At 63.4% G+C, this 57,130-nt stretch carries 40 protein-coding genes, 2 tRNA genes and 2 pseudogenes (1 of these 44 running past the window's edge); 33 read left to right on the forward strand and 11 right to left on the reverse strand.

Annotated features, from left to right (window positions below; translation table 11 throughout):
• The 4 genes from BM436_RS13280 to BM436_RS13295 all read left to right on the forward strand — a co-directional run.
• A protein-coding gene (locus BM436_RS13280; protein WP_093556046.1) for a replication-associated recombination protein A crosses the window boundary here: on the forward strand, positions 1 to 1,101 show its 3' portion. 207 nt of this gene lie to the left of the window's left edge; only the last 1,101 of its 1,308 coding nucleotides appear in the window; its start codon lies beyond the left edge, outside the window; its stop codon occupies positions 1,099 to 1,101.
• A 105-nt stretch (positions 1,102 to 1,206) separates the two neighbouring features.
• Positions 1,207 to 1,971, forward strand: coding sequence for a hypothetical protein (locus BM436_RS13285; protein WP_143133105.1), 765 nt, complete (start codon positions 1,207 to 1,209; stop codon positions 1,969 to 1,971).
• A 324-nt stretch (positions 1,972 to 2,295) separates the two neighbouring features.
• Complete coding sequence (locus BM436_RS13290) at positions 2,296 to 3,651, forward strand: uracil-xanthine permease family protein (RefSeq protein WP_093556000.1); 1,356 nt, start codon at positions 2,296 to 2,298, stop codon at positions 3,649 to 3,651.
• Positions 3,652 to 3,786: 135 nt separating this feature from the next.
• Positions 3,787 to 5,163, forward strand: a complete 1,377-nt coding sequence (locus BM436_RS13295; RefSeq protein ID WP_093556001.1) for an 8-oxoguanine deaminase — start codon at positions 3,787 to 3,789, stop codon at positions 5,161 to 5,163.
• A gap of 87 nt (positions 5,164 to 5,250) precedes the next feature.
• Here the strand turns inward: BM436_RS13295 and BM436_RS13300 are convergent, their stop codons facing one another.
• Positions 5,251 to 5,952 carry a GntR family transcriptional regulator gene (locus BM436_RS13300; RefSeq protein ID WP_093556047.1) on the reverse strand — a complete coding sequence of 234 codons (702 nt, stop codon included), beginning with the start codon at positions 5,950 to 5,952 and terminating at the stop codon, positions 5,251 to 5,253.
• 141 nt (positions 5,953 to 6,093) lie between these two features.
• Between BM436_RS13300 and BM436_RS13305 the strand changes: the two genes are divergently transcribed.
• Complete coding sequence (locus BM436_RS13305) at positions 6,094 to 6,909, forward strand: alpha/beta fold hydrolase (protein WP_093556002.1); 816 nt, start codon at positions 6,094 to 6,096, stop codon at positions 6,907 to 6,909.
• A 93-nt stretch (positions 6,910 to 7,002) separates the two neighbouring features.
• Here BM436_RS13305 and BM436_RS13310 read toward each other — a convergent pair whose 3' ends face one another.
• Entirely contained in the window at positions 7,003 to 7,341 is a 339-nt protein-coding gene (locus BM436_RS13310) for a DUF2917 domain-containing protein (RefSeq protein ID WP_177307166.1), read from the reverse strand.
• Positions 7,342 to 7,519: 178 nt separating this feature from the next.
• Between BM436_RS13310 and BM436_RS13315 the strand changes: the two genes are divergently transcribed.
• The 7 genes from BM436_RS13315 to BM436_RS13345 all read left to right on the forward strand — a co-directional run bounded on the left by BM436_RS13315 (position 7,520) and on the right by BM436_RS13345 (position 13,087).
• The gene (locus BM436_RS13315; RefSeq protein WP_229490228.1) at positions 7,520 to 8,968 is read left to right on the forward strand and encodes an aminotransferase-like domain-containing protein; all 1,449 of its coding nucleotides are present in this window, start codon (positions 7,520 to 7,522) and stop codon (positions 8,966 to 8,968) included.
• Between the two features lie 140 nt (positions 8,969 to 9,108).
• Positions 9,109 to 9,315, forward strand: coding sequence for a hypothetical protein (locus tag BM436_RS13320; protein WP_093556048.1), 207 nt, complete (start codon positions 9,109 to 9,111; stop codon positions 9,313 to 9,315).
• 90 nt (positions 9,316 to 9,405) lie between these two features.
• Positions 9,406 to 10,695 (forward strand): serine--tRNA ligase, encoded by a 1,290-nt coding sequence (serS, locus tag BM436_RS13325; protein ID WP_093556005.1) that lies wholly within the window; start codon positions 9,406 to 9,408, stop codon positions 10,693 to 10,695.
• 67 nt (positions 10,696 to 10,762) lie between these two features.
• A tRNA-Ser gene (locus tag BM436_RS13330) sits at positions 10,763 to 10,852 on the forward strand.
• A 30-nt stretch (positions 10,853 to 10,882) separates the two neighbouring features.
• Positions 10,883 to 10,972, forward strand: a tRNA-Ser gene (locus BM436_RS13335).
• 4 nt (positions 10,973 to 10,976) lie between these two features.
• On the forward strand, positions 10,977 to 11,513 hold the full coding sequence (locus tag BM436_RS13340; protein WP_229490230.1) for a helix-turn-helix domain-containing protein: 537 nt from the start codon (positions 10,977 to 10,979) through the stop codon (positions 11,511 to 11,513).
• Between the two features lie 374 nt (positions 11,514 to 11,887).
• The gene (locus BM436_RS13345) at positions 11,888 to 13,087 is read left to right on the forward strand and encodes a XylR family transcriptional regulator (protein ID WP_093556007.1); all 1,200 of its coding nucleotides are present in this window, start codon (positions 11,888 to 11,890) and stop codon (positions 13,085 to 13,087) included.
• A gap of 129 nt (positions 13,088 to 13,216) precedes the next feature.
• On the opposite strand, the pseudogene BM436_RS13350 reads toward BM436_RS13345, so the two are convergent.
• Positions 13,217 to 14,071 (reverse strand): annotated as a pseudogene (locus BM436_RS13350) (XylR family transcriptional regulator); the annotation flags it as partial.
• A gap of 509 nt (positions 14,072 to 14,580) precedes the next feature.
• Between BM436_RS13350 and BM436_RS13355 the strand changes: the two are divergent.
• The 16 genes from BM436_RS13355 to BM436_RS13425 all read left to right on the forward strand — a co-directional run bounded on the left by BM436_RS13355 (position 14,581) and on the right by BM436_RS13425 (position 42,036).
• Positions 14,581 to 15,786: a helix-turn-helix domain-containing protein gene (locus tag BM436_RS13355; RefSeq protein WP_093556009.1), complete on the forward strand. Its 1,206-nt coding sequence runs from the start codon at positions 14,581 to 14,583 to the stop codon at positions 15,784 to 15,786.
• Between the two features lie 743 nt (positions 15,787 to 16,529).
• Positions 16,530 to 19,046 carry a cellulose binding domain-containing protein gene (locus tag BM436_RS13360; protein WP_093556010.1) on the forward strand — a complete coding sequence of 839 codons (2,517 nt, stop codon included), beginning with the start codon at positions 16,530 to 16,532 and terminating at the stop codon, positions 19,044 to 19,046.
• A gap of 27 nt (positions 19,047 to 19,073) precedes the next feature.
• Entirely contained in the window at positions 19,074 to 19,667 is a 594-nt protein-coding gene (locus BM436_RS13365) for a PEP-CTERM sorting domain-containing protein (protein ID WP_093556011.1), read from the forward strand.
• 160 nt (positions 19,668 to 19,827) lie between these two features.
• On the forward strand, positions 19,828 to 21,027 hold the full coding sequence (locus BM436_RS13370) for a XylR family transcriptional regulator (RefSeq protein ID WP_093556012.1): 1,200 nt from the start codon (positions 19,828 to 19,830) through the stop codon (positions 21,025 to 21,027).
• Between the two features lie 460 nt (positions 21,028 to 21,487).
• Positions 21,488 to 22,720 (forward strand): hypothetical protein, encoded by a 1,233-nt coding sequence (locus BM436_RS13375; protein WP_143133106.1) that lies wholly within the window; start codon positions 21,488 to 21,490, stop codon positions 22,718 to 22,720.
• A gap of 79 nt (positions 22,721 to 22,799) precedes the next feature.
• Complete coding sequence (locus BM436_RS13380; protein WP_093556014.1) at positions 22,800 to 25,991, forward strand: TonB-dependent receptor; 3,192 nt, start codon at positions 22,800 to 22,802, stop codon at positions 25,989 to 25,991.
• A 128-nt stretch (positions 25,992 to 26,119) separates the two neighbouring features.
• Positions 26,120 to 27,625 carry a tryptophan halogenase family protein gene (locus tag BM436_RS13385; RefSeq protein WP_093556015.1) on the forward strand — a complete coding sequence of 502 codons (1,506 nt, stop codon included), beginning with the start codon at positions 26,120 to 26,122 and terminating at the stop codon, positions 27,623 to 27,625.
• A gap of 79 nt (positions 27,626 to 27,704) precedes the next feature.
• The gene (locus BM436_RS13390) at positions 27,705 to 29,309 is read left to right on the forward strand and encodes an alpha-L-fucosidase (protein ID WP_229490232.1); all 1,605 of its coding nucleotides are present in this window, start codon (positions 27,705 to 27,707) and stop codon (positions 29,307 to 29,309) included.
• Between the two features lie 70 nt (positions 29,310 to 29,379).
• The gene (locus tag BM436_RS13395; RefSeq protein ID WP_177307168.1) at positions 29,380 to 31,038 is read left to right on the forward strand and encodes an alpha-L-fucosidase; all 1,659 of its coding nucleotides are present in this window, start codon (positions 29,380 to 29,382) and stop codon (positions 31,036 to 31,038) included.
• 41 nt (positions 31,039 to 31,079) lie between these two features.
• Positions 31,080 to 32,987 (forward strand): sialate O-acetylesterase, encoded by a 1,908-nt coding sequence (locus BM436_RS13400; protein WP_093556017.1) that lies wholly within the window; start codon positions 31,080 to 31,082, stop codon positions 32,985 to 32,987.
• Between the two features lie 13 nt (positions 32,988 to 33,000).
• On the forward strand, positions 33,001 to 33,174 hold the full coding sequence (locus BM436_RS37055; protein WP_177307170.1) for a hypothetical protein: 174 nt from the start codon (positions 33,001 to 33,003) through the stop codon (positions 33,172 to 33,174).
• The gene (locus tag BM436_RS13405; RefSeq protein ID WP_229490234.1) at positions 33,171 to 35,738 is read left to right on the forward strand and encodes a dockerin; all 2,568 of its coding nucleotides are present in this window, start codon (positions 33,171 to 33,173) and stop codon (positions 35,736 to 35,738) included. Before BM436_RS37055 ends, BM436_RS13405 begins: the two co-directional genes overlap by 4 nt.
• A 423-nt stretch (positions 35,739 to 36,161) precedes the next feature.
• Positions 36,162 to 38,516 carry a sialidase family protein gene (locus BM436_RS13410; RefSeq protein ID WP_093556018.1) on the forward strand — a complete coding sequence of 785 codons (2,355 nt, stop codon included), beginning with the start codon at positions 36,162 to 36,164 and terminating at the stop codon, positions 38,514 to 38,516.
• A gap of 99 nt (positions 38,517 to 38,615) precedes the next feature.
• On the forward strand, positions 38,616 to 39,218 hold the full coding sequence (locus BM436_RS13415) for a hypothetical protein (protein ID WP_093556019.1): 603 nt from the start codon (positions 38,616 to 38,618) through the stop codon (positions 39,216 to 39,218).
• A 331-nt stretch (positions 39,219 to 39,549) separates the two neighbouring features.
• Entirely contained in the window at positions 39,550 to 39,837 is a 288-nt protein-coding gene (locus BM436_RS13420; RefSeq protein WP_093556020.1) for a hypothetical protein, read from the forward strand.
• Between the two features lie 24 nt (positions 39,838 to 39,861).
• Positions 39,862 to 42,036 (forward strand): galactocerebrosidase, encoded by a 2,175-nt coding sequence (locus tag BM436_RS13425; protein WP_093556021.1) that lies wholly within the window; start codon positions 39,862 to 39,864, stop codon positions 42,034 to 42,036.
• Between the two features lie 42 nt (positions 42,037 to 42,078).
• Here the strand turns inward: BM436_RS13425 and BM436_RS37530 are convergent, their stop codons facing one another.
• Positions 42,079 to 42,351, reverse strand: a complete 273-nt coding sequence (locus tag BM436_RS37530; protein ID WP_093556022.1) for a hypothetical protein — start codon at positions 42,349 to 42,351, stop codon at positions 42,079 to 42,081.
• A gap of 86 nt (positions 42,352 to 42,437) precedes the next feature.
• On the opposite strand from BM436_RS37530, the gene BM436_RS13435 reads away from it, so the two are divergent.
• Positions 42,438 to 44,993, forward strand: a complete 2,556-nt coding sequence (locus BM436_RS13435) for a glycoside hydrolase family 31 protein (RefSeq protein ID WP_093556023.1) — start codon at positions 42,438 to 42,440, stop codon at positions 44,991 to 44,993.
• A gap of 127 nt (positions 44,994 to 45,120) precedes the next feature.
• Here the strand turns inward: BM436_RS13435 and BM436_RS13440 are convergent.
• A pseudogene (locus BM436_RS13440) lies at positions 45,121 to 45,285 on the reverse strand (IS630 family transposase); the annotation flags it as partial.
• Positions 45,286 to 45,400: 115 nt separating this feature from the next.
• A complete protein-coding gene (locus BM436_RS36175; RefSeq protein ID WP_143133107.1) occupies positions 45,401 to 45,679 on the reverse strand; it encodes a hypothetical protein in 279 nt (92 codons plus the stop codon).
• Positions 45,680 to 45,721: 42 nt separating this feature from the next.
• On the opposite strand from BM436_RS36175, the gene BM436_RS13445 reads away from it, so the two are divergent.
• The 4 genes from BM436_RS13445 to BM436_RS13460 all read left to right on the forward strand — a co-directional run bounded on the left by BM436_RS13445 (position 45,722) and on the right by BM436_RS13460 (position 50,932).
• Positions 45,722 to 48,160 (forward strand): glycoside hydrolase family 2 TIM barrel-domain containing protein, encoded by a 2,439-nt coding sequence (locus BM436_RS13445; RefSeq protein WP_093556025.1) that lies wholly within the window; start codon positions 45,722 to 45,724, stop codon positions 48,158 to 48,160.
• 391 nt (positions 48,161 to 48,551) lie between these two features.
• Complete coding sequence (locus BM436_RS13450) at positions 48,552 to 49,301, forward strand: DUF4338 domain-containing protein (protein WP_218164849.1); 750 nt, start codon at positions 48,552 to 48,554, stop codon at positions 49,299 to 49,301.
• Positions 49,298 to 50,065 carry a hypothetical protein gene (locus tag BM436_RS13455; protein WP_093556026.1) on the forward strand — a complete coding sequence of 256 codons (768 nt, stop codon included), beginning with the start codon at positions 49,298 to 49,300 and terminating at the stop codon, positions 50,063 to 50,065. Before BM436_RS13450 ends, BM436_RS13455 begins: the two co-directional genes overlap by 4 nt.
• Before the next feature lie 6 nt (positions 50,066 to 50,071).
• Positions 50,072 to 50,932 carry an IS66 family transposase gene (locus BM436_RS13460; RefSeq protein WP_093556027.1) on the forward strand — a complete coding sequence of 287 codons (861 nt, stop codon included), beginning with the start codon at positions 50,072 to 50,074 and terminating at the stop codon, positions 50,930 to 50,932.
• An 8-nt stretch (positions 50,933 to 50,940) separates the two neighbouring features.
• Here BM436_RS13460 and tnpB read toward each other — a convergent pair whose 3' ends face one another.
• The 5 genes from tnpB to BM436_RS13485 form a co-directional block, all read right to left on the reverse strand.
• Entirely contained in the window at positions 50,941 to 51,300 is a 360-nt protein-coding gene (gene tnpB / locus BM436_RS13465) for an IS66 family insertion sequence element accessory protein TnpB (RefSeq protein ID WP_143133109.1), read from the reverse strand.
• Positions 51,297 to 51,725, reverse strand: coding sequence for a hypothetical protein (locus tag BM436_RS37060; RefSeq protein ID WP_177307172.1), 429 nt, complete (start codon positions 51,723 to 51,725; stop codon positions 51,297 to 51,299). Before BM436_RS37060 ends, tnpB begins: the two co-directional genes overlap by 4 nt.
• Before the next feature lie 315 nt (positions 51,726 to 52,040).
• A complete protein-coding gene (locus BM436_RS13475) occupies positions 52,041 to 53,645 on the reverse strand; it encodes a rhamnogalacturonidase (protein ID WP_177307174.1) in 1,605 nt (534 codons plus the stop codon).
• Positions 53,646 to 53,802: 157 nt separating this feature from the next.
• Entirely contained in the window at positions 53,803 to 55,839 is a 2,037-nt protein-coding gene (locus BM436_RS13480) for a glycoside hydrolase family 127 protein (protein ID WP_218164850.1), read from the reverse strand.
• 25 nt (positions 55,840 to 55,864) lie between these two features.
• Positions 55,865 to 57,130 (reverse strand): glycoside hydrolase family 43 protein (locus BM436_RS13485; RefSeq protein WP_093556051.1); only part of this gene is annotated, 1,266 nt, incomplete at its 5' end.

The following is a 57,130-nucleotide window of genomic DNA, read 5'->3' on the forward strand; positions in this document are numbered from 1 at the left end:
GCCTTCGACGCCGAGTTCATCGCCCTGTCCGCCGTGTTCGCCGGCGTGAAGGACATCCGCGCCGCCATGGAGCAGGCGCAGCAGAACCTGGATCGCCTCGGCAAGCACACGCTGCTGTTCGTGGACGAGATCCACCGCTTCAACAAATCGCAGCAGGACGCGCTGCTGCCCTTCGTCGAATCCGGACTGGTGACCTTCATCGGCGCCACCACCGAGAACCCCAGCTTCGAGGTCAACTCGGCGCTGCTGTCGCGCGCCCAGGTCTACGTGCTGAAGTCGCTGACCGACGAGGAGATGCGCCAGCTGCTGGCCAAGGCGCAGAAGGAGGCCCTGCCCAACCTGGTGTTCGACGACGCGGCGGCCGACACCCTGGTCGGCTACGCGGACGGCGACGCGCGCCGCTTCCTGAACCTGCTGGAGCAGGCCGACAACGCCGCCTCGTCCGCCGGCGTGCGCAAGATCGACGCCAAGTTCGTCGAGAACGCCATGACCTTGAACGCGCGCCGCTTTGACAAGGGCGGCGACAACTTCTACGACCAGATCTCGGCGTTGCACAAGTCGGTGCGCGGCTCCAACCCGGACGGCGCGCTGTACTGGTTCTGCCGCATGATCGACGGCGGCGCCGACCCGCGCTACCTGGCGCGCCGCATCGTGCGCATGGCGTGGGAAGACATCGGCCTGGCCGACCCGCGCGCGCTGACCATGGTGAACGACGCCGCCGAGACCTACGAGCGCCTGGGCTCGCCCGAAGGCGAGCTGGCGCTGGGGCAGGCGGTGATCTACCTGGCGGTGGCGGCCAAGAGCAACGCCGGCTACAACGCGTTCAACCAGGCCATGGCCTTCGTCAAGCGCGACAAGTCGCGCGAAGTGCCGGTGCACCTGCGCAACGCCCCGACCAAGCTGATGAAGGAGCTGGGCTACGGCCACGAATACCGCTACGCCCACGACGAGCCCAACGCCTACGCCGCCGGCGAGACCTATCTGCCCGACGGCATGGCCGAACCCGGCTGGTACCAGCCCGTCCCGCGCGGCCTGGAAAGCAAGATCGCCGACAAACTCGCCTACCTGCGCGGCCTGGACGACGAGGCGCGCGGCAAATAAAGCCGTCGTTCGCGTTGCGGTCCGGCCTCGAACGCGCGACGGCCGGTGGCGCGACTCGTTGTCTTATGGCATTATTTAACTCTTTTGCAAGCTAGGACTCCATCAATGATGACCAAATGCGAGCTATTCTGGACAGACGGGCAGGGTGAGTTTCCCGCGCAGAATGCCGTTTCACACACGCTCGCGTTGAATGGCGCGAGCCAGACCGTCCAGTTCACCTTCCCGGCGTTGGAGCGCCCCATCGGGGGCCTGCGCTTCGACTTCGCCGACACGCCCGCGTCCGTCCGGGTGGACGGCATCGCGCTCAAGGATGGCGAAGGCGGCGTGCGCTGGCGATGGAATGGCGACCCGGCCGTGTTCGACAACCCAAACCAGGCCACCGCCAGCGCGGTGGAAGATACCCCGGCCGTCATGCTGGCCGGTTCCGGCCTGGACCCGAATTGCCTGCTGCTGGTGCCGGAAGAGGCGCTGTCGCAGGCGCGGGAAGGGTGGTCCGTGGAGATGGCGCTGGTTCCCCAGCCGGATCCCCTGCACGACCTGAAAAAGGCGACGATGCAGCGCGACCTGGCGATCAACGCGTTGACCGGCCTGTACCTGAAGCAAAAGGAAGAGGTCGACAACCTGGTCCAGGAATGCCTGGCGCAACGGCGGCTCAACGAGCGCGCCGCGGCCGAGCACCTGGCGCTGCGCCAGCAACTGGAACAGCTGGCCGACGACTGCCGCGGCTACAAGCGCGCGATCGAACGCTACGACGAAAACGACGCCATCCTGCGCAAGCGCCTGCATGAACACGAAAGCGTCCTGAAAAGCATCACGTCCAGCAAATGGCTGCGGCGCCTGTTCCCCATCGGCGACCTCCCTTCCCGCTGACCGTTCCCCGGACCCGCCGTCGCCGGGTCCTGTCACTCCCGCCGCCACGCCGGCGAAAAACCCACCTACGTTGCGAATTTGCTACGCCGCCCCGGCGCTGGCGTTGCCGCGCCAATCGCACCCATAGATTGTATACAAAATTGGTTGACAATAATTTCACGCGTGGGCATCATGGATCGCATCAAACGCCGCCATAGAGCAGCGGATAAGTACCCTCGCTCGACCTCGACACGGTCACCAACAGACGACACGATCTGCGTGAAGAGGCATGCCGGATAGCACCGGAACAAGTAGTTCAGACACAACATCTTTGATGGAGACACCATGAACAACCTGCTATACCAAGTGGACGACCGTCCACCGCTCGTCACCACCGTCCTGCTGGCCGCCCAGCACATGCTCGCCGCCCTGGGCGGCATCATCGCCGTGCCCCTGGTCCTGGGCGCGGTGCTCAAACTGCCGGCCGACCAGATCGTCGCGCTGGTCAACGCCGCCCTGCTCGGGTCCGGCGTCGTCACCATCATCCAGTGCAAGGGCGTCGGCCCGATCGGCATCCGCCTGCCGTGCGTGATGGGCACCAGCTTCGCCTTCGTCGGCGCGGCCATCAGCATCGGCTTCGAACACGGCGTGCCCGGCATCCTCGGCTCCTCGCTGGCCGCCTCGGTCGTGATGATCGTCGGCAGCTTCTTCATGCCGCAAATCCGCAAACTGTTCCCGCACACCGTCACCGCCGTCGTCGTCACGATGATCGGCCTGTCGCTGGTGCCGGTCGCGGTCGACTGGGCCGCCGGCGGCAAGGGCGCGGGCGCCCACTACGGCGACCCGGTCAACCTGGGCATCGCGCTGTTCGTGCTGGCCACCGTGATCGCGCTGGTGCAGTTCGGCAAGGGCATCATCTCCGCCGCCGCCGTCGTGATCGGCATGGCGATCGGCTACGCCGGCTGCGTCGCGCTGGGCCTGGTCGATTTCTCGTCGGTGCAAAAGGCCGCCGTGTTCGCCCTGCCGCAACCGCTGTACTTCGGCATGAGCTTTCCGGTCAGCGGCATCCTGGCCATGGCGGTCGCCTACGTCGTCACCATGGTGGAAACCACCGGCACCTTCATGGCGCTGGGATCGGCCACCAAGACCAAGATGCGCGGCAAGCTGCTGTCCCGCGGCGTGCTGTGCGACGGCGTCGGCTCGGCCTTCGTGGCCATGCTGGGCAGCCCGCCGGTGTCGACCTTCGCGCAGAACGTCGGCGTGATCTCGCTGACCGGCGTGGCCAGCCGCCACGTGGTGGCCCTGACCGGCGTGCTGCTGGCGATGGCCGGCCTGTTCCCCGTGCTGGGCGCCCTGGTCGTCACCATTCCCCAGCCCGTGCTGGGCGGCGCCGGCCTGATGATGTTCGCCATGATCATCGCCGCCGGCGTGCAGATGCTGAGCCACGTCGAGCACAACAAGCGCACCGGCCTGATCATCGCCGTCTCCATCGGCTGCGGCCTGGCCGTCAGCGTGCGTCCGGAGCTGCTGTCCAAGCTGCCGGCCTTCGTGCACGAGATCTTCGGTTCCGGCATCAGCACCGGCGCCATCATCGCGGTGCTGCTGAACCTGGTGCTGCCGGAGCGTCCGGTCGAGGTCGACGAGGACGAGGAAGAGGACGTGCCGCAACCCATGCTGGTAAAAAACCTGGAGCCGGCGTAATCTAAAACCGCCTACCCAGCCCCCCGCCCGCGCCGCCGATGCCCCCCAGCACCGCCGGCGCGGTTTTGACATTGTTTCCGCAGTGCGCGCGCATTGTTTCCGCAGTGTTTAATCATTCGATACTTAACACATAAAATGACTAAAACCCTCTTGATCAAAAACGCCCGCGTCGTGGTGACGATGGATGAGCAGCGCCGCGAAATCGACAACGGCGCCGTGTTCGTGCGCGGCAATGTCATCGAACAGGTCGGCCCCACGTCCGAGCTGCCGCAAGTGGCCGACGAGGTGATCGACGCCGCCGGCCAGGTCGTCATGCCGGGCCTGGTCAACACCCACCACCATATGTACCAGAGCCTGACGCGCGTGATCCCCGCCGCGCAGAACGGCGAGCTGTTCAACTGGCTGACCAATCTGTATCCGATCTGGGCCAACCTGAACAGCGAGATGGTGCGGGTCTCCACGCTGACGGCCATGTCGGAGCTGATCCTGTCCGGCTGCACCACCAGCAGCGACCACCTGTACATCTACCCCAACAATTGCCGCCTGGACGACAGCATCGAGGCTGCGCGGCAGATCGGCATGCGCTTCCACGCCGCGCGCGGCTCGATGAGCGTGGGGCAGTCCAAGGGCGGACTGCCGCCGGACCGCGTGGTGGAGGACGAGGGCGCCATCCTGAAGGACACCCAGCGCCTGATCGAGACCTACCACGACGCCGGCCGCCACGCCATGCAGCGCATCGTGGTGGCGCCGTGCTCGCCGTTCTCGGTGTCGCGCGACCTGATGAAGGAGTCGGCGGCCATGGCACGCAGCTTCGGCGTGTCGCTGCACACCCACCTGGCGGAGAACGCCAACGACATCGCCTACAGCCGCGAGAAGTTCAACATGACGCCGGCCGAGTACGCCGAGGATTGCGGCTGGGTGGGCCACGACGTGTGGCACGCGCACTGCGTGCAGCTGGACGACGACGGCGTCTACATGTTCGCCAAGACCGGCACCGGCATCGCCCACTGCCCGTGTTCCAACATGCGCCTGGCGTCCGGCATCGCGCCGATCCGCAAGATGATCGACGCCGGCGTGCCGGTGGGCCTGGGCGTGGACGGCTGCGCGTCGAACGACGCCGGCCACATGCTGGGCGAGGCGCGCCAGGCCATGCTGCTGCAGCGCGTGGGCTACGGCCCGGACGCGATGACGGCGCGCCAGGCGCTGGAGATCGCCACGCTGGGCGGCGCCAAGGTGCTCAACCGCGACGACATCGGCGCGCTGAAGCCGGGCATGGCGGCCGACATCGTGATGTTCAAGCTGGACCAGATCGGTTTCGCCGGCGCGCTGCACGACCCGGTCGCGGCGCTGGTGTTCTGCACGCCGTCGAATGTGTCGTACAGCATCATCAACGGCAAGGTGGTGGTGAAGGATGGCTTGCTGCGGACGGTCGATCTGCCGCTCGTGATCGAGCGCCACAACGCGCTGGCCAGCGAGCTGGCGCTGGCGACCGGCACCCGCAAGGCGGCTTGAAAACAACCCGGAAGCGAAGTTCCGGGGTCAGACCCAACGGGTCTGACCCCCGCATCCGCCGTTGGTTTGGGCGGCGTCCGCGGACGGCTACTTCAGCAGCGCCGACACCAGGTCCCGCTCCTGCGGCGCGCCATCGAAGCGCAGCGCGGCCTCCACGTGGGTCAGGTGCTCGAGCATCAGCTCGGCCGCCTTGTCGGCGTTGCCGGCGCGGGCCGCCTCAAGGAACTCGCTGTGCTCGTTGGACGAGCAGGCCGCGTCGCGGTCCGACTGGTACAGCATGGTGATCAGCGAGCTGCGCGCCACCAGTTCGTGCAGCATCTCGTGCAGCACCTGGTTGCCCACCACCTCCGCCAGCAGCACGTGGAAGTCGCCCAGCAGCTTGGAGCGCATCTTGTGGTCGCCCTCGAGCGACTGGCGCTCCATCCTCAAATGCTTCTCCAGCATCTTGTAATCGGCGGGCCTGGCCTTGGCGACGAACTCGCGCGCCAGCGCCGCCTCCAGGATGCGGCGCGCCGCGAAGATGTCGCGCGACTCCTTCTCGCTGGGCTGGCTGACAAAGGCGCCCTTGTCCGGCACCATCTGGATCAGCTTGTCCTTGGACAGGATCAGCAGCGCCGCGCGGATCTTGGTGCGGCTGACATTGTAGAGCCGCGACAAGGCCTCCTCGCGCAGCTTGGTGCCCGGAGGCAGCTTGCGCGCGGCGATGGCTTCCGCGATGTGGTCGGCAATCTCGTTCGAGCTTTCACCGGAGCTCTGCTTTTCTTCTAAGGCTGCGATGGGCGTTGGCATGGAAATCAAACAGTAATTGATCTGCAATCATACATGGGCGGGTCAATATTGGCTATCTCGCCAGGGGACTGTTCGGCTCGCAATGGACAGGGCGCGCGCCGTTCTGTACCATGCGTTGCGAAAAAGATATGAAAGGGAAAAATGGAACAGATCATCGACGTCGACGGCGTGGCCGTGCATATCGAGGGGCAGGGGGCGGAAACCATCGTCATGCTGCACGGCTGGCCCGACACCTTGCGGCTGTGGGACGGCCAGGTGCGCGCGCTGTCCGGGCAGTACCGCTGCGTGCGTTTCACCCTGCCCGGCTTCGACCTGGCCAAACCGCGCCGCCCGATGTCGCTGGACGACACGGTGGCGCTGATCGAGCGCGTGGTGCGCGCCGCCAGCCCGGACGGCTCGGTGATCCTGCTGCAGCACGACTGGGGCAGCGTGTTCGGCAACCAGTTCGCGCTCAAGCATCCGGAGCTGGTGTCGCGCATCGTCTCGGTGGACGTGGGCGACGCTTTATCGCCGGCCTTCGCCGAGCAGCTGGGCCTGGGCGCCAAGCTGATGACGGTGTACTACCAGGTGTGGCTGGCGCTGGCCTGGTGGATAGGAGGCTGGTTCGGCGACGGCATGTCGCGCATGATGGCCAAGGCGCTGAAGTGTCCGGTGGAGCCGCGCGCCATCGGCAGCCAGATGAACTACCCGTACTTCATCACCTGGTTCGGCGCATACGGCGGCTATCGCGGCGCCTCGCCGGACATGGCGTCGTGCCGCACGCTGTACATCTACGGCACGCGCAAGCCCTTCATGTTCCACACCAGGGCGTGGCTGGCGCGGCTGGAACAGGCGCCCGGCAGTAAAACCCTCGCCATGAAGACCGGCCACTGGCCGATGTGCCAGCTGCCGGCGGAGTTCAACGCGGCGGTGCTGGACTGGCTGGCCTCCGGCCGCGCCAGCTCGCTCGCCGCTTGACTTCGTAGGGCGGAGTAAGCGCATAGCGCGCAGTCCGCCATGAGCCGCCTGGGGCGCATGCAATGGCGGCATAGCGCTTTGCGCTACGCCGCCCTACGGGAAATCGCAGCGCGCGGCGGGCCGCAATCCCTGGCGCAAGCGCGTCATCGTCTCGCTCCAGCGCGCGCCGCCCTCGCGCAGCACGCGGTGCGCCCAGCTTTGGGCGATGGGCGCGGCCACCCTGACGCGGCTGCGGCCCAGCGCCTCGATCAGCGTCAAGCCGTCGTTCGGCACCATGAAGCGCTGGCCCGGGCGCAGGATGAAATCCGTGCGCTGGCCGTAGGCGGTGATCCACGTCGTCCCCGACACGGCCTCCACCACGCGTCCGCCCGCGTCCTCGAGACGCAGAGGCTGGTCGGTGCTCAGTTCATATTCGGCCGATGGCTGGTTCATGCTGTTCTCCTCTGATGGCATGGCTCCAGAGTACGCGGCGGGGGCCGGCCATAACAGATGCAACGGAAGACAATTGTGACGATGACAGTTGGTCCCGCGCTAAACTGTGCTGGTCGAAATATGCGGCCGCTGTACCTGTGCCGCGCGGTCCGGGCCGCGTCACAATGGAAGGATGTCCATGCAGATCAATTTGTACGAGCAACTGGCCAATGAGCTGGGCGGCCACATCGCCGAGCGCGTGTTCGCGCCCGGCGACCGTCTGCCGTCGATACGCCACCTGGCGCAGCAGAAGCGCCTGTCCATCAGCACCGTGCTGCAGGCGCTGCGGCTGATGGAGGACCGCGGCCTGATCGAGGCGCGCCCGCAGGCCGGCTACTACGTGCGCCACCGCGCCCGCATGCTGGCCGTGATGACGGACACCGAGCACTTGAAGGAGCCGGCCTTCGTCGGCATCAACAACCTGCTGATGCGCGTCCTGAAAGCCAACGAGACGCCCGGCGTCGTGCAGCTGGGCTCGGCCTGGCCGCCGGACGAACTGCTGCCCATCAAGCGCATCCAGAAGGGTGTGTCGGCCGTCGCGCGGCGCGACCCCGCGCTGCTGGGCAAGGTCAGCTGCTACGAGATCAACGAGCCGGCCTTCGTGCGGCAAGTGGTGCGGCGGGCGCTGGACTGGGGCAAGCTCGATCCGGCCGAGATCGTCAGCACCAGTTCCTGCACCGAGGCCATCAGTCTGTGCCTGCGCGCGGTGGCCAAGCCGGGCGACACCATCGCCATCGAATCGGCCACCTACTTCGTGCTGCTGCAACTGATCGAAAGCCTGGGCATGAAGGCGCTGGAGATCCCCACCCATCCGACGACCGGTCCGTCGATCGACGCGCTGGAGCTGGCCTTCAACGCCGGCCTGGTGCAAGCCTGCCTGTTCATCCCCAACGCCAACAACCCGCTGGGCTGCATCATGCCCGAGGAGAACAAGAAGCGGCTGGCCGCGCTGCTGTCGCACCACGGCATCCCGCTGATCGAGGACGACGTCTACGGCGACCTGTGCTTCACGCACGAGCGGCCCTGGCCCGTGAAGGCCTACGACACCACCGGCCACGTGCTGCTGTGTTCCTCGTTCTCCAAGGCCGTCAGTCCCGCCTCGCGCGTGGGCTACGTGGTGGCGGGGCGCTGGGCGCAGGAGGTGGCGCTGCTCAAGATGGTGTCGAGCGGATCCACCAGCACCTTCTTCCAGGCCGTGCTGGCCGACTTCCTCACCGGCAGCAGCTACGAGATCCAGGTGCGCAAGATGCGGCGCGCGCTGGCGCAGCGCATCGCCCGCATGTCCGACGCGGTGGCCGCCAGCTTCCCGCACGAGTGCTCGATCTCCGAGCCGCAGGGCGGCTTCGTGCTGTGGGTGCAGATGCCGCCGCAGGTGGACGCGCTGGCCCTGCACGGCCGCGCGGTGGGGCAGGGCGTCGCCTTCATGCCCGGCCAGCTGTTCTCCGCCTCCGGCAAATACGGCAACTACCTGCGCCTGAACTGCGGCAACGCCTGGAGCCCCGAGGTGGAAGGCGCGGTCGCCCGTCTGGGCGCCCTGGTGCGCAGCGAAGCCGATTCCCCCAGTTCGCTCCCCCGACCCGTTTTTTGACGTTTCATCCCGCGTTTTCGGCGCTTCATCGCAAGCAGGTGGAGAGGCATACGGCCTTTAGGTACAGTACAACCATACCAGGCGGCTTAGTGAAACAGGCCTGGCACCACACCTCAACCCGTAGCCACATGGAGCACATCATGAACGCCCTCAAAAACATGGAAATCATCTTCGTCGCCGCCGCCGCCCTGGGCGCCGTCACCAGCTTCGCCACCGCCAGCGAACCCGTCATCGCGATGCCGGCCGCCGCCTTCGTCGAAACGGCCGCCGTGGCCGACGCCAAGATGCCGGTCGTGGTCGTCGCCGCCAAGCGCCTCACCGCCGCCGAGAAAGCCGCCCTGATCTAAAGGGGCGGTTTTTCACCGCAGGGTGTAAAACTCGATCGAAGTGGGCTCGTCTTGGTACAATTGCTGCTTTCCGACCTCGCGGCAACTCCCATGATAGACATCCAACTTCTCCGTAAAGATATCGACACCGTCGCGGCCCGCCTGGCGACGCGCAAGTTCCAGCTGGACGTAGCGGCATTCAATGCCCTCGAAGGGGAACGCAAGGCGATACAGACACGCACCGAAGAGCTGCAAGGCAAGCGCAACACGCTGTCCAAGCAGATCGGCATGCTCAAGGCCAAAGGGGAAGACGCCAGCGCCGTGATGGCCGAGGCGGCCAGCCTGCCCGACGAGCTGCGCAACAACGAACAGGCGCTCGCCGTCGTGCAATCGAGGCTGAGCGAATTCCTGCAAGCGGTACCCAACCTGCCGCACGAATCGGTCCCCGTGGGCACGGACGAAACCGGCAACGTCGAAGTGCGCAAGGTCGGCGCGCCGCGCGCCTTCGACTTCGAAGTGAAAGACCACGTCGACGTCGGCGCCCCGCTGGGCCTGGACTTCGACACCGCCACCAAGCTGACCGGCTCGCGCTTCTCCGTCATGAAAGGCGGCATCGCCCGCCTGCACCGCGCGCTCGCGCAGTTCATGCTCAACACGCACACCGGCGAGCACGGCTACACCGAATGCTACACGCCCTACATGGTCAACGCCGACTCCCTGCGCGGCACCGGCCAGCTGCCCAAGTTCGAAGCGGACCTGTTCTCGGTGAAGAAGGGCGGCGTGGAAGGCGAGGGCGAGACCTTCTATCTGATCCCGACCTCCGAGGTCTCGCTGACCAACATCGTGCGCGACGAGATCGTGCCGGTTGAAACGCTGCCGCTGAAGATGACGGCGCACACCCCGTGCTTCCGTTCCGAGGCCGGCAGCTACGGCCGCGACACGCGCGGCATGATCCGCCAGCACCAGTTCGACAAGGTCGAGCTGGTGCAAGTGGTGCATCCCGACACCTCGTACGCCGTGCTGGAGGAGATGGTCGGCCACGCCGAGAAGATCCTGCGGGTGCTGGGTTTGCCATACCGCGTCATGTCCCTGTGCACGGGCGACATGGGCTTCGGCGCCAGCAAGACCTACGACCTCGAAGTGTGGTTGCCCGCGCAGAACACCTACCGCGAGATCTCGTCGCTGTCCAACTGCGAAGCCTTCCAATCGCGCCGCATGCAAGCGCGATTCCGCAACGCCCAAGGCAAGCCCGAGCTGCTGCACACCCTGAACGGTTCCGGCCTGGCGGTGGGGCGCACCTTGGTCGCGGTGCTGGAGAACTACCAGCAAGCGGACGGCTCGGTGGAGATCCCCGAAGTGCTGCGACCCTACATGGGCGGGCTGACCGAATTGAAGGGATAAAATAGTCCTTCCATTTCCGAAAAGGCCTGCTATAATCTTGCCTTCTCGCAGCAGCCGGTGGGAAAACGGAGAGGTGGCAGAGTGGTCGAATGTACTTGACTCGAAATCAAGCGATGGGGCGACCCATCCGTGGGTTCGAATCCCACCCTCTCCGCCACAAACGCTGCTGAAAGAAAAAGTACCACCAGGAGAGGTGGCAGAGTGGTCGAATGTACTTGACTCGAAATCAAGCGATGGGGCGACCCATCCGTGGGTTCGAATCCCACCCTCTCCGCCAGAAAATGCAGAAAAGCTCCCCTCGGGGAGCTTTTTTCATTTTTGGACGGAGAGGGTGCGCCAAGGCGGCCGGTGTCGAAAGGCTGGGCGTACCGCGCAATGTCGGTGCTGCCCCCGTGTCATTGCCGGGCACCAGCGCCATAACAATGTCCCGTCTTTCGGACGTTATCTCGACCAATTACACGGATGCCGACCTGGACTTGCCGGGCATTGTGGCCCCGACCGGCACAAATCGCAACAAGGTCAACGAGGTGCTGAAAACAGAGCTCGGCATGACGTTCGCCACCTACCTGAATAAATTGCGGCTGACCGAAGCGGCCCGCTTGCTGGCCGAGAAAAACGGCGCCGCCGTGGCGGAAATCGCCTACTCCGTCGGTTATGCCAACGTGCCTTACTTTAATAAGTTGTTCAAGGAAGAATACGGCTGCACGCCGAAAGCATTCCGCTCGCTCTCCGCCCGGCCGCAACAGCCCGCCTCGACTTCCTCCCCTAACGTAAGACCTCCCTCCGAAGACCTCCCCGCCGTCGGTTTCCCGGCCTAGTCGCCGGCCGACGCGCCGCACCGCCGCTTCTGTCACTTTTGGTAGAAATAATTGCAATTTCTAGGGTTTTATATCGATTGAAAGAAGTTGTTTCATGGCGGATAGCGTTGCGCTGGCCGCGCCGCTATACTCGGCTTGTTGGGCGGCTTCCGCAGCCGATCCTCCAGTCCGCCGCGCGAGTCCCTGCTCGCGCAGCCTGGCGCCGCCAAGTGCGACGCGCCGCTTGGATTGGGGCAGGGCCGGTTGCCTGCAAACGGAATGTTCTTATTATAAAAATACGGGATGGAGAGACGATCATGCCCTTCAGTTTTTTGTATGCGCGGCTGCGCTTGTTATCATTTTTTCCAGAAATGCTTTGAAAGCATTCAAGTCAAATGAGAACGACGAAAGTAAACCGGATTGCGCTGCTATTCAACGCCAACAAGATATTCGATCACGATGTCATTGGCGGCATTGCCGATTACCTGGGAAGTACCCGCGCAGCCTGGGATTTATTCCTGGAGGAGGATTTCCGATTGCGCCTGCCAGGCATCGAACACTGGCAGGGCGACGGGATTATCGCCAATTTTGACGATCCGGCGGTGGCAGCGGCGTTGTCGCGCTGTCGCGTACCGGTGGTGGCGGTCGGCGGTTCCTATGCCGACCGGGAAAATTACCCGGCCGGGGTGCCCTACGTCGCGACCGACAATTTCAAGCTGATTGAACTGGCACGCCAGCACCTGATCGACGTCGGCCTGCAGCGTTTCGCCATGTTCAGCGTTCCCGCTTCCGAGGAAAACCGCTGGGCGCAGGAGCGCGAAAATGCCTTCCGCAGCCTGATGCTGGGTGACCAGCTGGAGCCGGAGATCTTCCGCGGCTGCGAAACCAGCGCCCATTCGTGGGACGCGGCGGTCCAGGTCCAGATCGACTGGTTGCGCAACTTGCCCAAACCGGTCGGCATCGTTGCCGTGACGGATGCACGCGCGCGCCAGTTATTGCAAGCCTGTATGCTCGCCGGCTTCGAAGTGCCGGAACAGGTCGCGATCATCGGCATCGACAACGACCCGCTGGTGCGCACGCTTACGCGCATCCCGCTTAGTTCCGTGATCCAGGGCGCGCAGGAGATGGGACGCGCGGCCGCCCATCTGCTCGAGCGGATGCTGCATGGGGTGCGCCTGCCGGACACGCAGATCGTGGTGCCGCCGGCCGGCATCAACGTGCTCGCGTCCAGCCAATACCAGGTGATCAAACATCCGGACGTGATGCGGGCGCGCCACTTCATCCGCCAGTATGCCAGCCAGGGCATCAAGACCGTCCAGGTGGCCGAGCATGTCGGGGTGTCGCGCTCTTCGCTCGAAGCCTACTTCCGCCAGGAGCTGGGATGCACCGTGCACGACGTGATCCTGGACTTCAAGCTCAATGCGGCCAAGGCCGCCCTGGAAAGCGATGATCGCAGCATCGAGGATGTGGCGCTGGACAGCGGCTTTACGTCCACCCAGTACATGCATGTGGTGTTCAGGCGCGAACTTGGCTGCACGCCGCGCGCCTACCGCGATCGCGTGCTCAGCGAGCGCAGGCAGATGGCCAGTGTGTAGCCAGCCAGCTTCTGCCTGGCCGGCGCGAAACCATCCCGGACGATGATGACTAATCCCTTTCCCGCCGCCACGCCAGCGTCGGATGAATACCGTTCATTTACAAGCGCCAGGCCTTCCGTTTTTGTCAAGCGCCTGATGCTGGCTCGATGCCAGCACATTGATGCCGGCCGGCGGCACCACGACGCGGATGCCGGCCAGGTTCGCACCGAGCAGCATCCGGTTCAGCATATGGGCGGCAGTGCGCCCCATCTTCTGGGCGCCATGGATCACCGAACTGAGCGGTATGGGCGCCAGCGCACGCACCAGCGGATCGTCGTCGATGCCGATGATCGCCACCTGCTCCGGCACTGCGATGCCGGCGGATCTACAGGTCTGCAACAATTGGCGCGCATGCGCATCCGTGACGGCGATGATGCCGACCGGTTTGGGCAAGCTCTGCAGCCAGACGATCTGCCGCTGGACCGCCTCGTCCCACGAATGTTCCATGGCGCTGCAGCCATGGAAGATCCCGGCCGCCAACCGGTCGCCCTGTATCAGGCTGAGGAAGGCGTTTTCGCGCTCCTGCGCCCAGCGGTTTTTCTCGGTGGCGGGAACGCTGAACATGGCGAAACGCTGCAGGCCGACATCGATCAGATGCTGGCGTGCCAGTTCGATCAGCTTGACATTGTCGGTCGCCACGTAGGACACCCCGGCCGGGTAATTGGCCGGGTCGGCGTAGGAACCGCCAACCGCCACCACCGGTACACGACAGCGCGACAACGCCGCAGCCACGGCCGGATCGTCAAAATTGGCGATAATGCCGTCGCCCTGCCAGTGCTCGATGCCGGACAGGCGCAGGCGGAAGTCCTCTTCAACAAACGGCGCCCAGCCTGCGCCCATACTGCCGAAATAGGCCGCGATTCCCGCCATGATGTCGCGGTTGAATGCCGTGTTCGCGTCGAACAGCAGGGCAATGCGGCGTGCTTTTGTCATTGTCATTGTCATCTCGCCAGGGTGCTGTCACGCTCAACAGCGGAACTGCCCCCTATTGCGCGTCTGCGGCAGGGGGGGCAGTCGCGGTGCTCCACGTTTGAAGCATAGGCTGTCCATCATGGGCAACGATATCGCCAGCAAGCGAACTTCTTGCAAAACCGCAGAAATTGCAAGCAATGTTGGCCAGGGTGAAAAGGAGGGGATGGCGGGCGTGCCCCGGCGCCTGGCGTGAGCGCGTCGATGGCAGGGGTTCAGCCGCGGTGTGCAGGCTGGGTGGTGAAGACGAGCCGGATCGGGCTGCGTGGTTGGACCATTTTCGCCTCCCATGACAACGGAAAGTTTTAGTTTAGGCAATAACTCACGCAAGAATAGACTTTTATGACACAGGCAGACTAGCACTCTGTCGGATTAGCTTGGTCCGTTGCAAAAATGCCTGGGACCGTCCATATGTCGCCTGTTATGATGCCAGGAGCGTAGCCGTCAAAAAGTGCGGCGCCGAGACAGCTCAATACCCTATCTATATGCAAGAGTTCTACAAAAAGGCGCTGCTGGCGCTGATTTTCCTGCTCGTCGTGGACGCGCTGCTGGCGGTTTTTTTTGTTTATCGGGCCTTTCCGACACGGACGTTGCCGCCGGCGCGTAAAGATGGCTCCGGCTGGCATTACGGAGCGTATACCAATGTGGTCATTGGCGGCGTGCCGTCAGCGCGCTTGCACGACACGTCGGGTGACCGGCTGCGCTTCGACTTCAAGCTGAAGGACGTGGTCGCGTATCCTATTGCCGCCGGCGACCTGAAACTCCATGACGGCAAAGGACGGTTTCTCCAAGAGGATTGGTCGAGGGTCCGTACCATTTCCTTCGTTGTCAAATGTTCACTGGCCACTGCCTTGTCGTTCGAGGTGTCCACCTTCGATGGGAAATTCTCCGAGCCAGGAAAGTTCGAGACTTACGTTCCACCTAGAACGTATTTTTCGTGCAATGAACAGGGCATGCCGGTGACGCTCGACCTGTCCCGGCTGCTTATTCCCGAATGGTGGTATGCATCGATGAGGCAGGACTTGGGGCGCCAGGTTGTTAAACTGGACAGGGTCGGGAAAATCATGTTTGGCACCACAGCTGTTACTCCACGAAATGTCGATGCGTATGTTGAAATCAGTGAACTGACTTTGCATGGCCGCGATGACCGCTATTTGGCCGCGCTGGCGATCATTATCCTGGGTGGCTGGGTTGCATTTGGTGTTTGGTTTTTTCTGTCCCATTCCCGCGCGCTATTGGCCAGCGTGGATTCAAAAGTGAAAATAAATTTGCCGTTGGTGGCCTATCGCCAGTTAACCCTGGAACCATACAAGGACAAGGAGAAGGCGGCGGTCTTGCGGTATATCGCCAACTCTTATACCGATCCGAAACTGGACTTGGAAACCGTGGTGGAAGGGACCGGCGCGAACCGCTATAAAATCAATGAAGTGCTGAAATCCGAACTCGGCATGACATTTACCAGTTACCTGAATAAACTGCGGCTGTCTGAAGCATCCAGGCTGCTGACTGAAAAAAGCAGCGCCGCCGTGTCGGAAATCGCGTATTTGGTTGGCTACGCGAATGTTCCTTATTTTAATAAGCTGTTCAAGGAAGAATTTGGCTGCACGCCGAAGTCATTCCGGATGCTTGCCGCCCAGCAGGGGCGGCAGGAGCAGCCCGCCGACCGCGCGCCGTCGGAACCACTCGCCTGAACCGCCTCAATCCAAGCACTCGCCTGAACCGGCTCATCCCAAGCACTCGGTCTGAGCCGACTCGTTTCAACCACGCAGCCTGATCCTGCTCGTCCTCGCCACTCAGCCTGAACACCCCGGCTGAACCGTTGCCATCGCGCGCTCGCGCCAGGCGCAGGGGCGCGCCGCCATCTCCCTCCTTTGCCAATGCCCATTTCTCGGGCCGCTCCACGACTGCTCCACGACTGCTCCACGATTGGACCGTGGCATGGAAGCCATGTCTTCCGGTCCGCAGGCCCGACCTTCCGCTGGCTGCCACGGCGGATTTTCTCTGTGGCTGACTTTACTTGCAATTTCTGCGGTTTGGAAGAAATTCGATGCTTGGCGATAACGTTGACCATGATGGACGGCCTATGCTTCAGACGTGGGCCAGGTTCCGCTACCGCAGCCGGCCGCAGACGCAACATAAGGGGGCAGCTCCGCTGTTGGGAGTGTGCTGCCTTCATGCGGCCGGCGCGGACCGTTTTTTTGCCGGAAATCTCAACACGCCTCTCATTGAGAAGTTTATCGGGTGATTGGGTATTGGAACCGATTTGTGCGCTGGTGTTCGCAGGATGTTTGAAGGCGCCTGCGGTCCACTCAGTTCAGTTGTCGGGTTAATGAGTGTTCCTCATCTATCAAGAACTTCATCGATGAAGTCGATTTTAGACTTGTGCGCCGCCGATGGTAGCAGATTGCAAGTAATTTAAAACAAGGGGACGGTAATGCAATTAAAGAAAATGGTGGCCTGCTTGACCACGGGCTTGCTGGTGTCGTTTGGCGCCACAGCTGAGAATTATCGCTGGGACACCGTCGCGATGGGCGCCGGCGGCTACGTCTCGGGCATTATCACCAGCAAGACCGAGCGCGGCGTGGTATTCGCGCGCACCGACGTCGGCGGCGCTTACCGCTGGGATAGTCGTGACGAACGCTGGATCCCGCTGATGGACTGGCTCGGTGAAAGCTCCACCGGCCTGATGGGCGTGGAATCGCTGGCCCTCGATCCGAGAAACTCGGCCAACGTCTACATGCTGGCCGGTACCGAATACTTCAACAACGGCAAGACCGCCATCCTGCGCTCGACCGACTACGGCAAGAATTTCGACGTGATCGACGTGAGCGCCCAGTTCAAGGCGCACGGCAACGGCATGGGCCGCGGGAATGGCGAAAAGCTGCAGGTCGATCCAGGTTCGAGCAATGTGCTGTTCGTAGGAACCCGCCACAACGGCCTGTTCAAGAGCGTCGATTCGGGCAGCACCTGGAGCCGTGTCAATAGCCTGAATGTCAACGAGACGCCCAACGGTAACGGCATCAGCTTCGTGCTGCTCGATCCGACCAGCGTCACCCAGGGCACGGCCAAGCGCATCTTTGTCGGCGTGTCGCGCTACGGCTCGGTGGGACCGAGCCTGTATATGAGCAAGGACGGCGGCGTCACCTTCGCACCGGTCGCGGGCGCACCCGCCAACCTGATGCCGCAGCGCGCGGCCCTCACGTCCAAGGGCCGTCTGTATCTGACGTATGCCAACGGCGCCGGACCGCACCCGCAGTCCGAAAGCGAGCCGATGAACGTCGGCCAGATCTGGGAGTACAACACCATTGGCGGCGCCTGGACCAATGTCACGCCGGCCAACCGGCCTCACGCCTACGGCGGCATCAGCGTCGACCCGGCCAATCCCAAACACCTGGTGGCGTCGTCCTCCAACACCTACTGGACCCAGCGGATACTGCCAAGCGGGATCATGTACGGCGAGCGCTTCTACACGTCGCAAGATGCCGGCCGCACCTGGACCGACTTGGTGGAGCGCGGCGGCACCAACCTGACAATCGACCCGAACGGCGCCGAATGGGTCCAGGGCACGGCGATCAACTGGGCCGGCTCGATCGAGTTCGACCCCTTCGATACCAAGACCGTGTGGATGGGATGGGGCGGCGGCGTGTTCAAGACGAGCGACATCGACGCGACCAGGACCACCTGGAAGTTAGAGCCGCGCGGGATGGAAGAGGTCGCCGTGTTTGTCGCCGAACCCCTGCAGAACGGCGCGCTGGTGTCGGTCATCGGCGACGGCGACGGCTTCATCAACGCGGTGCCGGACCAGTACGGCGTGCTACACCAGCCGAGGATGGGCACCACGACCGGCCTGGCGATTGCCCCGCAGGCCGAGCATGTGATGGCGCGGGTGGGCGATGCCATCTACACCTCGACCAATACGGGGACAAGCTGGACGAAGGCGTCGAGCATGAATGGTTCGAAAGGCAATCTGGCGCTGTCGGCCGACGGTTTCGCGCTGCTGCACAGCCCGGCTAATTCGACCACCTCCTACCGCTCGACCGACTTCGGCACCAGCTGGACGCCCGTGACCGGCCTGGCCGTGAAGAATGCGCGTCCGCTGGCCGACCCGGTCAACCCGAACAAGTTCTACGCCTACGACCCGGACACCGGCAAACTGATGCTGAGCACCGACGGCGGCGTCTCGTTCAGTCTCAAGGCCCAGCTCGCCGGCGGCGGCTCGACCCTCCTGCGCGCCAACCCGGGCGTCGAGGGCGATCTGTGGGTGTGTATGGGCTCGAACGGCCTGAGCCATTCGACCGATTCGGGCGCGACCTTCACCCGTGTGGCAAGCATCGCTTCCTGCGCGGGCGTGGGCCTGGGCAAGGCAGCGCCGGATGCCACCTATCCGACCCTGTACATGTACGGCGCGGTGGGCGCCACGCGCGGCCTGATGCGCTCGACCGACAAGGGCGCGAGCTGGGTCCGCGTCAACGACGATGCCCACCAATATGGCTCGTCGGGCGCCTGGGTGACGGGCGACATGACCACCTACGGCCGGGTCTACATGGACACCAACGGCCGCGGCGCCGCCTACGGCCAGATCGACCCGGCCGGTGACGTGCAGGTGGTCCCGCAAGTGTATGTACCACCGCCCAAGCCCGCCGAATGCAAGTACGTCGTGACCGGCCAGTGGTGGGGCGGCGGTTTTGCCGTAGTGAGCATCACCAACACGAGCGCGTCCACCATCAACGGCTGGACGGTGAAATGGACCTACGCCGACAACACCAAGGTGGGAGACACGGTCTACAACGGGTTCGTGACCGGCCCAGCGCCGAACTACACGGGGACCGACGGCGGCGGCTGGAACCGTAACATCGGTCCGGGGCAAACCGCGTCGTTCGGCTTTGGCTTCAGCCAGGGAACGCAAAATCCATTGCCGGCACCGGCCGTCACCGGCGACATCTGCAAATAAGCCCCATCGAGACCACAAGGAATTACCATGAAAAAAGCTTTATATGCATTGATCGCCGGCGCCACCCTGGTGCTGGCAGGCGCCGCCCATGCCGGCGTCGTCAATTTCGATAACGTTGCCACCGGCGGCGACTTCACCAGCCTGAACGACATCAGCCCGCACTCCGGGCTGAACTGGAGCGCCGACTGGTACGCCGGCGACAACAGCATCGGCGGCTACGGTAACGCGGCCCACTCCGGCACGAACTACGCCGTCAACGGCTTCGGTTCCGACGCCGCCAGCGTCAGCAGCGCCACCGGCTTCAATTTCGCCGGCGCCTGGTTCGCCGCCCCGGTGGGCGTGGCCGACAAGGCCAGCTGGATCAACATCAGCGCCTACGATGCCGCCAACCAGCTCATCGGCAGCACCGGCAACGTCGCCATCGGCGCCAGCCACCTGTGGGTGGGCGCGGCCTTCGGCAACGTGTCGTTCCTGACCATCACGCGCGACAGCGGCTGGTATGTGATGGACGACTTCACCACCACCGCCGCCGCCACCACGGTGCCCGAACCCGGCACCCAGCTGACGCTGGGGATCGGCCTGCTGGCGCTGGTGGTGGCGCGGCGCAGGTCTGCGCGCTGAAGATTGCGTCAATCCTGGCCTTCACACAGTTTTGCTCTCCTTCACTGCGTGCTCGCGCAGTGATTTCACGGGGCAGCTTTGGCTGCCTCTTTTTTGGGGGCGCCCGGCATGGGTGCACTCGAGCGGGTCTTTTCGGAAATGTTTTTAGCGTACAAGTAAAATGAAGACGACGAAAGTACACCGGATCGCACTGTTATTCAACGCGAACAAGATATTCGATCACGAAGTCATTGCCGGCATTGCCGCGTATTTTGGAAGTACGCGCACGGCCTGGGATATCTTCGTGGAAGAAGATTTCCGATTGCGCCTGCCCGGCATCGAGCACTGGCAGGGCGACGCCATTATCGCCAATTTTGACGATCCGTCCGTGGCGGCGGCGTTGTCGCGCTGTCGTGTACCGGTGGTGGCGGTTGGCGGTTCCTATGCCGACCCGGCCAATTACCCGGCCGGGGTGCCCTACGTGGCGACCGACAATTTCAAGCTGATCGAACTGGCGCGCCAGCATCTGATCGATGTCGGGCTGCAGCGTCTCGCCATGTTCAGCGTTCCCGCCACCGAGGAAAACCGCTGGGCGCGGGAGCGCGAAAACGCCTTCCGCAACCTGACGCGGGGCGACCAGCTGGAACCGGAGATCTTCCGCGGCTGCGAAACCAGCGTCCATTCGTGGGACGAGGCGGTCCAGGGGCAGGTCGACTGGTTGCGCAGCTTGCCCAAACCGGTCGGCATCATCGCCGTCTCGGACGCGCGCGCACGCCAGCTATTGCAGGCCTGCATCGTCGCCGGCATCGAAGTGCCGGAACAGGTGGCGATCATCGGCATCGACAACGACCCGCTGGTGCGCAGGCTCACCCGCATACCGCTCAGCTCTGTGATCCAGGGCGCGCAGGAGATGGGGCGCGCGGCAGCCCATCTGATCGAGAAGATGTTGCACGGAGTGCGCCTGCCGAACACGCGGATCGTGGTGCCGCCGGCCGGCATCAACGTGTTCGCGTCCAGCCAGTACCAGCTGGTCAAGCATCCGAACGTGATGCGGGCGCGCCACTTCATCCGCCAGTATGCCTGCCAGGGCATCAAGACCGAACAGGTGGCCCAACACGTGGGCGTGTCGCGCTCTTCGCTCGATGCCGACTTTCGCCAGGAGCTGGGATGCAGCGTGCGCGACGTGATCCTGAGCTTCAAGCTCAATGCCGCCAAGGCCGCCCTGGAGAGCGGCGATTGCAGCATCGCGGACGTGGCGCTGGGCAGCGGGCTGACGTCCATCCAGCACATGCATCGGGTGTTCAAGCGCGAACTTGGCTGCACGCCGCGCGCCTACCGCGACCGCGTGCTCAGCGAGCGTGGACAGATGTCGCCAGCTTAGAAAATGTAGACACGAACGCGATGCGAGCCGGTTCTCGGTACAGCGCCATCGAAGCAGCTGATTGACCGGTATCGATAATAAAAGCAGGGAGACAAGACGTGCACCTCGAGCTCATTGAATGCGGCGGCAAGCTGCCCGCAGACCTTTCCATCTTCCGCCTTGCGCACAGCCAGGCCAAGCCGGCCGGATCCGGCCCGAGCGACGCGCGCCGGCACGCGCTGCCTTCCCGCGCAGCACGCGTGTTCCCCCTATTGGCGCGCTGCTTGTCGTGCGTTTTTGAAAACGTTTTCATGATGATAGCGAGGCGACGCCAGTCCATACATCCTTGACCAGGAACCATCGTCCATGCCGCGAACGCGAAGCGGGGCAGGGACCCATCTTTCCTTGTCATCGGCGCAGCCGGTGTCGAGCAATTTCAGCAAACGCAATAGAAAGGAACATTCCAATGAGGAGACATACCATGAGATTCCAGCACACGGCCATCGGCCTTGCCTGCGCCACGCTGCTTGCCGCCTGCGGGGGCGGTGGCAGCCAAGGCGATAGCGCCGGGTTGGCGCAGTCGATTTCCTTCCCATTCCCGGGCGGCCCTACCGTGGCGGTTCCGCCTGCCGTCACGAGCATCACGCTGAAAGCGACGGCCAGTTCCGGCCTCCCCGTGACGTACGTGACGAACACGCCGGACGTGTGCAGCGTCAGCGACGCCACCGTATCGCTGTTGAAGGCGGGCGAGTGCTCGGTGAACGCCAACCAGGCCGGCGGCGATGGCTTTGCCCCGGCCACGACGCGCCAGCTGTTCGTCGTTCCCAAGGGTTTTCAGACGATTACGGGCTTCCTCAACCCGGGGGCGCAGGCCATAGGGGCCTCGGTGACGGTGGCGGCAACTTCCAGCGTCGGTGCTCCCATCACCTTTAGCACCAGCACGCCCACAGTGTGCTCGGTTACCGGCACCACGGTGAAAACGCTGGCCGATGGGTTGTGCCTGGTCACCGCCACCCAGCCCGGCACAGATTACATAACGCCAGTTTCGGTGACCAAGACCATTGTGGTCGGCACCGCGCAAGGGCCTGCGGTCTCGTTCACAGCCGGCTACAAGCCAAACGATATCGGGCGTACCGCGGAAAATGGCAAGATCGATTGGTACGCCTCTGATACCAACAAGACCACCGTGGCCACCGACGGCAGCACCCGCACGTTCACCATGGATAAGACGTCGGCCACTGCTGGTTTCGGCGGCTACTTCGGTATCAGGATGATGGCGCCCACCCTGGAAAGTCTCCTCACGACCGGCGACACCACTGGCGGTGTGCGGATCGATTCCCAGAAGGCGATCAAGTTCGGCCTCCGGTTTAACCAGGAAATGATCGACGCCCAAAAGACCCGGATTCGCGTCTGGCTGTACCTCGGTCACTTCAACCGCAAGAACGGTGGCGCTTGCAACGTGACTCTGGAAAAGTTTATCACGCCAGTGTTGACGACGCCGATGACGGGTGTGCAGGAGCAGAGCATCGATCTGAAGACCTTCACCTTTGCGGAAAGTTGCGGGCTCACCAACCTCGACGCCTGGAATGAGCTGCAGAACTACCCGATCTCCAAGCTCGAGATCAACGTGCCTGATATCAACAATCAGAAGCCAAACGCGGGCACCACCGTCTACAGCACCAGCATGACGACGGGGAAAATCTACTTCCAGTGATGGCGCACGATGTTTCAGTCCCACCGCCGGGTGCGGTGAGCAGCCCAAGTACAACTAGATATTCAATAGGACAGAGATAATGAAGAAAATCGGTACAATGAACGAGCCCAAACCCCTCAGGCTGACCGCGCTGGCGTTCGCGGCGGCACAGGTCGCGGCGCTTTATAGCGGCGCCGCGCAGGCGCAAACGGCGCCAGCGGCGCCGGTTTCCAAGGACAAGGAGGCCACCACCGTGGTCGTCACCGGCCAGCGCGCGGCGATGCAATCGGCCACCGAGCTTAAGCAAAATGCAGAGGAAGTCCTCGACGGCGTCGTCGCCGAAGAGGCCGGCAAGCTGCCCGACAAGTCGATCACCGAGGTGCTGCAGCGCGTCGTCGGCGTGACCATGGACCGCAACAAAAATCGCGACACCCCGGAGATCTTCTCGGTCGAGGGTTCCGGCATTTCGGTGCGCGGCCTGACCTGGGGGTCGTCGACCTTGAATGGCCGCGAATCGTTCTCGGCCGGCAAGGCGGGACGCGAATTGAGCTGGGGTGACGTGCCGCCCGAACTGATGGCTGCGGTGGTCGTGCACAAAAACCCGCCGGCCGAGCTGGTCGAAGGCGGCGTCAGCGGCCAGGTCAACCTGCGCACCGCGCTGCCGTTCGACTACAAGGGCGATAAATTCTCGGCCTCGGCCAGCGTGAACCACAACGCGCTTGGCAGCCGGACCTCGCCCGCACTCTCGGGCCTGGTGTCGAAACGCTGGGAAAACAGCTTCGGCCAATGGGGCGGCCTGCTCAGTTTGTCGGGCAATGTGAGCAATACCCGCAACGACACGATCCAGGTCGACGCCTACTTTCCGCGCACCGACCTTGTCCCGGGACAGACCGTGTGGGTACCCAAATCGGGATCGTGGCGCACCAACACCAGCGAGAACAAGCGGTCCGGCATCTATGGCGCGCTGCAGTGGAAGAAGGCGAACCTGGAGTCGGCGCTCACCTATTTCCAATCGCGCTACGCGGAAAACGCTGTAGAGAGCGCACTGTACACAGGTCTCGGAGTTCCCGACATCTACCTGACCACGGTGAGCGACGCGGTGTACGACAGCCGGGGCGTATTGCAGAAGGGCAGGTACACCTATCCCCTCGGCGGCCAGGGCTCGAACCAGTTCGCGGCGGGGGGGCTGTTCTTCAATTCCAATCAAGCCTATTCCGAAAGGCAGACGCAAACCGGCGAGCTCGCCTGGAATGCCAAGTGGAAGATCGACGAGCGCTGGTCGGTCCAGAACGACCTGCAATGGGTCCATGCAACGGGCAAGAGTTTTAATAACGGCATCAACATGGGCACCTTCGTGCCGAGCATGAATATCGACCTGACCCGCAATCCCGGGGAGATCACCTTCGACGACGCGGCGAAGAAACACCTGGCCGAGCCGGGGAATTACTTCGTTCCCAGCATCGCGACATACAAGAACAAGGGCAAAGGCGACCTGTATGCATGGAAGACCGATGTGCGCTTCAAGTTTGACCATGATGTGCTGCGTGACCTGCGTTTCGGCGTGCGCCTGACCAAGCGCGATGCCAACTACACCAAGGCGACCGGCAACGAATGGTACCCTATCGACGAGTCGTGGGCGGTCCGGCCGACGGGCATTGCGGGCCAATTGCCCAATTTCAACGTAGATCAGGGCTGGCAAGGGCGCGCCAACTACGGCTACCTGAGCGATCCAAAGTACGCGGCCCTGATGCCGGTGGAACTCGCCAATTACGACAACTTCTTCAATGGCAAAGTCCCGGTGCCGGGCACCCTGGTGAAGCCGTCCATGGACGCGGTCAAGAACTACCCGGCCACTTACCAGAATCTGCTGGCGATAAAGAAGTATGTATGCCAGGACAACAACACCTGGCGGCAAAGGAACGACGACTGCTCGAAGCAGGGCGCCGACTGGGTGGCGTTCTCCTACGACGGCAACCCGAAAAACACCGTGCTGCAGTCTGAAAAGACCCAGGCGGCCTACCTGATGACGCGCTTCGGGTTCGACGATCTGCGCTTCCCGATCGAGGGTAGCGTCGGCGTGCGCGTGGTGCACACCGACACGACCGCCCACGGTTACACGGTGTTCAAGACGACCTACAACACCGACACGCCGGCGTCCACGCCGCGGTTCGGAAACATCGACCAGAAAATCGATTCCGGACACCGCTATCTCGATGTGCTGCCGAGTCTTAACCTGAAGATGGAATTGACCCCCAAGTTGCAAGCGCGCTTCGCGTTCGCCAAGTCGATGTATCGGCCGAAATTTGGCGACCTGGCCGAGTACGTTGAGTTGAGGCAAGAACTCAACCAGGCTACCGGCGAAATGACCTACCGGGGCTCGAACTATGGCAACGTCCAGCTGAAGCCGACCAGGGCCCACAGCTTTGACGCGACGCTCGAGTGGTATCCGGGCCACGGCTCGTCGCTGACGAGCGCCTTTTTCTACAAGGATGTGCGCGACATTATCTTGAAATCGGCCTATACCGGCGAGTACAACAGCCTGGCCGGCAACCCGCAAACTTTCTTGATCACCGCGCCGGAAAATGCAGCGGACGGTAAGGTGGCCGGGCTGGAACTTGCTGGCCAGACCTACTTCAACAACGTGCCAGGGTTGGAGGGCAAGCTGCCGGAGTGGGCCAAGGGCTTCGGCGTCTCGGCGAACTACACCTACATCGATAGCAAGCAGAAGCTGCACAAGCCGTTCCAACTGAAGTACTGCCCGGCCAAGGGCGCGTTCAACAACGCTTCCCTGAGCCTGTTCGGCTGCGACACCAACGGACTGCCGTTCACCGACATGCCTTTGCAGTATTTGTCGAAGAACGCCTTTAACGCGATGTTCCTGTATGACAAGGGGCCGCTGTCGATGCGTCTGGCCTACAGCTGGCGCAGTCGTTTCCTGCAGGGCGTGTCGGTCAATGGCACGAATGGCGATGACGGCGCCACCAGCGCCGATCCGACCCGGATCCTGACCAGCAACGGTAAAGACCAGATCAACGGCAAAGTTTACCCTGCAGGCACGAAGGTCGCTCCGATCGACGTCTCGTATGCCTTGCCGACCTGGCAGGAATCGGACGGACAGCTGGACTTCGGGGTCGACTACCGGTTCACTCCGAGGCTGCAGGCCAGCTTCTCGGCCAGCAACCTCACGGATCGCGTCATTAGGCAGACCCAGCAGCAGCATATCGGTAACATGATCCGTGCCTACTTCGAGCCTGGCCGCGCCTATCGCCTGTCGTTGCGCTACTCGTACTAAGGGGTACGGGTAGCAAGGGCAGCGGCGGTCCCGCTTGCGGGGCCGCCCCCGTCCAACAAGGCCAGTCCGGTTCGGACTGGTTCTTTGCGTGTGAAGCTTGTGCGCGCACCATGAGAAAAGGGACACCCATGTCCGATACGAGAATTCGGAAAGTCGTCATCGTCGGCGGCGGTACCGCCGGCTGGATGACGGCCGCGCCGCTGGTGCTTAGGCTGGGCGCCAGCTGCGAGATCGTGCTGGTCGAGTCGCCCGAGATCGGCACCGTCGGGGTGGGCGAAGCGACGCTGCCATCCATCCGCTACACTAACCTCGCCCTCGGCCTGGACGAGGCCGATTTCCTCAGCAAGACGCAGGCGACCTTCAAGCTCGGCATCGAGTTCCGGGACTGGGGGCAGGTCGGCAACCGCTTCTTCCACGGTTTCGGCGGTTTCGGCCCCCCGATCGAGAATCGGCCGGCCTATATGTACTGGTTGCACCTGTCGCGCTCCTTCAAGGATATGCCGTCGTACGAGCAATGGTCGATGGTGACGGCGATGGCGCAGAGCAACTGCTTCGCGCCGCCACACGACGCGCTGCCATCGATCACCGACAGCTATAGCTACGCCTACCATTTCGACGCCGGCCTGTATGCCGCCTATTTGCGCGACTATGCCATGTTGCGCGGCGTGGCGCGGATCGAAGGCATGATCGACGGCGTCGAACAACACCCCGAGACCGGCTTCATCACCGCCCTCAAGCTGCGCGACGGGCGCCGCGTCGAAGGCGACCTGTTTGTCGATTGTTCGGGCTTTCGGGGCCTGCTGATCGAGGGCGTGTTCAAGGCCGGCTACCAAGACTGGAGCGCCATGCTGCCTTGTAACAGCGCGCAGGCCGTGCCATGCGCCAAGGCCGCGCAGCTCACGCCCTACACGACATCGACCGCCAAGAGCTCCGGCTGGACCTGGCGCATCCCGCTGCAGCACCGCACCGGCAACGGCCATGTGTACTGCGATGGCTTCACCACCGACGAGGAAGCGGGCCGCGTGCTGCTCGAAGGCCTCGACGGCGAAGCGCAGGGCGAGCCGCGCCAGCTGCGCTTTACCACCGGCCGGCGCCGCAAGTCCTGGATCAAGAACTGCGTCGCCATCGGTTTGTCGAGCGGCTTTCTGGAGCCGCTCGAATCGACCAGCATCAACATCATCGAACAGGCGGTCGGCTGGCTGCTCCAGTATTTCCCCCATCGCGATTGCCGTCCCGAGCTGGCTGATGAATTCAACCGCCTGGTCGCGGAACGCTTCGAGTACGTGCGCGACTTCATCGTCTTGCATTACAAGGTCACCCAACGGTCCGATTCGGCATTCTGGCGCTACTGCGCCGACATGCCGATTCCCGACACCCTGAGGCACCAGATCGAGCTGTTCCGCGAAACCGGGCGCATCGTCGTCTACGATCCGCACGGCTTTTCCGTGGACTCGCACGTGTCGCTGCTGATGGGCCTGGGCGTGGTGCCGAAGGTGGACGATCCGATCATCGACACCTTGCGGTTCGACCAGCTGGTGAGGCATTTCGCCAGCCGGCGCGAGATCATTACGCAAACGGTCAAGGCGATGCCAGAGCACGCGCACTACATTTCCCGGCACTGCAGGGCGCCATGACGCTTCCATTCAATGCGAAGCGCGGCCAGCGGTTTGACGAGTGACTTTTAAGCGACGACACACACACGCAGGAGTGATCTTGAAACGACGACAATTACTGAAGCATTTGGGCGCGGCGATTCCAGCCGCCGCCCTATCGCCTTATGCGCGCGCCGCCGAGGCGCTGACGCAAACTGGCATGGGACCGATCGCGGCCGGCCCGTTCGCGCCGACCTGGGATTCGTTGGAGAAATACCAGACGCCGGACTGGTTCCGCAACGCCAAGTTCGGCATCTGGGCGCATTGGGGCCCCCAGTGCGAACCGGAACATGGCGACTGGTATGCGCGCGGCATGTACGAGGAAGGCAGTGGTCACTACCGCTACCATGTGGAGAAGTACGGCCACCCGTCCAAGTTCGGCTTCAAGGATGTGATCCACCAGTGGAAGGCGGAGCGCTGGGATCCGGACGAGTTGGTGGCCCTGTACAAGAAGGCGGGGGCCAAATACTTCATGGCGCTGGCCAACCATCATGACAATCTCGACCTGTACAACAGCCGCTACCAGCCGGAATGGAATTCCACCAAGGTCGGTCCGGGCAAGGACTTGATCGCCGGCTGGAGCAAAGCGGCGCGCGCCAACGGCATGCGTTTCGGCGTGAGCGTGCATGCGGCGCGTACCTGGACCTGGTTCGAGGATGCGCAGGGCGCCGACAAGAGCGGCCCTTACGCCGGCATTCCCTACGATGGCAAATTGACCCGCGCCGACGGCAAGGGCACGTGGTGGGAAGGGAAGGATCCGCAGGCGCTGTACGCGCAAAACCATGCGCGGGGCGCCGCCATTCCGGACAAGGATTATTGCGATAAATTCTTCAACCGCACGCGCGACCTGATCGACAACTATGATCCGGACATGGTGTATTACGACGATGCCGTGCTGCCCTTGTGGCAGTTCAGCGACGCCGGGCTGCGCTTGACGGCGCACATGTACAACCGCAGCATCGCAAGGAAGGGCAGGAACGAGGCTGTCGTCAACGGCAAGATCCTCAATGAACAGCAGCGCCGCAGCATGGTGTGGGACATCGAGCGCGGCCAGAGCCACCAGATCGAGCCCTTGCCATGGCAGACCTGCACCTGCATCGGCAGCTGGCACTACGACCGGCCGCTGTACGACCGCAAGGGCTACAAGAGCGCGCAGACGGTGGTGCAGACGCTGATCGACGTGGTCAGCAAGAACGGCAACCTGCTGCTGAGCGTGCCGGTGCGCGGCAACGGCACCATCGACGAGCAGGAGCGCGCCATCGTCGAGGAAATCGGGCGCTGGATGGCGGTCAATGGTGAAGCCATCTACGACACCCGCCCCTGGGCCGTGTACGGCGAAGGGCCGGTGGCGCTGGAGGCGGCCACGCCGAAGACGGGCGCAAGCTTCACCGAAGGCAAGGGCAAGCCGTTCTCCGCGGCCGATGTGCGCTTCACCGCCAAGGGCAAGACCGTGTTCGCCTTCGTCATGGGCTGGCCGGCATCGGGCAAGGTGTCGATCGAGGCCATGGGCAGCGCCAGCCCGCACCTGGCCGGCCCCATCCAGCGGGTGGAGCTGCTCGGTGGCAAGCGCGCGCTGGCGTTCGAGCAGACCGCCGAGGGCTTGCAGGTGACCCTGCCCGCCAATATGCCCGCTCTGGCCTACGCCAGCGCCTTGAAAATTTCTTGAGGCCGGCGCGTGCCGCCGCCAGCGGTTTGAGGCCTGATTTTGAAGTGACGACACACACACAGGAGTGATTTTGAAACGACGTCAATTATTGAAGCATCTGGGCGCGGCGATTCCAGCCGTCGCCCTGGCGCCTTATGCGCGCGCCGCCAGCCCGCTGACCCATGTGGGCACGGGGCCGATCGCGGCCGGGCCGTTCGCGCCGACCTGGGAGTCGCTGTCGACCTACCAGACGCCGGACTGGTTCCGCAACGCCAAGTTCGGCATCTGGGCCCACTGGGGACCGCAGTGCGAAGCGGAACATGGCGACTGGTATGCGCGTGGCCTGTACGAGGAAGGCAGCGATCACTACCGCTACCATGTGGAGAAGTACGGACACCCGTCCAAGTTCGGCTTCAAGGATGTGATCCAGCAGTGGAAGGCGGAGCGCTGGGATCCGGACGCCCTGCTGGCACTGTACAAGAAGGCCGGGGCCAAGTATTTCATGGCGCTGGCCAACCATCATGACAACCTCGACCTCTACAACAGCCGCCACCATCCGGACTGGAATTCCACGAAGATCGGCCCGAAAAAGGACCTGATCGGCGGCTGGCGCCGCGCGGCGCGCGCCAATGGCATGCGCTTCGGCGTCAGCGTGCACGCGGCGCACGCCTGGACCTGGTACGAGACGGCGCAGGGCGCCGACAAGAAAGGTCCGCTCGCCGGTGTTCCCTACGACGGCAAGCTGACCCTTGCCGATGGCAAGGGTACCTGGTGGGAAGGACGCGACCCACAGGCGCTGTATGCCCAGAACCATCCCTTGAGCAAGAGCGGCGGCGATGGCGGCGTGTGGCACGATCAGTGGCACTGGGGTGGCGGCGCGGCCATTCCCACCAAGGCCTGGTGCGAGAACTTCTTCGACCGCACGCGCGACCTGATCGACAACTACGATCCGGACATGGTGTACTTCGACGATACCGTGCTGCCGTTCTACCCCTTCAGCGACATTGGCCTGCGCCTGACGGCGCACATGTACAACCGCAGCATCGCCAAGAAGGGCAAGAACGAGGCTGTCGTCAACGGCAAGATCCTCAATGAACAGCAGCGCCGCAGCATGGTGTGGGACATCGAGCGCGGCCAGAGCCACCAGATCGAGCCCTTGCCATGGCAAACCTGCACCTGCATCGGCAACTGGCACTACGACCGGTCGCTGTACGAGCGCAAGACCTACAAGAGCGCGCAGACGGTGGTGCATACGCTGATCGACGTGGTCAGCAAGAACGGCAACCTTCTGCTGAGCGTGCCGGTGCGCGGCAACGGCAGCATCGACGAGCAGGAACGCGCCATCGTCGAGGAAATCGGGCGCTGGATGGCGGTCAACAGCGAGGCCATTTATGACACCCGCCCGTGGGCCATGTACGGCGAAGGGCCGGTGGCGAAGGAGGCGGCCACGCCGATGTCGGGCGCCGGTTTCAACGAGGGCAAGGGCAAGCCGTTCTCGGCGGCCGACGTGCGCTTCACCGCCAAGGGCAAGACCGTGTTCGCCTTCGTCATGGGCTGGCCGGCAACGGGCAAGGTGTTGATCGAGGCCATGGGCAGCGCCAGCCCGCACCTGGCCGGCCGCATCCAGCGGGTCGAGCTGCTCGGCAGTAAGCGCGCGCTGGCGTTCGAGCAGACCGCCGAGGGTTTGCAAGTGACCCTGCCCGCCAATATGCCCGCTCTGGCCTACGCCAGCGCCTTGAAAATCTCATGAGAAGGCCGGCCTTGGGGCCGGCTTTCAACCGGAGTCAGTTTATGAAGAAACAACTTGCCGGCTTCATCGCCGTGCTGCTGTCCTGCCCGCTGGCGCAGGCTGCGCCACCCGCCTTCGCCGGCATTTTCAGCGACCACGCGGTGCTGCAGCGCGGCGAACCCCTGACCGTGTGGGGCCGGGCAACACCCGGGCTGCCGGTCAAGGTGAGCCTGGCCGGCGCCACGGCCGGCGCCAGCGCTGGCGCGGACGGGCGCTGGCGGGTGAGCCTGCCGGCGATGGCGGCGGGCGGGCCACACACCCTGTCCGTCAGCGGCGCCGACGGCGCCACCACGCTCAAGGACATCATGATCGGCGATGTCTACCTGTGCGGCGGCCAGTCGAACATGGAGTTTCCGGTGCGCCTGTCGACAGGCGCCTTGGATCAATTTCCCGGCAATCCCGACCTGCGCTTCATCAACGTTCAAGCCACCACGGAAGCCGCGGTCCAGCAGGACCTGAAGCAGCCGGTGGCATGGACGGTGGTGACGCCGAAGTCGGTCGGCGAGGCCTCGGCGGCGTGCTACCACATGGCGCGCCGGCTGCAGCAGAGCCAGAAGGTGGCGGTTGGTTTCATCAAGTCGACCTGGGGTGGCACCACCATCCAGGGCTGGATCAGCCCCTCCTCGCTGCAAACCCTGCCCGACTACGCCAGCCGCGTTGCGGCGCTGGCGGACATGGCTGCGAATCCGCCCAAGGCGATGGCCGACGAAGCGCGCCGCCACGATCAGTGGTGGGAGGCGCATGACCCGCAGGCGAAGGCGCAGCACGCGTGGCGCACGCCGCAGTTCGACGACGCGGCGTGGCCAAGCCTGACCTCCGAGTCCCTGGCGGACTTCGAGGGCGCCGCCTGGTTCCGCACCAGCGTGACCCTGACCGAAGCGCAGGCAAGGGCGGCGAATGGCGTCCAGCTCGGCCCCGTCGATAACCATGACAGCACCTGGGTCAACGGTGTGCGCGTGGGCGGCGGCAGTGTCCACTGGATGTGGCGCGACTACGCCGTTCCCGCGGGCGTGTTCCAGCCGGGACGCAATGTGATCGCCATCCGCGTGCTCGCTGGCAAGCGCGGCGGCTTGACCGGGAAGGCGGAACAGCGCGGCATCCGGACATCGGACGGGCAGTTCATTGCCCTGTCCGCGCCCTGGAAATACCAGTTGGGCATGCGCGCGTCAGGTCTCTCGATTCCAGCGGCGCCGTGGGAAGTACCGAACAGTCTGTCGACCCACTACAACGCGATGATCGCGCCGCTGGCCGGCTACAAGTTCAAACTGGCGGCGTGGTACCAGGGCGAGGCCAACACGGGGGCCGCGCAGGAGTACGAGACCTTGCTGCCGCTCCTGATCGCCGACTGGCGCAAGACCTTCGCCCAGCCGCGCTTGCCCTTCCTGGTGGTCCAGCTCACCGCGTTTGGCGCGGTCGCGGCCAAGCCCGGACGATCGGACTGGGCGCAGTTGCGGGAGGCCCAGGCCAGGACCGTGCGCAAGGACCCGTATGCCGGTTTGGCGGTCACCATTGATATCGGTGACCGCAGCGACATTCATCCCCCGCAGAAAGCCGTGATCGGCGAGCGCCTGGCCCGCGCGGCGCGCGCGCTGGCCTATGGCGAAGCGATCGCGCCGGGCGGCCCGGAAGCGGCCGCCGTGAAGCGCGCAGGGGAGGACCTGGTGCTCACCTTCAAGAACACCGGCGGGGGCTTGCGCACCTATAGCTCCGGCCACGCGATCGGGTTCGAAGCCTGTGCCGGCGCCGTGTGCCAGTTCGTGCTGGCCGTGCCGCAAGGGGACACGGTGACGCTGAAAGGCGCCAACCAGCCAGGCACCACGCATGTGCGCTATGCCTGGGCCGATGCGCCCTATGTGAATCTGTACAGCGCCGACGACTTGCCTGCCGCGCCGTTCGAGATGGCGCTGTAGTAGGGAAAATGACATGCGCATCAAGTTGAGCTTTCCCCTGGGACGCGACCGCTACTGGCATCAACAGATGTACCCGACGGCGGCGGCCCTTGTCGCGGCGCTGCAAGCGCGGCGCTTTCAAGCTTATGTCGATCTGATCATGGTGAGAGACCAGAAAAGGAAGGTGGTCAAGCTCCAGGTGCAATGAAGGCTGCGCCGTCGCCGCTCGGCGGCGCGGCAAGCGGCACTGGCCGCGGCATTCCGCACATCGATTGTGCGTCCGGCAATTTCCCCGGGCGACAGGAAGCGCGCCTTGCGCCGGTCAAGGCGCCGCTTCCGTTTCACCGCGCCGGACCATGTCCGGCGCGGCGGCCGGCCAGCGTCGCAGCGCTGTCGTCCATACCGGCATATCAAAACTATCATCCATTTCTGGAGGAGCACAATTTGAAACCGACATCCAACGCCAAGCTCGTCGTCACTACCCTGCTGGCCGGTTTTCTGGCCGGCATGCTGGCCGGCTGCAGCGGCGGCACCGATACCGCCGCGGTCAGCGCCGCGCCGGGCGGCCGCGTCGCCATGGGCGGCCCGGCGGCCACCAGCTATACCAGCGTGAAGTGGGGCGGCGGCGGCTTCGTCACCGGCATCGTCTACCATCCGACGACCTCGAACGTCAGGTACGCCCGCACCGACGTTGGCGGCGCCTACCGCTGGGAACCCGGCACAGGGTCGTGGCTAGCCATCACCGACGGCGTCGGTTTCGGCGGGCCCGATCAGAAATCCCACGACGTCGAGAGCATCGCCGTCGATCCGACCAACGACCAGAAGCTCTACCTCGTTGCCGGTAATAAAGATAATGCCGGCGGCCGCATCTATATTTCCAGTGATCGCGGCAACAACTGGACCTGGGTCACCCTGCCCTTCACGGTGGGGGGCAACCAAGAGGGCAGGGGCACGGGCGAACGCCTGCAACTCGACCCCACCAATCCGTCGACGATGTTCTACGGTTCGCGCACGGCAGGCCTGTGGAAGAGCTCGAACTCGGGCCTCACCTGGTCCCGGCTCAACCTGGGGAGCGTCACGATGAGCGGCAACAGCGCGATGGGCGTCCAGTCAGTCATCTTCGACAACTCGAGCGTGGGTGGCGGCCAGACCACCTGGATCATCTATGCCGCCGTCGCCCCGGACTACGCCAGCGCGGCGGGCCTGACGTCGAGCCTGTACAAGTCCGTCAATGGCGGTTTCTCGTGGACCCCGGTCACGGTCCCGACCCCGGCGACCGGCTACTACATCCCGCACATGGTACGCTCGACCGACGGCACTTACTACGTGATATTCAACGAGAAGCGCGGCCAGGGCGTCACCGGCCCCAGCTATCTCTACAAGTACGTGGCCTGGAACGGCACCTGGACCCAGCTCAACAGCTCAAACAGCGCCGGATTCGGCGGCGTGTCCATCCACGGTAGCGGGTCGACCACCCGCGTCGCGCTCGCCCTGACCGGTTGGGCGAACACGACGAACCAGCAAGTCCAGTTGTCCGACGACGCCGGCGCCACCTGGCGCGAAATCGAGTACGGCATGGGCCATACCCCGACCGCCACCCACACGCGCGGCTGGAACGAAGACATCGAGATCGACCCGTTCAACCGCGACCACATCGCGCACCTCGGCGGCGAAGGCATCGTCGAGACCTGGAACGCGTCGTCGGCCACGCCGTGGTGGAACAACACGGTCCCCGGCATCGAGGAGACCGCCACCCTGGGCCTCGTCACCCCGCCGGCCGGCGCGACGTACAAACTGATCGACAGCGCCGGCGACATCGGCGCCTGGGTCTATACGGACCTCACGACGAGGACGACCAAGGGCCCCGTAACCTTTGCAAGCAATAGCACTTCGGCCGACATGGCGTGGTCCGACCCGCAATACATCGCCACCTCGATGCAAGACAATCGCCCCGAACCCAAGATCGGCATGGGCTATTCGTCCGGCGACGGCGGCATTACCTGGACGCAGTTCCCTACGCTGCCTGCCGGCGCCGCGGCCAACGGGAGCAACGTGTCCAACCTGATCGTCACCGCACGCAACAAGGTGGTCTGGGCGCCGCCCAATGTGGTACCGTCCTATACCACCAACAACGGCGCAAGCTGGACCGCGACCAATCTGCCTGCCCCTTCCACTTCAAATATGGGCGGACTACCTCACGCGTACCGCCTGAAGGCGGACCGCAAGAACCCGAACAAGGTCTATGCCTACGATCAGGGCGGCGAGTGGTGGGGCAACCCGGGCAAGGTGTACGTCTCGACCGATGGCGGCCACAACTTCACGCTGAGCCAGGGCTCGGTGGCGGCGAATCTGGAATCCAATGCCTTCGGTACCACCTCGATGGAAGTCAACCCCAACGCCGAGGGCGACATCTGGCTGGCCGACGGCAACGCCGTGTACCACTCGCTCGATTCCGGCGCGACCTGGACCAAGGTGGGCAACTTTGCGTCGATCTTTAACCCCGGCCAGACCGAACCTGCCACGTTTGGCGCCAGCTCGATCGCGCTGGGCAAGGCGGCGCCCGGCGCCACCTACTCGGCCACAGTCTACGTGGTGGGCGTGATCAACGGCGTGTGGGGCGTGTACCAATCCGACGATGGCGGCGCAAGCTGGACGCGCTTCAATGACAACGCGCACCAGTACGGCGGCATCGGCGCGATGGCGGGCGACTGGAACACCTACGGACGCATCTATTTCGCTGGTGCCGGCCGGGGTGTGCTCTACACCAACTAAGTGGTAGGACCGTCAACGGCAAGCCGCGGCCCGTAGCCTGGGCCGCACACGCACACGCACACAATCCGACGATGGCGGTGCGACCTGGACGCGCTTCAACAATGATACGCACCAGTACGGCGGCATCGGCGTGATGGCGGGGGACTGGAACACCTATGGGCGCATCTACTTCAGTGGTACCGGTCGCGGTCTGATCTATACCAACTGAGTGACATTCGCCGATTTCTGACTCCGGTTGAAACCCCGGCCTTCAGGCCGGGGTTTCGCGTAGCGGTTTGGAGGGGGGCGCCGAGCCGGGGGCGCCGAGCCGGGGGCGCCGAGCCGGGGGCGCCGAGCCGGGATGCAAACCCCTTCCAAACCTTATTCAGTTCGACAGGCCTGAAGGCCTGTCGCATTTCAGTTGTTTTTTCTTGGAGATTCAATATGAACAAGAAGCAAATCATCGCCCTCACCAGCGTGCTGGCTGCCCTGGTGGCCGGCTGCGGTGGCGGCAGTGAGAGTGCCGGCGTAGCGGGGACAACCAGCGCCAGCAAGATGGGCGGCGCGGCCCCCGTCAAGGCAACCCGATGGGCAAGCGTGAAGTTCGGCGGAGGCGGCTACGTCCCCGGCGTGATTTACCATCCGACCAGCCCGGACGTGATGTACGCCCGCACCGACATCGGTGGCGCCTACCGTTGGGATGCTCCCACCAAAGCCTGGGTGGCCATCACGGACATGTTTGGCATTACCGACAGCTTCCACCACGGCAGCGAGACCATGGCCCTCGATCCGAACGACGACAAGCGTGTCTACATGAGCACCGGAATGTACGTCGACGTTACCCGCAACGCGCGCCTGTACATTTCCACCGACCGCGGCGACAACTGGCAGCGCGTCGATCTGCCTTTCCCGGCGGGCAGCAACGCCCCGGGCCGCGCGATCGGCGAGCGCCTGATGGTCGACCCGAACAAGCCTTCGATCCTGTACTACGCCACGCGCACAAGCGGCCTGTGGAAGAGCGGCGATTATGGACAGACCTGGAACCAGGTGCAGTCGCTGGCTTCGTATACGATGAACAAGGCGCAAATCGACGCCGTACAGTTTGGCGGGGTGGTCGGTGTCCACCAGGTCATCTTCGACACCAATACCAAGGGTACCGGTAACGCCACGCAGACGATCTACACGGCCGTCGGAAAAGACTATGCCGCCGTGGCAGGGCTGAGCCACAGCATGTACAAGACCACCGACGGCGGGGCGACCTGGAGTGGCGTCGCCACCCCTGCCGACGTGGCCGGCTTTACCATCCCCCACATGGTGCGCAACAAGGACGGAATGATGTACGTGGCCTTTACGAAGGAAACCGGTCCTGGCGCCGGCGGCGCGTCGAGGCTGTACAAATTCGACGGCAGCAACTGGACCCTGCTGAAGAAGTATAACCCCGAGACCTGGGGCGTCAACTTCGGCATGGGCGGCCTGTCGGTGTCCGGCACCGGCGCCACCACCCGCATCGCGCTGGGCGTCACCAATTCCTGGGGCAACTGGGAAGGCCAGCCGGTGGTGCAGCTGTCGGACAACGCCGGCGCCACTTGGCGCGAGATCTCCGCGATGGCGCCGCACAGCGGCACTTTCGACGGCTGGTCGGGCTGGGTCGACGACGTCGAGATCGACCCGAACAACCCTGAGCACATCCTGCATGTGAGCGGCGGCGTGTGGGAAACCTGGAATGCCTCGGCGGCCAAGCCGACCTGGACCTTCGTCCCGGCAGGCATGGAAGAAACCGCGACGATGGCGCTGATGGCGCCGCCTCCGAGCGCCAACTACACCCTGCTGCGCAGTATGGGCGACACCGGTACCCACATCCAGGAAGAACTGACCAAGGCGCCCACGCGCATGACCCCGCGAAACTTTTTCAGCGGCAACACCTACTTCTCCGACATGGCCTGGTCCGATCCGGCCTACATTGCAACGATCGGCAAACCTGTCTCGAACAATCCGGCCGCCGGCGCCTACTCGACCGATTCGGGCGTGACCTGGACCAGATTCGCGACCAACCATCCGGATGCAACGGGCAACATGACCGGGGTATCGAACATTGCGGTCACCAAACCCGGTCATATCGTCTGGGCGCCGTCCCACGCGGTGCCGGCCTATACGACCGACAACGGGAAGACCTGGACCTACACCAACCTGCCGGCCTTGAAGCGCCTGGGCCCTGACCGCTCCTACCGCCTGGCGGCCGACCGCAAGAACCCGAACAAGGTGTATGCCTACAACGCGGGCGGCGTCTGGTTCGAACAATGGGGCTCAAAGCCGAGTTTCTACACTTCCACGGACGGCGGCCGCACCTTCACCTTGAGCGCCACCTTCGCGGCCCAAACATGGAATACCGAGACCCAGTACACATCGATCGCGGTCAATCCAAACGCCGAAGGCGACATCTGGATCGCTGACGGAAGGAGCATCCTGCACTCGGTCGATTCTGGCGCTAGCTGGACCAGGCTGAACGTGACTGCGCCGATCTTTGGCCAGTCGACCTGGTGGCCGGATGTGTACGGCGCCACCTCCATTGCATTGGGCAAGGCGCCAGTTGGCGCCACGTATTCGGCCTCGGTGTACGTGGTCGGCGTGGTCAACGGCGTATGGGGCGTGTACCGTTCGGACGACGCTGGCGCCAACTGGACCCGCTTCAACGACGACAAGCACCAGTACGCCGGTATGGGCGCCCTGGCGGCCGATCATAGGGTCCCTGGCCGCCTGTACGCCGGCGCCTCCGGCCGCGGCGTCGTGTTCAGCTACTGACGCGCCATGCCCGCTCTGTGCGCCAGCCCTTTGGGAGCGCACGGGCGGGCCTGCCGACCCAAGCACACCTGTATGAATCCTCCCAATTTGGAGAACACAATGAAGTCCATGAAATTCAAAAACATCCTCGCCGCACTGGCCCTCGGTTGGGCCGCGGTCGCTGGTAATGCCGGCGCCGCCGTCCTGACCTTCGACAGCCTGACCAGGTTCGGATCCTATGGAAACGGCGAAGCGCTGCTCGGCAGCATGAGCGCCAGCGGCCAGAGCCTGAGTTACCAGGAGTCGGGCTTTGTGCTGACCCTGACCACACCCAACGCGCCGGACGGCGCGGCCCACATCGGCGACGGCACCTATGAACCGCAGACCTTCAACTGGCATGACGGTATCGAAAATGGCGTGGATTCCTTCGTGACGCTGACCCGCGTGGGCGGCGGCCTGTTCAATCTGATCAGCTTCGATTACTACACGGACTGGAGCGTCCTGTCGGCCGATGGCAGCCAGGTCGGAGAGCTGCAGGGCTGGGACAGCTGGACCACGAGGCTGAACGGCATCAGCGAGCTGCGTCTGAGCTCCGGCGCCTACAATGAAATCGACAACGTCAATGTGGAAACTGCAAGCGCCGCCGTTCCGCTGCCGGGCACCCTGCCGCTGCTGTTGAGCGGCTTGATCGCCTGCGCGGTGGTGCGTCGTCGCCGTCAGTAACTTGGGCCGGGCGCGGATTGCCGTCCGATGTTAGCACTCGACGGTGTCCTGCGCGAACGGCGAACGTCTGTGAACCCGAACAGAACGTTCCCCCGCGCGACAGCCTTGCTCAACGCCGCCAGCGAAATAGGGGGCTTTATGGCGGCGGCTCCCGCGCCTCCTTTTTGCATACTTCCCGGAATGCGTGCCTTGAAACTGATCTTGCCGAATCTGGACCAGTCGCGCAATGTCGGTTTGCCGTTGCGGTCTGTGAAGGGCAGGGCGGTCGATGCTTGGGGATAGGCATCGCTGTCGGACAGGACGAATTCCAGCCGCTGAACCTTCGCCGGCCATGCTGGACGCGATCGAACCGATCGTGATGCGGCGTAACCGCTTCAAGTGCGACCACGGCTGGGACATCGACCTGGACGACGGCGCCTCGAACTACGTCATCAAAGAGAACCTGATGAATTCCATCCTTGTCGATCCGGAGGGTGTCGAGCAGATAAATCAAAAAGTATTATGTATAAGTGAATTTTGCGAATTGATTGTGCAGGAACAGCCTGCCAAACTCCGCGCTCAAAGTCGCGCCATGCTGCTTTGTACCGGCCGATCCGGCGTCTCCGCCGTAGGTTTATAAAGAAAACGCTAAGGGAATCTTACGATGCGCGAGCACATCTATTGGCCGCTATTGATCGCGGCATTGACCGTTCTGCCCGCCGGGATGGCCGCGGCCGAATCATCCGGCATTCAACGCATCGAGCTGAAGGGGGACGCCGGCGGCAAGCGCTTCGATGGCATCGGCATTGTGGACGGTGGCGGGGCCACGTCCGTCCTGCTGAAGGACTACCCGGAGCCCCAGCGTAGCCAGATCCTGGACTTGATGTACAAGCCCAAGTTCGGCGCATCGGTGAGCGCTTTGCTGGTTGAAATCCCCGGCGACGGCAACTCGACCCAGGGCTCGATGCCCAGCCATATGCATACCCGGAACGACCTCGATTACACGCGCGGCTATACCTGGTGGGTGATGCGGGAGGCAAAGAATCGAAATCCCGCACTCACCCTGGATGCCACGGCCTGGAGCGGTCCAGGGTGGCTCGGCGACAATGGCAAGCGTTTCCCGCAACAGGGACGCAATGCGAACGAGCCGGAGTTTTTTTCGCCGGACGCGGCCGATTATTACGTGAGCTGGCTCAAGGGAGTGCGCGCGGTGTACGGGCTGGAGCTCGACGCGATCGGCAGCCGCAATGAAAAGGGTGTCAGCTACGATTTCGTCAAGACGCTGCGCGCAAGGCTGAACGCGAATGGCTACGGCAATGTGAAGATCCACAGTTTCGACAATTGGTACAATCCAAATAAGTATGATTTCGTCAAGGATATGCCTGGCGATAAGGAACTGCGCGATGCCATCGACATCATCAGTGCCCACGTCAACGTGCTCGATAAATACAAGGTCCCGCCAGCAGTGCGGGAAGCGGCCGCCAGCATGGGCAAACCCTTGTGGAATACCGAGGGACACGTGTACATCGCGGGCTATGAGGGGGCGATCGGCGTGGTTCGCGCCTTCAACGAAAACTACATCCATAACGGCATTACCAAGATCGTCAACTGGTATGGCATCGCCGGCCTCTACACCACGGAGCCCTATAACGGCGAGAAGGAAGCTGCGATCCGCGCGAACTGGCCGTGGAGTGGCCACTACCGCGTCAATCCGCACGTGTGGGCCTATGCCCACTACGGCCAGTTCACGGAGGCCGGCTGGACCTACCTGAACGGGGCAAGCGGCGAACTGGCCGGCGGCGGCAGCTTCGTCACCCTCATGTCGCCCCATAAGGACTTCAGCGTCATCATCGAAACCAGGGAGGCCAAGGCGCCGCAGCAGCTGCGCCTCGAGGTGGGCGGTGGCTTGTCCACGCAAGACCTGTCGGTCTGGCGCAGCAATGAGAAGGAGCAATTCGTCCGCCTTGCCGATCTCCGGCCACAGCAGGGCGTGGTTACGCTCGCGCTGGATCCGAATTCCATCTATTCGCTGACAACGACGCGGGGCCAGCAAAAAGGCGAATTTCCCGACGTCCCCGCGCTGAAGGCTTTCCCGTTCCCGTACCGTGAGACTTTCGAGCAGTACGCGCGGCCCAAGGAATGGGGCCATTTGCCGCGCTATTTCGCGGACATTGCGGACGCATTCGAACTGGCGTCCTGTCCGGGCGGGAAGGGCAAATGCCTGCGGCAGGCCGTTCCCGTACCCACCCATTCCTGGGCGCCGGAATGGAAGCCTTATACCATCATCGGCGACGACCAGTGGTCGGACTACGAGGTCAGCGCCGATGTCTACCTGAACCCCGGTGACACGGCGGGGGTGATGGGGCGCATCAATCATGTGGGAACGGGTTTCGGCGTCGTCCCGAAAGGCTACTTCCTGCAATTGAGCGAGAGCGGCCAGATCGAGTTGGTGGTGGTGCGCGGACCGGCAGACAAAAAGGCGCTGGTGGGCGACGCCGAGCAGCAGGCTTTGATCAAGGCGCGGAATGAAGCCAGCGAGGGCGGAGAGAAAGTGCTCGCTGTCGCGCAGGTGCCGGGAGTCGGTGCGAAGCGCTGGCATCACTTGAAGCTACAGTTCAAGGGCGCTGCGATCACGGGCTACGTGGACGGCAAACCGGTCCTCACCGCGACAGACGGTTTGTACGGCAAAGGAATGGCGGGCTTGATGGCGGGGGCGGACGCGCAAAAGCTCAGCATGCCGTATTTCGACAACGTGACGGTAAATCAGGTCAACGGCCCCCTGCCTGGACCTGCGGCCGCTCTGCCTGGGCAGGGACCGATTTATCGCCGCCCGAAATAGTTCGCGACCCAATAACAATTCTGTACGGGACATGCATGCCGCTCATTCGTCAACCGCTTCGATCAGCGCGCCCGCTTCGAGGTAAAGCGTGATGTTGCTCTTGAGCCTGATCGACGCCGACAGGTAGCGCCCCGGCGGAAAATAGACGGTGCCGGCGGCCGCGGCGGCGGCAATGGCGGCATTGACCGCCGGCAAATCGGGCGTGGTGCGCCACGAATGGCCGACCTGGCCGGCCCACTCCCATGGCTTGCTCATGCCCCATTCGCATATGCTGAACACCATCGGACGACCCGCCTTGGCGATCGCGTCGCGCATCGTGGTGTAGGCCGCTTCGGCGTTAAGCCTTTCTCGCGCAGGAATGCAGTATATTATATATAAGACAATAATTCCCTTGTGCCTCCATGAATAAACGCAGAAATCTCCTCACCCATCTGGCAGCCTCGGTCCCAGCCCTGGCCTTGTTCCGCTATGGCATCGCCGCCGACAAAAACAGTACCCAGGAACCCGGCAAACTGGGCAGTTCGAATGCGGTAAAAGGATGGAAAAAAACTGGGGCAGGGATCGAATGCACGATTGAACAAACGCTACTGCGGATCGACTTCGTGACAGATCAGATCGTGCGCGTGACTGCAACCCGCAATCCCGGCTGGTCAAAGGGAGCGAGCCTGATGCGCGTCGACATCGCCGCCAAACCGGGCCCAATCAAGGCGCACCATGCCGCCAAGACGCTCACCCTGCAATCGGCCCGAATGTCGGTGAAGCTCGACCAAGCCACCGGTTCCATTTCTTTCTGGGGGCCGAATGGTGCGCTGCTGCTGGAAGAGTCCAGCGTAAGCCCGCGGACGTTCGAACAAGTGGAGGTCATCAAGTCCGTGCCTGACCCCGCCACGGTGAAGACCGTCAAAACAGTCGATGGCGAGCGCCAACTGGTCGGCACCTATGTGCGTAAAAAGGACCGCGATGCCTGGAAGGCGACCGCGCGTTTCAAACTCGGCGACCAGGAAGCGCTCTACGGGCTGGGTTTTGATGAAACCGATGACCTGAACCTGCGTGGCAAGAGCAAGCGCCTGTACCAGCACAACCTGCGTATCGTCGTGCCATTCCTCGTTTCCACCCGGGGCTACGGCCTGCTGTTCGATACCTACAGCCTGCTCACCTTCACCGACGGCAAGGATGGGGCATCGGTGAGCAGCGACGTCGTGGACGAGCTGGATTACTACTTCGTACTTGGCCCTTCCATGGACGGCGCGATCGCAGGCTACCGTCAACTGACGGGCGCCGCCACCATGCTGCCCAAATGGGCCTTCGGTTACATTCAATCGAAGGAGCGCTATGTAACACAGCGGGAATTGATCGATACGGCGAAGCAGTTCCGCGACCGGAAGATTCCGATGGACGTCATGGTCCAGGACTGGAACTACTGGGTCCATGGCCGCTGGGGCAGCTTCTTGCCGGATGCGGCGCGCTATCCGGATATCGGGGCGATGACGAAGGCCGTCCACGACATGAACGCGAAAGTGATGATCTCGATCTGGCCGAATCCGAGTCCGCTCGACCCGCCTGGCCAGGCCTTGAAGGAGCTGGGTTACACCCTTGCAGGCACCGAATACGTCGACTTCTTTCAGCGCAAGGCAGGTGATCTGTATTTCGACAATGTCTGGCAGTACCTGGGGCGCCACGGCATCGATGCCTGGTGGTGCGATTCGACCGAGCCGGCCATCGCCGACTGGGGAGGCACCAAGCGTTCCCAGGATGCCGATGACGTGAATATTCGCGTCCTGGCCGACATCGTCGGTGCGCAGTTCATGAATGCCTATGCACTGGTCGATTCGCAAAGTCTTTACCGCAACTGGCGCAAGGCCGTACCGAACAAGCGACTGGTGAACCTGACGCGATCGGGCTATGCCGGAAGCCAGGCGCTGGGCGCCGTGGTATGGACGGGCGATATTTCGGCGAAGTGGTCGGTACTCGTCCAGCAGATGGCAGCCCTGCAGAGTGGCAGCGCGTCTGGCACGCCGTATGTGACCGTCGACATCGGCGGCTTCTTCGTCAAACGCAAGGAACAATGGTTCTGGGACGGTGACTATGAAGGCGGCGTGGCCGACCTGGGCTACCGCGAGCTGTACACGCGCTGGCTGCAACTGGGTGTGTTTCTTCCCATGTTCCGCAGCCACGGGACCGACACCCCGCGCGAGCCCTGGCATTTCGGTGAGCCTGGCACGCCGTTTTACGATGCCATCCTGCAGTTTATTCAGCTGCGATACCGGCTCCTGTCACATATCTATTCGCAGGCCGGCCTGGTGCATCTGCATGGCGCATCCTTCATCCGCCCGCTGGCGTTCGCCTTCCCGGACGACCCGCGCACCCACGACCTGAAGTCGCAAATGCTGTTCGGCGAGGGCATGATGGTCAGCCCCGTGCTCGAGCCGATGTACTACGGCGTGCAGTCGGCGCCGCTGGCAGGGAAGGAAAAATCGCGCGAGGTCTATCTGCCGAAGGGGACATGGATCGACTTCTGGACAGGGCACCGGCTTGCGGGGGGCAAGACCATCATGGTGGACGCACCGATCGAGCGCATGCCGCTTCATGTTCGCGCCGGCAGCGTGATTCCGATGGGACCGGAGATGCAGTTTGCATCGGAAGACACGGACCCGGTGATCGAACTGCGGGTCTATCCCGGCGCGGACGGCGAGTACACCTACTACGAAGATGCCGGCGACGGCTGGGGGTATGAGCGTGGCGAGTATGCGCTCACGCGCATGCGCTGGGATGACGCGGCACGAAAGCTGACGATTGTCCGGCGCCAGGGCCATTATCCGGGAATGAAGGAAACACGCCGGTTCCAGGTCATCGTCGTCGGCCGCGCGGATGGCCGCGGTGCCGAACCGGCAGGCAGGGCGGCGAAGGTTGTCAGTTACGATGGCCGGACGGTCGTCGTCGATGCCTTGATGCGCTAGTGTGTCGAGTTAGAAGTTCGCAGACATAATCGCCCGATGCTCGCGAGCATGGCGTCGGCCGATTTTGTCCATTTGAAGAACTTTGGTTCGGCGTTATTACTAACCTTCTAGAAAGTAAAGTAAGGCCTTAGGCGGCGTATCGGCATTCCTGCTGCTTGAAGAACGACTTGACCATCGCTGGCAATTTTTGAATGCGACGCAGCGCACCGAGGGCCAGTTTCTTCATGCCCTCTTTGTCTTGCACGAATTGCTTGCTGACTTGTCGCTTCACGTGCGCCCATACTTGGGCCTCAAGATATCTGATGAGGAGCTCGCCACCCTTGCCATTGAACGCGATGATTTCCATGGTGAATGGAACTATCGACTAATGCCGCGCGACGTTAGTTCTTGATCTCTAATTGTTCAAGTTATCTTTGCTTACTGCTTAAGTGGCCATCGGCATAGCGTGTTTTGTGAGTCGACTGCGAAAAATGAGTCTTGGAATTAACGATTTTGACAATAGCGGTGACACTGAACTGCGCCCATAATATTTCACATCGTTTTCGAGCGATACACAACGGTCCAAGCGTGATTTTCCCGCTTTTGCCGTGAACCTGCGGCCGAATCGGCCCCGGGTGAGCCGACATGCCTGCACTTGCCTGCGCCAGCGCCAGCGCCAGTGCCAGCGCCTGCGCGCTGAAGATCACTTGAGCCCGAGTCCCATAATTGATGAAAAGGCGACGTTACACATGTCCAAATTGATGAAATGCGCGGGCTGGCTGCCGATTGCGCTGGTGCTGGCGCTGGCCGCACTTCCGGCCGGCGCCGCGGAGCGCCGCCTGACAGCGGACTGGCGTTTCATGGCCGGGGAGTTGGCGGGCGCCGAGCAGCTTGACTTCAACGACGCCGCATGGCGCAAGGTGGCGGTGCCGCATGACTGGTCCATCATGGACAAGGCCGACGGTTCGCCGCCCTTCGATCGCGCCGTCGCGGGTGGGTGGGACACGGGCTACCTGCCTGGCGGCACCGGATGGTACCGGCGCGACCTCAGCTTGAGCGCGGCCGAGGCAGCCGGTGTGGTGCGGCTTCATTTCGAAGCGGTCTACATGGATGCCGAAATCTGGCTGAACGGCGCGAAGGTGGGGCAACACCGCTACGGCTATACGGCATTCACCCTGGACCTGACGGGCAAGGTGCGCGCCGGGCGCAACGTGATCGCGGTGCGGGCGCGCCACAAGGATCCGTCGTCGCGCTGGTACGCCGGCTCCGGCCTGATCCGTCCCGTGACGCTCGAGCTGCTGGACCCGCTGCATATCGATCCGGACAGCGTGTCGGTGGCAACCCCGCGCGCCAATGCCCAGCGCGCCGCCGTCGATGTGCGCGCGACACTGCGCAACGGCCGCGCGAAGGCGCAGCGGGTCGAGCTGTTCACGGCCGTGACCAGCGCCGACGGCAGCGAGACAGTGGCCCAGGCCAGCGGCCGCTACCTGGTGCCGGCCAACGGGCAAGTCGACGCGGCGCAGGCGCTGGCGGTCGACCATCCCAAACTGTGGGGCCTGTCGGCGCCGCACCTGTACGTGCTGCGCCAGGAAGTGCGCGTCGGCGGGGTCGTGACCGACGTGCGGCGCACCCGCTTCGGCATCCGCACCATTGAGGTGGACGCGCAGAACGGCTTGCGGGTCAATGGCGAGAAGGTATTGCTGCGCGGCGGGAATATCCACCACGACAACTACATGCTCGGCGCCGCCGGCCTGCCCGCCGCCGACGCCCGCAAGGTCGCGCTGATGAAGGACGCCGGCTACAACGCCATCCGCAGCTCCCACAATCCCGCCAGCCAGGCGACATTGAATGCCGCCGATGAGCTTGGGATGCTCGTGATTAACGAAGCGTTTGACATGTGGCGCAAAGGCAAACGGGGCGCCGACTATTCGCGCTTCTTCGACAGCGACTGGCAGCAGGATGTGGACAGCATGGTTGTCAGCGGCCGCAACCATCCGAGCGTACTGTTCTGGAGCATCGGCAACGAGATTCCGGAGCAGGGCACGCCCGAGGCCGTGCAGACCGCGCGCCAGCTGGCCCAGCGGGTCCGCCGCCTCGATCCGACCCGCCAGGTGACGCAGGCAATCAGCAGCGAGGCGCCGGCCATCGCCGGCGACTTCGCCGAGCTCGATGTGGGCGGCTATAACTACATGGCTCATCTGTTCGAACGCGACCACAAGAAATTCCCGGCGCGCGTGATGTACACCGCCGAATCCCTGCCCAAGGCTGCCTTCAGCTACTGGCGCGCGGTGGAAACCCAGCCGTGGGTGATCGGCGATTTCGTGTGGACGGCGATCGATTACCTTGGCGAGAGCGGGATCGGCTGGATGGGCTACAACAAGGACTGGTGGACTATCGGGCCGTATCCCTGGCACCTTGCCTATTGCGGGGAGATCGATGCGACCGGGCGCAAGCGGCCGGCCGCCTATTATCGCCAAGTGGTCTGGAAAACCGGCATCGATCCGATTTCTGCCTTCGTGGCCCAGCCGGCGGGCACGCAGGACCTGCCCGGTCGCGACCTGTTCCACACTGTGCGGCCGCGCAACGACTGGGCGCACGACGAGGTTCATCCAAGCTGGTCCTGGGCGGGACAGGAAGGCAAGCCGCTCGATGTGGTGGTGTATTCGGAATTCTCCGAAGTCGAGCTTTTCCTCAATGACCAGAGCCTGGGTCGCCAGAAAGTGGATGTCGGCAGCGAATACAAGGCCCGTTTCACCGTGCGCTATGCACCGGGCCGCCTGGTGGCCGTCGGCTACAAGGACGGTAAGGCTGCCGGCCAGTGGCAATTGCGCACGGCGGGGCAGCCGGCATCGTTCAAGCTTGCTGTTGACCGCCCGCAGCTGAAGGCCGATGGCGCCGACGTGGCCTATGTGACGGTCGAACTGGTCGATCGCGACGGCGTACCCATCTATGCCCGCGCCGGCGACCGCAAGGTCAAGTTCAGTGTGACCGGGGCCGGCGCGCTGGGCGGCGCGGGGAACGGCAATCCGATCGATGTTTCCAGCTTGCAATCGGGCGAACGCGTCACTTTCCACGGCAGGGTGGTGGCGGCGATTCGTACCGGCGTTGCGGCCGGCCCGATTTATTTGGAAATCGCCGCTGAAGGTATGCCGGTCCAGCGCATGCGGCTCGATGCGGTGACGCCTTGAAGCACTCCGCAGGGCAGTACCGCCTCACATAAGCACCAGACCGATGCTGATTGCGACGAACCCGATATCCAGTTTCAAAAGTAGCGTCAGCACAGCCAGCGCAATCAGGCCGGCAGGCGACAATCGCGGCTATGGTGTCCTTCCGGTAAAGCTGCATGAATTCGCTCGCCTTTGATGGTATTGGTTTACACCGTTGTTGCCGCTTGCCCGATTTTCATTTTCAGCTTACGTTCCACCGCAACCCTCGCTACGATGGGTTGCATGGAAACCATCCTGAGCCACCGACACCGGGCCGTCACCCACAGTGACGTGATCTTCATCCGCCAGCTCATCGCCGACCATCCCGCGTCGAGCCGGCGCGACCTGTCCAAGAAGCCATGCATGGAACTGGGTGCAAGCGAACGGCGCGTTGCGCGACATGGTGTGCCGTGGCCTGATGCTGGAACTGCACAGGGAGGGCCACATCGAATTGCCGCCGGTGCGTTACCTGCGCAACAACCCTTTGGCCCGGCGCACCAAGCCGGCACCGGCCGAGATCGACGACACGCCGCTGCACACCAGCTTGGCCGGGCTTGGCGCGCTTGAATTGCGACAAGTTCGGCGCACCCCCGACGAGGCCTTATTCAACAGCCTGATGGAGCAACACCACTATCTCGGCTACACCCAGCCGGTGGGCGAACATCTGAAGTACATGGCCTACGCCGGCGGCCGGCCGGTGGCCTGCCTGGCATGGAGTTCGGCGCCGCGCCACTTGGGCGAACGCGACCGTTTCATCGGCTGGTCGCCCGAGGCGCGGCTGAAGAACATCGGCCTGCTCGCCTACAACACCCGCTTCCTGATCCTGCCCTGGGTGGTCGTGCCGCATCTCGCGTCGCATCTGCTGGGGCGCGTGGCGCGCGAGATCGCGGGCGACTGGCGGCGCGCCTACGGCCATCCGGTCCACTACCTGGAAACCTTCGTCGATCCGCAGCGTTTCCGTGGCACCTGCTACCGCGCTGCCAACTGGATACTGCTGGGATTGACGACGGGACGGGGCAAGGACGCCACCAGCAGCAAGGCGAACCGGCCGCTCAAGCAGATCCTGGGCTACCCGCTGGTGAAGGATTTCCGGCAGCGCCTGGCGCATCCGGGTGCCAAATGAAGCCGCCCGAGCTCGTATCCGCCACGCAGGCCGAGCTCGACGAGATTCTGGCGCTGGCCAAGGCCGCCGCGTTTCCGCAACCGCAATACGAGCTGCTCGAACGGGTACTGACGACGTTCGCGTACGTGATGCTGGCCCTGCAAAATGCGAGGATGACGCTCAAGCGCTTTCGCCACATGCTGTTCGGCAAGCAAAGCGAGCGCCGCGCGGCCGTGTGCAAGGAGCTCGGCTGCCGCGCCGGAGATGAGCAGGAACAGGCCAGCGGGGTGGCTGCGGCGCCGAGCGCTCCCCCCGCCGCCGGCGAGCGCAAGCGCGCCAAGGGTCACGGTCGCAACGGCGCCGACGCCTATCCCGGCGCCACCGTCGTCGTCTGCACCCCCCCGAGCGTGCAAGCGGGCCAGCGATGCCCCGAGTGCGGGGTTGGCAAACTTTACCTTGCCGAGCCGAGGGTGGTGGTCAAGATGGCGGCCCAGTTGCCGATCGGCGCCACCATCTACCAGCGCGTCAGCGTGCGCTGCCGGCTATGCGAGGCGATCTTCACCGCGTCCCTGCCGGCCGGTGTCGACGCTGGCAAATACGACGCCAGTTGCGCCAGCATGATCGCCTTGCTGCGTTATGGCAGCGGCATGCCCTTCCACCGGCTCGACGCGCTGCAGTCTTGCCTGGGCGTGCCGCTGCCCGACGCAACCCAGTGGGACATCGTCTCGAAGGCGGTGGACGGCCCGCGCCAGGTCTTCGAGGAGTTGATCCGGCAAGCCGCCTAGGGCGAGGTGCTGCACAACGACGACACCCCGGCGCGCATCCTGGCCCTGATGGGCGAGCGCCGCGCGAAGGCCGAGGCGGCGGGCGATGTCATGCCCGCCGCCCGCGCGATCAGCACCTCGGGCATCGTCGCACTGCTGGGCACGCACAAGGCGATGTTGTTCTTCACCGGTCCCGAGCATGCCGGCGGCAACCTGGCGCGCGTGCTGGCGCACCGGGCCGCGGCGCTGGCGGCGCCGATCCAGATGTGCGACGCCCTGACGGCCAATATGAAGGGAGACTTCAAGACCATCCTCAGCCACTGCATCGCCCACGGCCGCAGGAAATTCGTCGAAGTGGCCGAGAACTTCCCCGCGCCGTGCCAGCACGTGATCGACAGTTTGGCCCGGCTGTACCGGAACGACGCCCATTGCAAAGAGCGGCACATGAGCGCCATGCAACGCCTCGACCACCATCGCGGCAACAGCGCGGCCTTGATGTTGCGGCTCCATCTCTGGATGTACAAGCAATTGGCGCACAAGCAGGTCGAACCGAATAGCGGCCTGGGCCAAGCCTTGCGCTACATGCTCAAGCACTGGCCGGCGCTGACGCTGTTTCTGCGGGAGCCGGGCGCCCCGCTGGACAACAACATTTGCGAGTTGGCCTTGAAGAAGGCGATCTGCCACCGCAAGAACTCGCTGTTTTACCGAAGCAAGCGCGGGGCCGAGGTGGGCGATATTTACATGAGCCTGATCTTCACGTGCCAGTCGTGCGGCGCCAACCCGTTCAGCTATTTGCAGGCATTGCAAAAACACGCCACGGCGGTGGCGCTGGCGCCGCAGCGATGGCTGCCTTGGAACTACCTGGCGGCGCCGCCAAGCGGCGCGTGAGCGATCGTTTACCGCGCCGTGCGTAGCGCCCGCCACGGCGGCGGCACGCTGGCCCGGGTCGGATCGCCGCCCATCAGCAGCACCTGCAGTTCGCATGCTTCGAACGCGCGCGCCGGGGGCAGCCCATCCGGCCAATAGGCGAATTTGCCGCTCGACAAGCGCTTCTGGCACAGCCAAAAGCCATTGCCGTCATAGACCAGGATCTTGATCGCGCTGCGGCGCCGGTTCGCGAAGACGAACAGGCCGCCGTCGAAGGGATCGCTGGCCAGCCGTTGCCGGCACACGCCCACCAGGGCGTCGATCCCGGCGCGGAAGTCGACCGGCTCGACCGCCACCAGGATGCGCATGTGCGGCGTGACTTGAATCACCGCGCGCTCCAGAACGCGCCGGCCAGGACGGCCAGGGCGTCGCCGTTCGCCAACTCGACGCGCATCGTGCCGCCACGGCCATTGCGCATGTCGACGACGCACGCGGCACCGGCTGGCGCGGCCGCCGGCGGTGCGAACAGCTCGACAAACCGAACTTCGCACTTGCCGCCACGTCCGGCAGGCGTTTGGACAACGCCGCGCTCGAGGCGCTTCTTCAACCGGCCGGCATCGACACCCAATTCACGGGCCACGCGCGCCACGTCGTGCCGCCCCACCAAACCCACGGCCGCCGCCCACAATGTGTCCGTGACATGGGCGCCGCGCTTGCGCCCAGAGCGCCAAAGCGCAAAGCGCTGCTTGACCTGTTCAAGGCTCTCGTCGGATTGCTCGGCTTGTGCAGCCATCGTCGCCATCGTCATGTTCATCCCCATTCGTTTGAGTGCTATGGGGAATGACGTTATCAAGAGCGCCAAGAAAAATCATGCAGCCTTACCGGAAGGACACGATGAAAATGAACTTCCCGTCACTGTTCATCTATTGGCGTGGCACGGAGAGTAAGCGCCAAGTTTTGGTCGCGGTATTGTTCAAGATGTACGCTGATAAACTAGCCAAGGATCGCAGTTAACACGTGAACCTGCCAATTCCGGAATCTTGAACAGCGCGCGCAGGCCAGCCTGGCGGCCGCGCAGATACAGGGGCGGGCGCTGGCCGGCCGCGAGCCCCTCTGTCTTCCACCGTGTCTACAATGTCAGCGCATCCACATGCCCCCGGACCTCGCGGTCCGGCATGCCACGCACATCCTTGGCCGAGAATTCGCTGACCCCGCGCAGCTCGAACAGCGCCGCTCCGCCCTGCCCGCGCTGCAGATTGACGGCATGGAAGCTGACATCGTGGACATCGTCCAGCACGACCGCGGTGCGCCCCTCCGGCTGGACGTAGCCGACCTTGACGTGATGAACCTCGACTGCCTTCACGTGACGCATGTAAAACGCATACGACGGCGCCTTGCCAAACATGCCCGGCTCCGGATAGCCATTGGGAAGTTCGGGCGGCACCAGCGCGCTCCAGGCCGCCTCGCCGCCGCCCTGCGTTTCTATCTGCACATTGCTGATGCGAATATCCTCGATCGGATGCCCGATCAGCCCGGCGATGGTGCAGGCGTGATTGCGCAACGCACCGGAAACGACAATATTGCTGATATTGATGCGCTTGATGCTGCCCACCGGCGGCTTGTTCGGTCCGCGCAGGCGCGCGCCCAAGCGTATGAAGATTGGATCGTTCACCACATTGCGCATGGTGATGTTGGAAATCGTCATGTTCTCGATGTGCGAACCGTCCACGCTTTCGATCGCCAGGCCCTTGCACTCGTCGAAAATACAGTTCGTGATGGTGATGTGCTTGAAGTCGCCATTCGATTCGGTACCCAGCTTGATGCGGCCATATCGCCCCGACCGGTATTCCGGCGCACTGCGCTTGAAGGTGCCGTCAATCACGCTGCCCTCGTCGAAATTGCCCGACACCATGCAATCGGAGATCGTGATGTTTTCGCAGTGCTGGATGCGCCCCAGGCCGTAGCTGGCCTTGAGGCAAATCGCATCGTCCCAGGGCGTATTCAGCGTGCAATTCGTGACGCGCACGTTGGTGCACGCGTCGATGTTCATGCCGTCGCGGTTGGTGTCGATGGTCAGGTGGTCGACCAGCATATTGCGGCAGCCGGTCGCCAGTATGCCGAAATGGCCGCCATGCAAGATCGAGAAATCGCGCAAGGTCACGTTGCTGCACTCGCGCAGCGCGATCGCCTTGTCGCCTTCGCCGGGCTGGTCAGGCTCGGGGGTGTAGTAGCCGGTGTTCTTGTCGTGGCCGCTAACCAAGCCTTTGCCATGGATTAAGCCGCCACCCACGATGGCCACGTTATTGAGGCCAATGCCCCAGATCAGGCCGGTTTGCCAGTGGCTGTGGCCGTAGTCCTGATAGTTGCCGCCGGCCTCGTTCGGCTCGGGCAGATCGTAGCGCGCCACGCTCGCGTCAACCGCCTCGATCACCGCGCCCGCTTCCAGGTAGAGCGTGATCTTGCTCTTGAGCCTGATCGACGCCGACAGGTAGCGCCCCGGCGGAAAATAGACGGTGCCCCCGCCCGCGGCCGCCGCGGCGGCAATGGCGGCATTGACCGCCGGCGAGTCGAGCGTGCGGCCATCGCCCTTGGCGCCGAAGCGCTTGACGTCGAACAACGAGCTCGTCGGTATGGGCGGCGCCGCCAGCGCGCACGCCGGCAGCGCGGCAGCGAGCGCAACGGCCCGTGCCAGGAAGTGTCTGCGTGTAGGTGGCAAGGCGGCGGCAGTCATCATTGCCGTGCTCGGCAACAGCGGCTTGTGTGTTACGTGTTTAGTTTTCATTTCTTAATGACTCGCAAAAAAGGGGGCATCGTTTTTTTGGGGGCGTTGGCCGGCCGCCGTGTTGGTGCTCGTGGCGCTCAACTTCTCGCCCCCCCCAGTTAAGGACGGGTCAGCCGACCCGCCAATACAAGTTGTAGTAGCCGTGCGCGATTTTATGGAACGGCAGCAGTTCGTAACCATCTCCCAGGTCCGGCCCGCTCAGACGGAAAGCCAGCGCGCCAGTGCCGGGCCGGACCGCGCCGTCGAGGCCAGCGCCACCGAGGCGCAGCGGGAGGATCTCCAGCGGCTCCGTGAACGTTTTGTTATAAGACACGTTGTGCGCAACCAGATCGGCGCCGGGCGCCATGGCGGGGCCGGCCACGCGCGCCGCCAGCACCAGGGGCCCATACATGAGCGCTGCAAGCTTGGGTGCGTTCGGCAAGGGCGCCAAGTGCACATGCATCGGCAGATCGACATCGAGGACGTCGCCGTCGCGCCAGGTGCGCGCGAGCTCCACGTAGCGCCCGGCCTGGTCGCTGTCGATGAGTTTGCGCCCATTCAGGCGCACGCTCATCTGCCGGCACCAGCCGGGGTGGCGCAGCTTGAGGACGAGCTTTGTGGGCCGCTCCAGCCGCAGCGTCAATCGGCTGCCGCCGCGCTCGGGGAAACTGGTCGTCTGGCGCAGCCGCACGCCCTGGTCGGCCCATTGCAGATCCGACGCCATATACAGGTTCACATACAACACATCCCGATGATGGAAATAGATGGAATCGCCGTGCTTGGCGTGATTTTCCATCCCCGTGCCGGTGCAGCAGAAGAAGGAACGCTCATGCGTGCCGTAGAGTTTCGGATAGGTGCGCCGGGTGGCCTGGAAGTAGGTGAGTGCACCGCTGTCCGGATCCTGGGAGGCGAGGATGCCGTTGAACAAGGCACGTTCGTAAAAGTCGGCGTAGGCGGCCGATGGCCGCGCGGCGAACAAGGCCCGCGTCAGGCGCAGCATATTGTAGGTGCAACAGGTTTCCATGGTCGAGGCCGAGGCCAGGTGCTTCTCGAACTCGGTGGGCGGAAAGAAGTGCTCGTTGTCGCCATGCCCCCCCGTCGCAAACGAGCGCTGCTCGACCACGGTGCGCCAGAAGGTGAGCGCGGCCTGCCGGTAGTGCGCCTGTCCCGTGAGTGTGTGCAGCCGGGCGAATCCGATCACCTTGGGGATCTGCGTGTTGGCGTGCATGCCGTCGAGGGTGTCGCGCCCTTCGGCAAGCGGTGCGAGCAGTGTCCGGTGGCTGAAGCGTTCAGCCAGGCGCAGGTAGCGCGCCTCCCCGGTCAGCGTGTGCAAGTCGGCCAGCACTTCGCTCATGCCGCCGTGCTCCAGGTCGAGCATCTTTTGAAAGCGCGGCTCGTCGACCGGCCGCGCGGCCTCGTCGACCCAGTCGGCGATACGCACCAGCAGCGCGAGCGCCTGGGCATTGCGCAGGTGCACAAACGTGTCGCGCAGCCCGGCCATCAACTTGTGCAGCGTGTACCAGGGCACGCCAACGACGGGCCGGCCGGCCAGGCAATTGCGCAGTTGCGCATCGCCATCGGGGAAGCCGCACACCAGGCCGCTGGGCGCCGCTTCCTGGCAGGCGAGCAACTCGCCGATGATGTAGTCGATCCTGGCGCGCAGCTCCTCTCGTCCGGTGGACGCCCACATCATCGAGCAGGCGCTCAAGAAATGGCCCAGGGTGTGTCCCGGGCAAAGGCCCTCCGCATCCCATCCGCCGTACACCGGCGCCTTCGGAACGAGGCCCGCACTTTTCCGGTAATTGTGCAACAGACGGTCGCAGTTCAGCGACTCGAGGTAGCGCGCGTTGAGGCGCTGGGACGTGTTGAAAGGACCGTCGAGCAGCCGCACAGCCGACATGGGGAAAGGCTGCGCGGTTTCGCCTTCGGCGCCTTCCTCGCCGGCCAGGGGTGATGCAGGGAATTGGCGGGACATGTCCCGACCCTGCGTAACGCGCCCGTTTTCGCGATAGCGAAAATCTTTACCTTCTAGGGCCGGCATGCCAAGCAGCAGTGGCGCAGCGGCCATGGCCTGCAGCAGGCGGCGTCGATCGCGATCCGCCGGAAGCCTGCGGCCCCAGGCGTCGCCGGGGATTGCCGCGGTGCGGGAGATCTTCTGAAATTTCATGTGTATGCGGGTTAGTCGTTACTCATTATTTATCTTGGTACTTAATTCTGAACCAATCAAAATCCACATGTCCGCCGGTATTTTTTGTCGCATAGTTGAACAAGCCAAAGCGATACCCCATGAAATGCGGTATGGCGTAGGTCATTTTCAATGTGTCTCCGATGGGATTCCACACTTTTCCATCGATGCTATAAAAGAATTTTGCTTGGTCTTTCAGATCGGTAAAGTCGCAATCGATCCTTAAATAGACGTGGTTTTGTGTCAGCGGAACCTGCTGCACTTCCACAGGTTTATCCGAGCCGGCATTGACCATGACGATCCATTTCTTGCCATCTTGGACCTTGACGCCAACCTGCCCGAAATTTTTCTGGAAGGCGCTTAATCCCGCAAAATCCCCCTCCTTCATTTTGGAAGCGTCCAGTAAAGTCGAGCCAGTGCTCGTTGGGCCGATAGTGCGTTGCGTCAGTGTATTTCTTGCCTGTACAAACGAGGTGTCGATCCTGGCTGTTTTCAGCCGCAGATATCCCTTTCTTTCTTGCACGGACCAGAGCTTGTTATCCGGATTGTGATTCCATTGCCAAACCAGAGGTAACGCTTTTTGTCCCTTCTTGCGATCAAACTCATCGGAGGCAACCAAATTCGGAATCAAGCCTGTACTGGCAGGCAGGTCCAGCTTGTCCGGGGCTTTACCATTTTCACCCAACACGGGCCAACCGTCTTCCCACTTTACGGGAACCAGATAAGGGATCCGGCCGACAGAACCGTAATCGCGGAAGAGATAAGCAAACCAACGCCCATCGGGCGTGTCGATCAATCCGCCTTGAGCGATGCCCCTATCCTGCAGGGCAACTCTTCCTTCCCACGGGCCGTTGAGATTATCTGCCCTGTGTATGAGCACAGTCCGGCCTTTGCCCCTTGGTGCGGAAATATTAAATAAATAATATTTACCTTTTACCTTGAATAATTGGGATCCTTCGGCGTTCAGGTCGTATTCCGGGCCGCCTGGCGCGTCGGCGTTTTCGATGAGAACTTTCTCCGGAACGCCTGGTTTGACGCCCGTCAGATCGTCATTTAACTCAACGATTTTGAGTTTGTGCGCATCGTGAATGAGATAGGCTTTGCCATCGTCGTCGAAAAACAGGTTGCTGTCGTGGTACGCCGGTTTAAAGGAAACTCTTTTCCAATTCCCTTTTTCGATGTCTTTCGTTTTGAAAATATAGGTTTCACCGGTGGTCTGCGCAAACGTGGTGAGGTAATACATACCCTTATGGAAGCGCAGACTGCTGGCCCA

Source organism: Pseudoduganella namucuonensis, assembly GCF_900116645.1.
GTDB classification, from domain to species: domain Bacteria; phylum Pseudomonadota; class Gammaproteobacteria; order Burkholderiales; family Burkholderiaceae_D; genus Rugamonas; species Rugamonas namucuonensis.

Excerpts from the sequence above, each read along its gene's own strand:
- BM436_RS13285 (WP_143133105.1), top strand. The coding sequence starts at position 1,207 with ATGATGACCAAATGCGAGCTATTCTGGACAGACGGGCAGGGTGAGTTT.
- BM436_RS13290 (WP_093556000.1), top strand. The coding sequence starts at position 2,296 with ATGAACAACCTGCTATACCAAGTGGACGACCGTCCACCGCTCGTCACC.
- BM436_RS13295 (WP_093556001.1), top strand. The coding sequence starts at position 3,787 with ATGACTAAAACCCTCTTGATCAAAAACGCCCGCGTCGTGGTGACGATG.
- BM436_RS13300 (WP_093556047.1), bottom strand. The coding sequence starts at position 5,952 with ATGCCAACGCCCATCGCAGCCTTAGAAGAAAAGCAGAGCTCCGGTGAA.
- BM436_RS13305 (WP_093556002.1), top strand. The coding sequence starts at position 6,094 with ATGGAACAGATCATCGACGTCGACGGCGTGGCCGTGCATATCGAGGGG.
- BM436_RS13310 (WP_177307166.1), bottom strand. The coding sequence starts at position 7,341 with ATGAACCAGCCATCGGCCGAATATGAACTGAGCACCGACCAGCCTCTG.
- BM436_RS13315 (WP_229490228.1), top strand. The coding sequence starts at position 7,520 with ATGCAGATCAATTTGTACGAGCAACTGGCCAATGAGCTGGGCGGCCAC.
- BM436_RS13320 (WP_093556048.1), top strand. The coding sequence starts at position 9,109 with ATGAACGCCCTCAAAAACATGGAAATCATCTTCGTCGCCGCCGCCGCC.
- serS (WP_093556005.1), top strand. The coding sequence starts at position 9,406 with ATGATAGACATCCAACTTCTCCGTAAAGATATCGACACCGTCGCGGCC.
- BM436_RS13340 (WP_229490230.1), top strand. The coding sequence starts at position 10,977 with ATGCAGAAAAGCTCCCCTCGGGGAGCTTTTTTCATTTTTGGACGGAGA.
- BM436_RS13345 (WP_093556007.1), top strand. The coding sequence starts at position 11,888 with ATGAGAACGACGAAAGTAAACCGGATTGCGCTGCTATTCAACGCCAAC.
- BM436_RS13355 (WP_093556009.1), top strand. The coding sequence starts at position 14,581 with ATGCAAGAGTTCTACAAAAAGGCGCTGCTGGCGCTGATTTTCCTGCTC.
- BM436_RS13360 (WP_093556010.1), top strand. The coding sequence starts at position 16,530 with ATGCAATTAAAGAAAATGGTGGCCTGCTTGACCACGGGCTTGCTGGTG.
- BM436_RS13365 (WP_093556011.1), top strand. The coding sequence starts at position 19,074 with ATGAAAAAAGCTTTATATGCATTGATCGCCGGCGCCACCCTGGTGCTG.
- BM436_RS13370 (WP_093556012.1), top strand. The coding sequence starts at position 19,828 with ATGAAGACGACGAAAGTACACCGGATCGCACTGTTATTCAACGCGAAC.
- BM436_RS13375 (WP_143133106.1), top strand. The coding sequence starts at position 21,488 with ATGAGATTCCAGCACACGGCCATCGGCCTTGCCTGCGCCACGCTGCTT.
- BM436_RS13380 (WP_093556014.1), top strand. The coding sequence starts at position 22,800 with ATGAAGAAAATCGGTACAATGAACGAGCCCAAACCCCTCAGGCTGACC.
- BM436_RS13385 (WP_093556015.1), top strand. The coding sequence starts at position 26,120 with ATGTCCGATACGAGAATTCGGAAAGTCGTCATCGTCGGCGGCGGTACC.
- BM436_RS13400 (WP_093556017.1), top strand. The coding sequence starts at position 31,080 with ATGAAGAAACAACTTGCCGGCTTCATCGCCGTGCTGCTGTCCTGCCCG.
- BM436_RS37055 (WP_177307170.1), top strand. The coding sequence starts at position 33,001 with ATGCGCATCAAGTTGAGCTTTCCCCTGGGACGCGACCGCTACTGGCAT.
- BM436_RS13405 (WP_229490234.1), top strand. The coding sequence starts at position 33,171 with ATGAAGGCTGCGCCGTCGCCGCTCGGCGGCGCGGCAAGCGGCACTGGC.
- BM436_RS13410 (WP_093556018.1), top strand. The coding sequence starts at position 36,162 with ATGAACAAGAAGCAAATCATCGCCCTCACCAGCGTGCTGGCTGCCCTG.
- BM436_RS13415 (WP_093556019.1), top strand. The coding sequence starts at position 38,616 with ATGAAGTCCATGAAATTCAAAAACATCCTCGCCGCACTGGCCCTCGGT.
- BM436_RS13420 (WP_093556020.1), top strand. The coding sequence starts at position 39,550 with ATGCTGGACGCGATCGAACCGATCGTGATGCGGCGTAACCGCTTCAAG.
- BM436_RS13425 (WP_093556021.1), top strand. The coding sequence starts at position 39,862 with ATGCGCGAGCACATCTATTGGCCGCTATTGATCGCGGCATTGACCGTT.
- BM436_RS37530 (WP_093556022.1), bottom strand. The coding sequence starts at position 42,351 with ATGCGCGACGCGATCGCCAAGGCGGGTCGTCCGATGGTGTTCAGCATA.
- BM436_RS13435 (WP_093556023.1), top strand. The coding sequence starts at position 42,438 with ATGAATAAACGCAGAAATCTCCTCACCCATCTGGCAGCCTCGGTCCCA.
- BM436_RS13445 (WP_093556025.1), top strand. The coding sequence starts at position 45,722 with ATGTCCAAATTGATGAAATGCGCGGGCTGGCTGCCGATTGCGCTGGTG.
- BM436_RS13455 (WP_093556026.1), top strand. The coding sequence starts at position 49,298 with ATGAAGCCGCCCGAGCTCGTATCCGCCACGCAGGCCGAGCTCGACGAG.
- BM436_RS37060 (WP_177307172.1), bottom strand. The coding sequence starts at position 51,725 with ATGAACATGACGATGGCGACGATGGCTGCACAAGCCGAGCAATCCGAC.
- BM436_RS13475 (WP_177307174.1), bottom strand. The coding sequence starts at position 53,645 with ATGATGACTGCCGCCGCCTTGCCACCTACACGCAGACACTTCCTGGCA.
- BM436_RS13480 (WP_218164850.1), bottom strand. The coding sequence starts at position 55,839 with ATGAAATTTCAGAAGATCTCCCGCACCGCGGCAATCCCCGGCGACGCC.